Raw genomic sequence first — 53,501 nt, 5'->3', positions numbered from 1 at the left:
TCGATCAACTGCTTGTAACTCATGGTAACTACTCTTGTTTTTTGGCGATTACAGAGTACCACCAACAGGCAGTTGATCTCTCCTCACCGATTAACCATGAGTGGTGCACTTATTATCTGAATTCGGGGCTTTCAATAACACTAAAAAAGTGCACAGTTCTATATTCAAGCAGTAAGGCTTGAACTCAAACAAACAACGACTAAAGAGCATGTTATTAATCCAAGTTCAAGCAAAGTGAAAACCACCTATGATGAAGGTTGTATATTAGATTGGTGAGCCTGGTGGCATATCGAGTGTTTTAAAGTGCCCGCTCCATTCACCAGAACGTAGATACTGGTTTATTTGCTCAGCCAGCATATGCCTGAACGCCTTATCAAATGATACGTCGTTAAACACCGATGAGTGGCTAAACGCGTTCGCTATTTTTGCTAAATAAAACTTTAGTTGCGCTTGCACTTCAGGAGCGACCTTATCACTTTGACTCAGTGTCACCAGTTTCACCGCGCTTAGATATTGCACCCTTTGCTTTAGTTTTTGTCTCATACCTGCACTCTCTGATTGCTCAAATACGCGTGTATACATTGAATCTAGTAGCGCCTGTGTGCCAAAAGATTCAGGGTCGCGCGCATGTTGTTGTGCGAGGCGGTTTAAACGTTGAGGATGTAACAATAAATCTAGACTATGCTGTGCAGCAACCTCTGGAAGCGCCATGGCATCTAGGGTTAGCCCTGTGCGACCTTTGATACTCTCGCGAGTTTTATATTCTCCATAAGCTTTGGGTGGGATCAAAGCTAAAATCGACTCCGCGATAGCCAAGGTATCAGGTGAAAGCGTGTCCAATAGTGCGTTTGTTGCACTTTGTTGCCGTGCCTTGTCAACGACTTGCGCTCCTTTTATTACCTCTTCACCACGTACTTCATAGTCATAGTCTACCCCCGCGATAAGTTTAACCGCAGCTTCAACTTGATAGCGATGGAATAAATAAAGCGGCACGAGTCTTTCTTCTAACTGTGACAGCGCAACTCCTTTTTTAATGCTGTTAATTCCAAAAGTATCCAAGGCTTGTTGACGTACCTCTAGTACTCGCCGTAGCTCAGCAGCAGGATCTGCGCCATTATCCCAAAGGTGAGCTGTGGGGTGTGCACCGCCTTGGGCTCTGGCATCTGAGTCCGAAATAAACGCCAGCTCCAGCGCTTTATTTTCAGCTAGGATGGCAGCAAGCTCAGTGGCCTCATCGGCACCGCGAAAGTCACTGTAACCATATTTAATAACCTGCGTGTCCCATGCGCCCATTCCTTTGGCATAGCCCTGGGTCACATCTAATTTGCCATTTTCAAAACTTACCAGTGGATGAGGGTAATCCATCACAGATGCTCGGTTTTTTACCGATGCAGAGAAATTGTGCGCAATCCCCAAAGTGTGGCCTATTTCGTGGGCACTGAGTTGACGGATACGCTCCAGTGCCATCGCATGTAACCGCTCGGTGGTCTCATTTCCTTCAACAAACGGCGCAGAAAGAGCCTCTGCAATAAGGATATCTTGACGCACACGCAACGAGCCTAGCGTGACATGCCCTTTTAAAATTTCACCGGTACGTGGGTCGATCACCGATGCGCCGTATGACCAGCCTCGCGTCGCACGATGCACCCACTGGATCACGTTGTAGCGAATATCCATGGGATCAGCATGCTCAGGTAAAATTTTGACCTGAAAAGCATTTTTATAGCCCGCAGCTTCAAATGCTTGATCCCACCACTTTGCACCATCAAGTAATGCGGTTCTCACCGGCTCAGGTACGCCTGGGTCTAGGTAATATACGATTGGTTTTACCGCTTCTGATACTGGCGCAGTTGGATCTTTTTTCTCTAAACGATGGCGCGGAATGTAGCGCACTAGCATCGACTCTCCAAGTGGTGCAGAATAATCTTTATGCTCAATGCTCCAGTAACCCGATTGCGGATGAAATGCCCGCGGCTGATAATTGTCATCGGGAAGCTCAATCAAAGAGTGGTGTTGATGTACTGTGAGCGCGTGAGGATCTGCACTGACTTGACGAACATACTCTCCAGGCTTATTACCTGTAAAAGTCAGCACAGCCTCCAGTTCCGTATTTTTTATAAATGCCTTTGAGCGTGGCATAAATACTGCGCTGCGGCTGCTGTCTAGAGTAAACGTGCCTTGGTTTCGCCTAGCAAGCGTACGAGAAACCCCATGCACATCACTAAGTAAATAAGGGGTATAGTCTATCAGCACACTGTCGCTATCCTCAGCGACGACTTTAAACCCATGCAGTATGCTTGAGGCAAAGGCCTCTTTCACACTTTGTTTTTCCGCTTCATTAGTGGCACTAGCACGATAATACGTATTTATCGCACGAAGCATGACTTTATCACCAAAGCGTTCAAACTGAACAAGGTGGGTGCCACCTAACTGGCCTCTATCTAAACCAATATCATTAGAACCAATGCCGTAGGGTAAGCTATGCTGTAGTAAGAAGGGTGCATCAAACTTGTCGATGTCTAAATATAACTTGCCGCTTGAAGCGTCACTGTAAAAGGCGTAAAAACCGGGGTGATGGTTAAAACTGGCAGTAAATTCATCTATAGGCTTAATTGCTGCGTGTGCATGAGTTATCATACACAACAACAAAGCCGACACAGTGTGAGTGAAGTACTTTATTTTGCTCATGGCTGCTCTTTGTTATTTATGGTTTTGAGGCTTAACCCCAGTTGTATCTGAAATCGTATACAATTTACAGCCTTTCAAGACGAATTACAGCGCAGTTTATAGCACCTCTCACATTATTTATTGCTATAAACACAAAGTAATCAGGACTTAAAAAATGCGTAGACTCCCTCCGGTGTTAGTAGAAGATGGTTGTTCTCGTGAGTTGGTATCTCTTATCCGTACCATTCTCGCGGCATGTAAAGAAATATCGTTCCGAGTTGGTCAAGGTGCACTCTCAGGCGTACTTGGCTCTACCCTTGATGAAAATATTCAAGGTGAAACCCAAAAGAAACTCGATGTACTGTCCAACCAACTCTTAAAAGATATTTTGCTTGAGTCTGGATATGTGAAAGCCATTGCCTCTGAAGAAGAAGACTTCACGGTGGCAGGTGATCCTAACGCTAAGTATATTGTTGCCTTTGACCCGCTCGACGGCTCTTCAAATACTGACATTAATTCACTAGTTGGTACAATTTTCTCAATTATGGAAGCGCCAGAGGGTTCTGATCCAAGCGATCCTGCGATTTTCATGCAGCCTGGCCATAAACAAGTCGCAGCGGGCTACGTATTGTACGGGCCATCGACAATGCTAGCGCTTTCCACAGGTAAAGGCACACGCCTATTCACGCTAGATAAGACTCACGGAAGCTTCTTGTTAACGCAAGACTTCGCTGAGATACCAGAGGACACAAAAGAGTTTGCCATTAACGCTTCCAATCAGCGCCATTGGACACCTCCTATGCAAAACTACATCGAGGATTTGCTTGCAGGAGAAACCGGGCCTCGCGGTAAAAACTTCAATATGCGCTGGATAGCAGCAATGGTAGGAGATGTTCACCGTGTATTATGCCGTGGTGGCTTATTCACTTACCCAGAAGATCGTAAAGACCCTAACAAACCGTTTAAACTTCGCCTGCTTTACGAAGCAAACCCAATGGCGATGCTTGTCGAGCAAGCTGGTGGTATTGCACACACTGGCCGTGAGCGTATTTTGGATATTCAGCCTGAAGAAATACACCAGCGCGTTGGTGTTATTTTAGGATCGAAGAACGAAGTTGAAGCTTGCCTTGCTTATCACAAGTAATTGAGAACGAAAAAGGGGCCATGTAGTGGTGCCCTTTTTCAACCAACGACCCCACCCTACATGAGGTGACATTTTTCCAGCTCAAAAGTGTAACATCACTCTCATCAGACGTGATATCCAGTTTAGGTTAATACCAATTTGCTTAATTAAGTGGTCTATTTTGAGGCGGGAAAATCTTGTCGATAACTAGGCAAAAATTTTGCTATTTAGTTGTTCTAAATGAGAAATTTTTAACGCTGTTAGCGTCAGATTTACTCCTTCAAATTGAGCAAGTATTAAGTCAAATTGGTATAACTAGTACTTTCGCCTGTTTCAACTGGGACATCGGGATCAGCGCCCCATTCACTCCACGAGCCGTCATATACCGTCAACTGTTGGTAACCTAGCTCGTCAGCCACCAGCGCTAAAATACAAGCTGTAACACCTGAACCACAAGAGAATATCAGAGGCTTAGTCTTATTTTTTGATAAGTCGCCATATAACACTTCAAGCTCAGTGAGTGGTTTAAAGCAGCCATCGGCGTTTAATAAACGCGTGTATGGTAGGTTTTTACTTTTAGGGACATGACCGCTGCGCATATCTGCACGGGGCTCCGGCTCATCTCCAGAAAATCGCTTCGCGCCTCTGGCGTCAATCAATAGGCTTTGTTGTGATGGTATATTGGCAATCACAGCATCTTTATCAATAAATGCACTATCATCGAAGTTTGCGACAAAGTCTCCAGCTATCGCTGGCATCAGGTAGGATTGGCAGGTTGGATACTGCTTTTCACACCAAGCAGGAAGTCCGCCATCTAGTACAAAAACTTGCTCATGCCCCATTTTTTTGAGCATATACCATGCTCTTGCCGCACTAAACATGCCTTTATCATCGTACACCACCAGCACATCATCATGGTTAATGCCAAGCTGGCGCATTTCTGCCTGAAACTGAGCGGCACTACAGCACATATTCGGCGTTTTAGCTTGTTCGGCACACAGTGCACCACTAATATCAAACCGTAGCGCACCTTGGATCTTTACGTGTGGTTGGTATGGCCCCTGCTGACCGGGTTTAACGATGCCCGCATCAAGTACCTTTACGCGCGCTAAATTAGCAAAAAGCCAAGTTACATCCACCGCATGTTTCATGATTAGTTGTCCCTAGGCTGACGTACCACTTCAATAATCTCGGTTGTTGATATAGAAGGGGTGCGCTCTAGATACACTACATCACAAATATCCTTATAAATATCAAACTTCCCCTTCCAGTCATCGCCCATTACCAGTACATCAGCATCAAAGTCTCGTAGATACTGCGCTTTTAACTCCAAAGACTCCTCAACAAACACTTCATCAACAAACCGTAAAGAGCTGATTATTTTTAAGCGTTCAGCAATAGAGTAAACTGGGTTTCTACCTTTTTTAGAGAAATTCAACTCATCTGATGAAATCCCGACAATAAGGTAATCACCAAGCGCACGTGCACGTTCTAGAATGTTTACATGGCCAACGTGGAAAATATCAAAGGTGCCGAATGTGATGACTTTTTTCAAACTAACTCTCTTCTACAAGTTATACCAATTATCTTAGTTAAGTGAATTGGTATTATGCGTATAGGCTATGACTATACTTTGGATTAATACCATTAAGAGTACAGAAATCCCCTAAAGAATTCAGCTTTTTTGCTGAATATCTAGGTTAAGGGCGTCAACATCGAAGTTTCTCGGGCAAAACTTAACTCCACTCGATTGAAGATATTGGCCGAAGCTCCACTAATCGAGCTGGTAGCTTCTCAAACTCGCTCTACTATAAAACCCACAGGCTCACTCCGTATCTTTTAAAGCGTAGCCAGCAAGAGTGGCCTACAGCTTATCCTCCTTACCATAGGCTGGTGTCCCAAATAACAAGGTGATAATGGCAAGCTCACCCCACGTCATGATACTTTCCTAGCCATAAGTCAAAGTCGTCAGCTTTAAGCGGTTTACTTAAATAATACCCCTGTGCGTAATCACACTGCATATCCGCTAACAGTTCAAGTGATGCTTTGTCTTCGACTCCCTCTGCTACTACGCTAAATCCAAGTTGATGTCCAAGCGTAATTGTTGAGTTTACGATAAATTGGTCTTTTTCAGACTGTGCCAATTTTAAAATAAACACCTTATCGAGTTTCAACTCGTCTATTGGCAACATTTTAAGTCGCCCTAGAGAGGTTTGGCCAACACCGTAATCATCAAGTGAAACCTGCACGCCTAAATGTTTAAGCGCTTGCAAAACCGAAATGCCCTTTTCTTCGTTTTCTATCATGTCACGCTCTGTCAGCTCAATAGTGATAAGCTCAGGCTGCACCTTATGACGCTGTAGCAATGATTGTAGATGTGGTAGAAAATCTTTATCGATAATGTCTTGAGCCGACACATTGATGGCTGCTTTTATCTGCTCTCCTTGTCTGCTCCAATTAGAAACCTGTGCTATTACTGTATTGAGTACCCACTGGGTCAAATCTACAATTAGCCCCGACTGCTCGGCCAAATCAATAAACAGTTCGGGAGATACCCATTCACCATTGTTACGCTGCCACCGGATCAGTGCTTCAACTTTATCAATGCGATTGCTTTTCATATTGAGTTTTGGCTGATATGTCATAAACAATTGACCATCATCACTGTTGATTGCTTGTCTCAACTCGTCAATGATTTGCAACCGCTCTAGGTGAGCTTCATCCTCACCTGACTGATAATAGTAAACTTCATGACCATCATGTGCTGCTGTATCTACCGCAATTAAGGCACGACGCACTACATCTTCTGGGGTATGTGCTTGTTTGGGATAATGCACTACGCCAATACTAAAGCGAAGAGAAATATCCAGTCCTTGTACCATATAGGGCTGACTCAAGTCTTGATTTAACCGCTGTGCACACTGCACAATACCTAATACAGCTTGCTGTGGGTCTTCACACGCTTGCGCTTGATGGGCAACTAAAAACTCATCGCCTCCTAAACGCACATTCAACCCTGTGTCAGAAGCATTTATCTCTGCAATGCGCTGCGCTACGGCTTTGATACAATCGTCTCCAACACGAGGCCCTAACTTGTCATTAATATGACGTAGCCCTTTTATGTCTATGGCGATAAAATAATATTCAGTACCACCTGCAAGTACTTTATGTAACTTATCCAATGCGGCATTGCGATTATAAAAGCCGGTTAGGTAGTCATGACTTGCTTGGAATCGAATTTGCTCTTCGCGCTCTTGAATATCTTCACCCATCTCATTAAAGGCATCAACCAACTGGCATATCTCTTGTGTTGGACGAGACTCTTCTAGCTTGGCTGAGTAGTCGCCTTTAGCAAATCGCTTAGCAAGCTCAGTTAGCTTACTAAGTGGTGTAGTAAGGTTTTTTGCAACAATACCGCTGGTAATAAAGCCGAGTAAAATAGTAGCTGTCGAAAGCAAAATAATGGTAAAAACCATTTTATCGAACTCTTGATATTGCGTCGTTAAGTCTGCACTTAACACTAGGCTAATGGGGTTACTCTCCAGTGACGGTAAGTTCACTTCGGCGCTTTTATAAACCGCATACTCACCAATCCATCGAGTTGTTTTTTGCGACTCAAGAAAAGCAAAGAGATCACTTCCGAGAGACAAATCAACAATAGAGCTGGCTTTTAACTTGTCAGTCGCACCAACAAAACTACTCTCCATACCTGTGAGTTCTTTTAATTCCTCAGCAACAGATTTACCAACTTCAAACCCTATTACTGAATATGCGATCGTTCTTGGCGCACGAACAGGTAAAATGATGACTTGATAAAGCTGCTCACTCAACACTACGAAAGCGGAGTGATCTTGATGATTTTTCAGTACTTGCATCCAAGTGCGAATATCGCTTGGTACCTCTATACCTTGAGCATTTGCAGAGATAAGATCACCATTAACATCTAGCAACAGCATCAGATCAGCGTCTATTCTGCGGGAGTGATTGAGTAATACGCTACTTATTGTTTGTGCATCTCGTGTTGCAACAGCCTGCTTAAAACCAAAGTCAGCTGTCAGTACCGTCGCAGCAGTAACCAGCAGGCGCTCTCTTGCTTTCAAGTACTGTTGATACACATTTTGTGCGACTTGGATTTTTCGTTGTACTTGAGCTTCATTAAATTTACTTGTAGACCACCAAAAACTTGCCAAGCTTATTCCTGCGGTTAACAAAATAAGCGCAATACATAGACTGATTATTTTATGTTTAAAACTATTGTTCATTCATGCTGCCCGAAGCGCGCCCCAAACGTATTGCGTGGCGCTGGAGTGGTTATTTCAATTGTTATCGATATCTGACTATTTTTGCTTTCGATCTGAACAGTTTGTTTTTTATCGATGTCTTTAGTTTGATAAGGATGCCATACCATCACGGTATCAATATTGTCTGGTAAATTAACCAAGCCTTGTGCATCCGTTATCAATACCGGCTGTTCAGCGACATAAATATAGCCCACCATTGAATCATGGATATTACAACCTAACACTACTATTCCTGCTTTTTCAAACATAAGCGGTTGATTTGGTGTGCCAGTGCATAACTTTAATTCAAATGACTTGAAGCGCATTGCAGCAACAGCCAAAATTGAGGCAAAAGAAAGGCTCGCATCAGCAGCTCTATTAACCGTAATAATTAGGTTAAGTAAAAGAGACCTTGCCTCGAAAAGCAAGCAAATAAGAATATTGCCTTAATAAACTTGTTATTAAGGCAAACAAATTGGTGTGTGGAAGTTATTTGATAAGACCGTAGTGCTTATCAAGAATATCAATGACTTCTTGACGTGGATCAGTTGGAATAACTAACTCACGACCAACAATTTTACTGGCAATACCCACATACGTTTCGCTCACAGACATCATTACCGCTTCTGGCAATAAATAATCACGGGCAAGTGCTTCACGCTCTGGCATACGATCTTTATTTAGTAATACATCGCTGTCAGGCACATTGTTTATCAGGAGTTGGCGGAACCCTTCTTTTGAGTTTTCAACTATCTTACCATCACGGTAAGCAGGCCCATCCCAAATGCGAGATGAGTCAGGCGTACCAACTTCGTCGATATAAATTAAGCGCGCTTGGCCGTCTTTGTCTTCAACATAGCCAAACTCGAACTTGGTATCGACAAAGATCTGATCAAGCTTTTCCAGCTCGTTGCTGATCAGAGTAAAGCCTTCAGTGAGCAACTGTTCGTACTTATCCACATCAGCGGCTGATTTGAAGTTAAATGCACTAAGGTTATCTTCAATGTTTTGACGAGAAATATTCACGTCATCCACTTCCGGTACATCAGCGACTCCTTTGATGATCCCTTTCGTTGACGGTGTAATCAAAACATCATCCAGCTTCTGATTGGCTTCTAAGCCTTCAGGTAGCTGCAAGCCACAAAACGACCGAACTCCTTTGGCATAGTCACGCCACATGCTGCCAGTAATATATCGGCGCGCTATCGCCTCAACTCTGACTGTACTGGCTTTACGTACAATCCAAACATAAGGATGTGGAATATCGACAATATGGTTACCCGCAAGGCCCGCTTCATTAAATAAGGAGAACCAATGCGCCGCAACACTATTGAGCGCAATCCCTTTACCTGGGACACCATTAAGGCCATTTTCGCCTTGCCAGATACAATCAAATGCTGAAATACGATCTGAGATCACCATGATTGCCAACTCTGTGCCAGCCGGAACATCATAGCCTTTTTCTTCAATTAAACGCGCACTGTCGGCGTCGGTTAACCAATAAACTGAACGTACTTTACCGCTGTGAACCGCACCTTTAGTGCGAATTGGAAGATCGTCATTGACGTCTAAAACTTTGTAGCTACTCATTGTTACTCCGATGACAGGATGTGCCTTGCTAAAGGGCACAAAATAATGAGGGGGTTAGGGGCGCTATAATAGTCGAGCTGAACAAAAATCACAATTTAACTTGCATCCTTGTTGTTGGGCTTAACGGGGTTTTGCTTTGCAGACGGCTGTTATACCATCACACTATTGTTTGCCAGTACAGAGACATTATGCTCACCATTACACACTTACAGTTTACTTGGCCTACAGCGAGCAAGCCGGTATTAAATATACCTATGCTTAATATCGCCCGAGGAGAACACGTGTTTTTACATGGCCCAAGTGGCAGTGGTAAATCCACGTTACTTGGCTTGATTGCAGGTACTTTAGATTGCCAACAAGGCATGATTGAGATAGCAGGCACCAAAGCCAGCACACTTAGCCGTAGTCAACGTGATAAGTTCAGAGCTGACCATATTGGTACTATTTTTCAAAGCTTCAATTTATTGCCTTATTTATCTCCTATTGAGAACGTCACCCTTGGCTGTGAGTTTTCCAAAAAGCGTAAGCAAAGTATCACATCGCAAAGCAAAACCCTTGAACAAGAAGCCAAACTTTTACTCACTGAGCTTGGGATTGACGAACATACCCAACAGCGCAGTGTCGCAGAGCTGAGTATTGGCCAGCAACAGCGAGTAGCCGCAGCCCGCGCCTTTATCGGTAGACCCGAGATAATTATTGCTGATGAGCCAACCTCGGCACTCGATGCCGATAGCCGTGATGGCTTTATCAAATTGCTCTTTAATCAAGCTGCCGTTTACAGCGCATCTATTCTCTTTGTTAGCCACGATAAGAGTTTAGCTCCCTTATTTAATAGGCAGCTCAGTCTGAGTGAATTAAATCAAGGAGCTCAGTATGCTAATTAAGCTTGCATGGAAAAGTACACTAAATAGGAAAGCCAGTGTCGCCCTCACTCTGGTCACCATTGCCATTAGTGTGATGTTACTGCTTGCAGTAGAGCGTGTTCGCCAAGACGCAAAGTCTAGCTTTGCAAATACCATTTCTGGTACCGACTTAATTGTAGGTGCACGTACTGGTGACATTCAATTGCTCCTTTCAAGCGTATTTAGAATTGGCCATGCCAACAATGCCGTACAATGGCAAAGCTACGAATATATAAAGGCGCAACGTGGCGTCGCTTGGAGCATTCCGATAAGCTTAGGTGACAGCCACAAAGGCTTTGCTGTACTAGGCACTGATGACAATTACTTCAAACATTATCAATACGGCAAAAAACAGCACCTTACCTTTAAAGCTGGCCGCGCATTTCATAATCCTCAAGAAGTGGTGCTTGGGGCAACAGTTGCTAAGCAACTAGGATACAAGCTGGGACAAAAAATTGTTATTTCTCATGGGATGGGCAACACCAGTTTCCATCACCACGATGACAACCCGCTGGTTATTTCTGGTATTTTGGCTGCAACTGGCACACCGGTAGATAAAACGCTACATGTGCCACTCAGTGCAATAGAAAAGATGCACAGCACAGGACACAGCAAAACATCGCGCCAGATTTCACGACCACAGCACACCGCAAACCACGACGATGAGCATGAGCATGAGCATGAGCATGAGCATGAGCATGAGCATGAGCATGAGCATGAGCATGAGCATGGTAGTACAAACAATAGTGCCTTACTTCACAACCTCAATTCAACACCTGGTGATTTAATTGGTTCAACCAAACAAATTACGGCATTTTTACTGGGCTTTGAGTCACCTCTTTATACCTTACAAGTGCGCAGAAATATTAATTTATATAAAGATGAACCTCTACTCGCTATCATGCCAGGGGTAACATTAAGAGAATTATGGGCAATGCTAGATATTGTCGAGAAAATTTTGCTACTTATCACGCTCGCAGTTGTATTGATAAGCTTACTTGGTATGTTGACCTCCCTATTGGCCACCTTAAACCAAAGGCGTCGGGAGTTGGCTATTCTGCGCTCCGTTGGGGCGCGACCTTGGCATATTTTTACCCTGCTTGTCAGCGAAGCAATTTTAATTACTGTGTTAGGTTGTATTTTTGGTGTTGCACTTTTCTACGCTCTGCTCATTGCTGCACAATCGGCTCTGCAAAGCCAATTTGGAGTAGTGCTCAGTTTCAGCCCACTCTCAGCCTATGAACTCACGTTACTTAGCGTTATTATAGGCGCAGGTACACTGATTGGCGCTATTCCCGCCGCCCGCGCTTACTTTTACTCGCTTGCCGACGGCATGCAAATTAAAACCTAAGAGGAAAAAAATGCAGTTAAACGCACGTACTCACGTTTTTTATTTTATTGCATGTATCACAGCGATGATACTCAGTGGTGCCGCAAAGGCAGCTCCACCGAAAGAACTGTTTTGGGAAGACTTAATTCCAAAAGGGCATGTACAAATTAGTAATCAAGATGCGGCAAGCCATGAAGGCGCTGAACAAAACTGGATCCAGCCCGATTTAGACGCCCCTGTCGTTAAAGAGTTGGACGGTCAACTAGTAAGCTTACCAGGCTTTGTGGTACCACTTGAAGGTGACAGCGAAGTGATCACCGAGTTTTTACTCGTACCTTACTTTGGCGCTTGTATTCATGTGCCACCGCCACCGCCCAATCAAATTGTGCATGTCAAAATTAAAAACGGTGTTCCCATCGAAAGCTTGTATGATGCAATCACAGTCAGTGGCATTATTAAAGTTTCAACATGGAAAGGCGACATAGCGCAAACCGGCTATATGATGGAAGCCAAAGGCGTCGCACCATTTGAGTTGTAGCAAAGCTATAAACAATAAAAAAGAGTGCCAACCCATACTCTAGCTTGATTGGCACTCTTACCACTGCAAACGGTGCTTTATCGCGCTATTCCATACTCGGTGCACTGGCATATACCAGCTCAACTAGATTATTCATTGAGCGTGATTTCTGCATATACGCTTTTTCCATGTGTGCCAGTTCTTGTAATTCAAATAACGTACTTTCCACCAGTGAAAACCACTTCGCGGTGGTGTCTGATGTTTTCGGGTCATTGTGGCTTGCTTTTTTCAGTGCCACATAAAGAATATTCAGGTCGTTATATTGACGTAGATAGTCCATATCATCCTCTGTTGTTACACTATTATTAACGTCATAAAACAGTATCAAAGGCCTTGCAAAAAAATCTTGTCGAATCAATTTTTATATTAACTAAATGAAAACCAATAGATCTGCTCACAAATTAATTTCCTCTTGCAGAAACATTTTTATTGATTACAATTTACAGTTAACAAAGATTACACATAAAAGTAACTTGGGTGGCATTGAGCATACTCCCCCATACAAGAAAGGACTATATTGGTGGGCAATCCCTATTTTAAATATAACGGTGACGACCTCAGAAGAATGCGTCTTGCTGCCCAAAAAACCACGCAGCAAATGGCAGATCTTGTAGGTATTAGCCGCCAAACCTACGAAAACTATGAAAATGGTGTGAGTCGAATACCGTGGGATCACTTTCAAGTTTGGTGTAGGTATTGTGATATTGACCTTTCTCCCATAATCAAACAGTTTCAAGCTTTAAGGAACTTAATTAGTGACTCTCAGCTAAGACGCAAAAGCCCGACTTCTCCTACTGCAAAGAAAGTGGAAGAGTGAGTCCCCTAATTTGTAGATGAAACTGTTACTAAAAGGAAAAGCACTGATGATAACAAGCAAAAGAAATATGAAAAAAACAGGGATAACAAATAAAGCAATATTCTCTAATAATAACAAGTATTTGCACCACAGAGAAGTAAAACGAGTGAAAGGTGAGAGTCATGACAAAGCATTAAAATGCTACAGACTAGAGCTTAACACTCAGCAAGTGCAAACCCCGCAAATGCTTAACCTTCAACAGTTACGCACTATCGCTGGAGGAAGTGGTGGTCTTCTAAAGAAAGACCCTAAAATCAGATAATTACAGTTGATTTCAATGATTGATTTTACAGGTAGGGTATTAACAGTTTAGCAACCGCAAAAGCCTATGAAGGATATGGATATTACTTCTGCCAAATTTGTGGGTAATAGTAGTCGCACAGGAAAAATTGGCGATGATCCAAAAATAGAAACAGAAATTGTAAAATCCAACTCAAGAAGTTACGACGTATGAAATTAAGTCTTACTTTAGGCCGTTTGGTATTTTACTTATAAAAATAAATCCGAAACCAAGTAGGTAGACCACATTTGGCTTTACAAGTTGTTCTCAATAGGAGCTTTCCAGAGTAAAGTATTAACAACTTTAACCACTGCAAAGCCTATAAAAGGATATAGATATGATGTCACCTAAGAAACCTAAAAAGATCGTTTTTAGAAACTTAAATATCTTTGAGATTCAACGTGTAAAGGGGGGTAGCCATGGTGGCTCACTTGAAGACCCAAGATCAAAAGGAAATGGCTAAAGCCGAAAAAGAGTAAAGGTTATATGAAAACAACTTGGTATTTTTATCTAATTGTAATTGCGTTTGCTATCTTACTTTCAATAGCGCATATCAAGACTGATATGGCTTACCACCTCCATACGTTAGCAGTGGTTCTCAGCATCGCTTATTTTTCACGAAATATGCTTAACATTCTACACATAAGTATATTACTAATAAGTGTAACTGTCATTGAGCTGGCTTTATACGCCTTAATAGTTACACTTTCACCTCAATATAACCTTCCTTATTACTTTACGAACGGTGTCATATTTACACTGCACTTATTTGTTGATATCTCCTTATTTTTAATATTTAAGAATAGGGTTAGGCTATCCATTCTATTCGTAGGTAAGTATCAGCCAAAAATGCGAGAGTATGTTTATATGACTCATGCAGACATTCTTTTAGTTGGTCTTTTCTTGTTATTCATAGTGGTTGATGGGCTAGCTTTCTTAGAAAACTTAATTCGTAATATGGATTACATATTCGGGGTTTCAGAAGAAGTAGCGAAACCATTTTGGAATTGGAATTGGGTACATAGAAGCTACTTATACATTAAAAGCTTTTTGCTGGCTTGCATGTTAACTGTCATCCTAGCAACCGTTTACGTTGAACGTTTTCGTCCTGCACCAATTAATGAAAGTGAAGAAGACTTAACGCCTAAAAAATCCGAGCCGCAGCATAAGTCATAGTCCTCTATGCTGCTTTTATCTGAACTCAATTGAAGGAATAAACGATGGATTTAAAACTGAACAAGAAGCAACTCAAGTCATTATCAGGGACTCCGCGAATACTGGATTATCATAACACTCGTGAGATTGGCGGCGGTTGTTCTTATCACTGTAGCCGTAACTTAAACTGTGATACCGATGCTGCAACACTAGAGTGCCCGTCAAAGGCGCTAGCCTGTGTTCCAGAGCCAAATACGTTACATTGCGATTGTCCAACCAATATGTGCTAATACTGATTTGACTTAATACTCTGTATTAAATAGGGGTAGCATCCAGTAGGTGCAGCCCACTTTGTCGCGCTGTGTAATGTATTCTCGCTGCACAAATAATTTGCCCCCGTCTAGTGCGGGGGCAAATGAGTATACAGCTTACAGAAGCACTGCGCTTAGTTCGTTGATGGCAACTCCATAATGCCGTCAATTTCTACCTGTGCACCCTTTGGTAATTCTTTTACACCAATGGCTGCACGTGCTGGATATGGCTTTCTGAAATATTGCGCCATAATCTCATTGACTGTTGCAAAATTACTTAAGTCTGTCAGGAAGATATTCACCTTAACCATATCTTGAAGCTCACCACCGGCTTCTTCACACACTGCGGTTAAATTTTTAAATACTTGGTGTGTTTGCTCTGCAAAATCGTCAGAAATAAATTCCATCGTTTCAGGGACCAATGGGATCTGACCCGATAAATAAACAGCAGTGCCCACTTTAACCGCTTGGTTGTAAGTGCCAATTGCTGCTGGCGCTTTATCTGTTGAAATAATCGCTTTGTTCATGGATGTTCCTTTATTTTTTACGATACACGCGTTGCACATCTGGCATTACTCGAATTCGACGCATGATATCTGCAACATGAACTCGGTTTTTCACGGTAATACCTAAATCAATCACGTATAAATTACTTTCTTTCTCATCTGTTGCGATCTCAACAATGTTTGCTTGTGTTGTTGCGACCACATTGGTTAACTTAGCTAACGCACCTTGGTGATTGATTATCTCAACGCGAAGCGCGGCGATATACTCTTTCTCTGGGTTGTCCTCCCATTTCACCACGAAGTACTTTGAGCGCTCGTTTTGCCAACCCTTAATATTTTTACATTCTTGACGGTGCACCATTAGCCCTTTACCTTGGCTTACGTAGGCTGTAATGGCATCTCCTGGCACAGGGCGACAACATTTAGCATAAGTCACCAACATACCTTCAGTACCGATTATCGCGGCTTTCGCGCGTTTTGCAATATCTTCTACAGCATTATCATCTTGTAGTAAGCGCTTCGCTATCAATACACTCATGATATTACCGCAGCCAATTTCAACCAATAATTCTAGTAAGGTGTTGAGCTTGTGTTCTTCCAGTACATTATCAATTTGTTCTTGTGGAATATCATCCAGCTTGTACTCACCAAGGGCTGAATCAAGCAAGCGACGACCTAATAAAATAGCTTCTTCTTCTTGCTGGCTCTTGAGGTAGTTACGGATCCCAAGGCGTGCCTTACCCGTTACTACAAAATTAAGCCATGTTGCATTTGGATGTGCGCCTGAACTGGTTATCACTTCTACTGTTTGCCCGGTGTCCAGCGCTTTGCTTAGTGGGTACGGCTTGCGGTTTACACGCGCACCAACACAGGTATTACCGACATCAGTATGCACGGCATAAGCAAAGTCTACCGCCGTTGCCCCCATAGGCAGCTCCACAATGCGGCCATCTGGCGTAAAGACGTAAATTTCTTCAGGGAATAATTCGGTTTTAACGTTTTCAACAAACTCAAAAGAGGAACCGGCACTTTGCTGTAATTCCAGCAAGCTTTGCATCCACTGACGCGCGCGCTGCTGTGCAGTGTGGCCAGCGTTATCACCAGATTTTTTATACATCCAATGCGCTGCAACCCCTTTGTCTGCCATGTGATCCATATCATGTGTACGAATTTGGATTTCAACTGGAATACCATGAGGACCAACTAATGATGTATGCAGTGATTGATAACCGTTGGTTTTTGGTACGGCAATATAATCCTTAAAGCGCGTTTCAATTGGTTTATATAGATTATGTGCAACACCTAGCACACGGTAGCAAGTATCAAGGTTATCAACGTTGATCCTAAAGGCATAAATGTCCATCACCTCGTTAAACATCAGCTCTTTATTCAGCATTTTGCGGTAAATACTATATAAGTGCTTTTCACGACCTTTAACTGAGCCTTGGATCCCAGCTTCTTCTAACCTAGATTCGATTTCAGTTTGAATATTACTGATCACTTCTTTGCGATTGCCACGTGCTTTTGCAACCTCTGATCGTAGCGCACGATAACGCATTGGATATAACGCCTGAAACCCTAAGTCTTCTAACTCGTTTTTAATATCATGAATACCTAGGCGGTTTGCAATTGGGGCGTAAATCTCCAACGTTTCACGAGCAATTCGACGGCGCTTATCAGGACGCAGCGCCCCAAGCGTTCGCATATTGTGTGTTCTATCGGCAAGCTTAATCAAGATAACTCGAATATCTTGGGTCATCGCCATGATCATTTTGCGGTAGTTTTCGGCTTGGAACTCTTTTTTATCTTTAAAACTCAGTTTGTCGAGCTTTGACACCCCTTCCACCAGCTCAGCGACAGTATCACCAAATATTTCGGCTAGGTCGTCTTGGCTAAAGTCTGTATCTTCAATAACATCGTGCATCAGCGCGGCCATGAGTGTTTCATGGTCAAGTTTCATACTCGCTAAGATCTGGGTGACTTCCACCGGGTGGGTAATATAAGGCTCACCACTGGAGCGCGTCTGTCCCTCGTGTGCCTCACGAGCCACAACATAGGCTTTTTGCACCAACTCAACGTCTTCTGGTGACAAATATTCTGAAATTTTCTTTTTGAGGCCTTCAAACAGATACATTCACACTCCAATGTTTCAGAGAATATACTCGGCGAGTATAAAGCGGGTTACAAGCTAATTACTTAAGAATATACGATGAAAAACCAGCAATGCCAATGAACAATTTATGCGACTTGTTAGGAAGTTAAGGACATGACACGGATGTATTTTGCTGGTTCTCAAAACAATAATGCCAGCAAAAGCTGGCATTATTGAAATTTAGACAGTGGTTGGATTAGCGATTGCCACCAACGATTGCAGCAACAGCTGCAAGCTCTGCAGCTTCTTGGCTCTGCTGCTCTTCACGGTCAATGATATCTAGTGAGTCTGTGGTTACAAAACCTTGCTCAATTTCACGTAGCGCGATTACGGTTGGCTTGTCGTTTTCAGCATCAACCATAGGATCTTTACCGCCTACAGAAATTTGGCGAGCGCGACGCGCTGCTACTAAAATCAAGTCAAAGCGGTTACCAATTTTATCTACTGCATCTTCTACAGTTACGCGAGCCATCGAAGCACTCCAAATTCAGTTCATTATGCAAAAGGCTAGTTTACTGTATGTCTAGCCTTTCGCCAAGTATTGATGGTTAAAAAACCTGAGCTGTGGATAATTAATGTCTTGCTAGCAGCCAGTTTTAGCGCTAACTGCGTTGAATTAACTTCCAATAGCCCGCTATTGGTACGTAAATTCGCCTTGCCTACAGGATGTAGGTACCTTAGCGAGAGCAGGACGCGGGAGCGGTGTTCCCCCTAAAACTCTCTGGCTAAACAAGGATATAAATTAGGCCGATTTTAAATACAATAAGTTAGCCATTCCTTACCCAAACCTCAGGTTAAAAAGTAATTATTTTAGCAAGTCAGCGATCAGCGCTTGATGACGTACAGCTTGTGCTTTTTGTTCTAACCGTGCTGAAATCACAATATGCTCAAGCTCACTGCGTGTTTGCTCAAAGTCATCGTTGACCAAAATATAGTCAAACTCATTGTAATGTGAACTTTCTGATTTCGCTTCTGCCATACGACCTGCAATGACTTCTTGCGAGTCTTGGCCTCGGCTATTTAAGCGACTCTCTAATTCAGCGGTTGACGGAGGGAGAATAAAGATTGTTTTTACTTCCGGCATTAATTCACGCACTTGGCGCGCACCTTGCCAATCGATATCCAAAAATACATCGACCCCCGCAGCAAGTTGCTCTTCGATCGCTTGCTTCGAAGTGCCATAGTAGTTTTCAAATACTTGTGCCCACTCGAAAAAGTCGCCTTTGTCGATCAACTGCTTAAACTCATCTACAGAAACAAAGTGATAATGAACACCATTTTCTTCGCCCGGACGAGGCGCGCGCGTGGTATGAGACACCGAGACTTTAATGTCGTTGTGCTTTTCCAATAGCGCTTTAATTAAACTTGATTTACCCGCACCAGAAGGTGCAGAAAGGATAAACAGATTACCGCGTGTAGGTGATGTCATAGTCGTTCTCAACAATAAATACCGGCCGAGTAATGTTGCTTTACTCAAGTCTGCCGCAGTGCTAAAAGCGGACATTATACCGAGTAACGTATAAGAATACACTAACGAAAAATCACCTTAATTGACTCCAACCAAGGTGTGTATCCACAGATGTAAAACCCTCATGTGGGAGCGAGGTTACCTCACGCTCCCTTAACTGCTCGCCGCGTGAAGCAGCTCCTACTAAGGTGTATATCCAAAGAAGTAAAACTCTCGTGTAGGAGCGAGTTTACCTCACGTTCTCTTAACAGCTCGCCGCGTAAAGCGGCTCCTACCAAGGTGCTTACCTACTAGGAGCAAAACTCTCGTGTGGGAGCGAGTTTACCTCGCGATCCCTTAACTGCTCGTCGTGTAAAGCGGCTCCTACCAAGGTGCTTACCTACAGGAGAAAAACCCTCATGTGGGAGCGAGTTTACCTCGCGATCTCTTAATTGCTCGCCACATAAAGTGGCTCCTACTAAGGTGTATATCCAAAGAAGTAAAACTCTCGTGTAGGAGCGAGTTTACCTCACGTTCTCTTAACAGCTCGCCGCGTAAAGCGGCTCCTACCAAGGTGCTTACCTACTAGGAGCAAAACTCTCTTGTAGAAGCGAATTTACCTCGCGTTCTCTTAACTGCTCGCCGCGTAAAGCGGCTCCTACCAAGGTGCTTACCTACAGGAGTAAAACCCTCATGTAGGAGCGAATTTACCTCGCGAGCTCTTAATTGCTCGCCGCGTAAAGCGGCTCCTACCAAAGTGTGTATCCACAGAAATAAAACTCTCTTGTAGAAGCGAGTTTACCTCGCGTTCTCTTAACTGCTCGCCGCGTAAAGCGGCTCCTACCAAGGTGCTTACCTACAGGAGAAAAACCCTCATGTGGGAGCGAGTTTACCTCGCGATCCCTTAACAGCTCGCCGCGTAAAGCAGCTCCTACTAAAGCGTGCATCCACAGAAATAAAACTCTCATGTAGGAGCGAGTTTACCTCGCGATCTCTTAATTGCTCGCCACATAAAGTGGCTCCTACTAAGGCTTGTATCCACAGAAGTAAAACCCTCGTTTAGGAGCGAGTTTACCGCGCGATCTCTTAACTGCTCGCCGCGTAAAGCAGCTCCTACTAAGGTGCTTACTTACAGGAGTAAAACCCTTATGTAGGAGCGAGTTTACCTCGCGATCCCTTAACAGCTCGCCGCGTAAAGCAGCTCCTACTAAAGCGTGCATCCACAGAAATAAAACTCTCATGTAGGAGCGAGTTTACCTCGCGATCTCTTAATTGCTCGCCACATAAAGTGGCTCCTACTAAGGCTTGTATCCACAGAAGTAAAACCCTCGTTTAGGAGCGAGTTTACCGCGCGATCTCTTAACTGCTCGCCGCGTAAAGCAGCTCCTACTAAGGTGCTTACTTACAGGAGTAAAACCCTTATGTAGGAGCGAGTTTACCTCGCGAGCTCTTAATTGCTCGCCATGTAAAGTGGCTCCCACTAAAGCGTGTATCCACAGAAATAAAACTCTCATGTAGAAGCGAGTTTACCCCACGTTCTCTTAACTGCTCGCCGCGTGAAGCAGCTCCTACTAAGGTGCTTACTTACAGGAGTAAAACCCTCATGTAGGAGCGAGTTTACCTCGCGATCTTTTTACAACAAATCAGCCACGCTGCTGCGCACTTCTTCAGGCCATACCCCTACTTGTACCTGACCAATGTGCTGCTTTTGTAACAGCAACATCACTAAACGCGACTGGCCAATCCCACCGCCTATAGTTTGTGGTAATTCCCCTGCAACCAGCTGTTGGTGCCACTCTAAACTCAAGCGCGCTTCGTCATCGGTTAATTTCAGCTGTCTTGCAAGCGAATCAGGACAAACACGAATACCCATTGATGAAATTTCAAAAGCGTCTTCTAATACTGGGTTCCATACCAAGATATCGCCATTGAGCCCTTGGTATTTGTCGCATGTTGGCGTTGACCAATCGTCATAATCCGGCGCACGAACATCGTGAATTTTACCATCACCAAGCTCGCCACCAATACCAATTAAGAATACCGCGCCATATTCTTGGGCAATCGCTTTTTCACGTTGTTTGGCAGTAAAATCTGGGTACATAGTACGTAATGCTTCACTGTGTACAAACGTAATTTTCTCAGGAAGGAATGCGGTAATGCCAAACTCATCCTCGACCACTTTTTCCGTCGCTTTAATTGAGCGATAAAGGGTTTCAACTGTTTCTTTTAGTTTTGCCAGCGAACGCTCACTATTTTCGCAAATCACTTTTTCCCAATCCCATTGGTCAACATAAACAGAATGGATTGGCGATAGCTTGTCTTCGTCTGGGCGTAGCGCTTTCATGTGCGTATAGAGGCCTTCGCCTTTAGCAAAACCATAATCACCTAGTGTTTTACGTTTCCACTTAGCAAGTGAATGTACTACCTCAAACTGCGCGTCCGGTAGCGTTTTCACTTTAACCTGTACCGCCTGCTCATGACCACTTAGGTTGTCTTGAATACCATCGCCTAAGCGCGCCAAAATTGGGGCTTGTACTTCAACTAAGCCCAATTGCTCGGTTAGCTGTGCTGAAAATACTTGCTTTACTCGTGCTATCTGTTTTTGTGTCTCTTGATACTTGCTCAACATGGTTAGGTCCTCATTCCCGAATTTGTCGTTTTGTTAAGTCTATATTTAAAGAAACCAACAAAAACATCAATAACCCACAACAAAAACACCTTTACATAATTATTTTCATCAAAAATATGCTATAAATTTTAAATAAACGATAATTACTAATGGATATTTACATGGAAAATTATGAGATCGACAATCTAGATAAATCCATCCTTCACGCATTAAAGGAAAATGCGCGGACACCCTACGCGGAATTAGCAAAGAGATTTGCCGTTAGCGCCGGTACCATCCATGTTCGGGTCGAAAAAATGAAGCAAGCGGGGATCATTGAAGGGACTCAAGTTAGCATTAATGCTAAACGGCTTGGTTATGATGTCTGTTGTTTTATCGGAATAAACCTAAAACATGCCGGGGACTATCCGGGGGCCATTGCACGTCTTAAAGAATTCGAAGAGGTTGTTGAAGCCTATTACACCACAGGTAACTACAGTATTTTTATCAAAGTGATGGCGCGCTCCATCGACCACCTACAAGATGTACTTATCAATAAAGTGCAAACTATTGAGTCTATCCAGTCAACCGAAACGCTGATCTCACTGCAAAACCCGATTCAGCGCACCGTTATGCCTTAGCCCCTTTTTTGTTATAATCGCGGGAATTTGTTGATTTAGAGTAGTAAGTAGATGGCTGAGAATAGATACCATCGTGTAAAAAGCGTATTAGATAGACGCCAAACCGACCTCACAGTGTGTTTAGATGAAGTACATAAGCACCACAACCTGTCAGCGATTGTGCGTACCGCAGATGCGGTTGGTTGTCACCATGTACATGCGGTATGGCCACAAGATCAAAGACGGTTAACTAATAATACCTCTGGTGGCAGCAAAAATTGGGTAGAAACCCATATGCATGAGCATATCGACCAGGCTGTTGCGACAATTCGTGAACAAAACCCGGGTGTACAATTATTAGCAACCAACCTTAGTGATAGCGCCGTTGATTTTCGTGAAATTGATTACACCAAACCCACCGCCATTATTGTCGGTCAAGAGCGTCTTGGGATCTCAGACCGCGCACTTGAGCATGCAGATCAGCATATCGTGATCCCAATGCAAGGTATGGTGCAATCCCTGAATGTATCCGTTGCCGCAGCACTTATTTTATACGAGGCGCAGCGCCAAAGAGATGTAGCTGGACTGTACAAACGTACAGATATGATGGATCCTGTGGTAAAACATAAGTTACTATTTGAAGGATGTCATCCAATTATTGCCACTCGCTGTAGAGAAAAAGGGTTACCTTACCCTGCGCTTGATGAGCACGGTGAAATTGTTGCTGACGACACCTTTTGGGACATTCTTAAGTTTAAGCAGAAAAAATAGATAACGCGGATCGCGCTAGAGGAATAGCATGTCGACACCAAATTTGGCCACTTACCCCGTCACTGAGCTAAAAGGCGTAGGCCCAAAAGCAGCCGAACGCTTGGCCAAACTAGGCATTCAGTCGGTACAAGACATGCTATTTCACCTTCCACTACGCTACGAAGACCGTGCGCGCACCTATCCTATCTGCGAGTTACAAGCGCATAGCCATGTCAGCATTGAAGCCGAGATTGAGCGCAGTGAAATCACACACGGCAAGCGCCGCATGCTGGTATGTTATGTTAATGATGGAACGGGGCGGATCGCGCTGCGTTTTTTCAATTTTAACGCGGCGCAAAAAAACGCCATGCAAGCAGGCAAAATAATCCGCTGTTTTGGTGAGGTTCGCCGTGGCCGCCATGGTTTTGAAATGGCTCACCCAGAATACAGCATCAAAGAAACCCGCTCTGCACCTTGCGACCCAAGCCTTGCGACACTCACACCTGTTTATCCGACAACCGAAGGGCTGAAGCAATTGAGCATTCGGGCGATTGCCGATCAAGCCGTTGAGTTACTGCGCAAATATGATGTACCAGACTATTTACCAGCTCAGTATCGGCCATCGCAGCAAAGCTTAAAAGAGGCGCTGCTATTACTGCACCGCCCGCCACAGGGAGTCGATTTAACCCAATTAGAACTCGGGCAACACCCCGCTCAAGCACGCTTAGCATTTGAAGAGTTATTAGCACAAAACCTCAGTTTGCTTAAGCTTAGGCAAAAAGGTCAAGCGGTGAAAGCAGTTGCACTACCGCCTACCAACCCACTTGAAGCACAGTTTTTATCGGCCTTACCATTTGCCCCCACCAATGCCCAAAGTCGAGTAGTAGCTGAGATCAAAAGCGACTTACAACATCCCTACCCCATGATGCGATTGGTGCAAGGGGATGTCGGATCAGGAAAAACCCTTGTGGCAGCACTCAGTGCGTTAACAGCCATCGCACAGGGTTACCAAGTAGCACTAATGGCACCCACTGAGATCCTCTCCGAGCAACACGGCATCAACTTCCTTAATTGGTTTGAACCTATGGGTATAGAAACCGTATGGCTGGGTGGTAAAACCAAAGGCAAGGAACGCACTCATGCGCTTGAGCGAATTGCTTCGGGGCAAGCTCAGATGATAGTCGGCACTCATGCACTGTTCCAGGAGCAAGTACAGTTTTCTAACCTTGCGCTTATCATTATCGACGAACAACATCGCTTTGGTGTGCACCAGCGCTTAGCACTTAGAGAAAAGGGAAAGTTTGACGATTGCTATCCACATCAGCTGGTGATGACTGCCACCCCTATCCCGAGAACCTTGGCAATGACGGCCTACGCCGACCTTGAAACCTCAATTATCGACGAGCTACCACCGGGCAGAACACCAATCACGACCGTCGCCGTGCCCGACACCAGACGCAATGAAGTGATCAAAAAAGTGCAAAAAGCCTGCGTTGACGACAAACGTCAAGTTTACTGGGTATGTACCCTGATAGATGAGTCGGAGGCGTTACAATGCCAAGCCGCAGAAGACACCGCCAAAGCACTTGCCGAAGCCTTGCCAGAACTTAATATTGCGCTGGTACATGGCCGTATGAAAGCCCAAGAAAAGCAGGCCATTATGGACGAATTTAAACAGGGTTATACTCATGTGCTGGTTGCCACTACCGTAATTGAAGTAGGTGTGGATGTACCCAACGCTAGCCTTATTATCATTGAAAATCCTGAACGCTTGGGTCTGGCACAACTGCACCAGTTGCGCGGCCGTGTTGGTCGCGGACAAATCGCATCACATTGTTTACTGCTTTACCATGCGCCACTGTCGGTCACCGCGCAAAAGCGTTTAGGGGTGCTTAGAGAAAGTAACGACGGTTTTGTCATCGCTGAGCGCGACCTTGAGATCCGCGGCCCGGGTGAAGTGCTAGGCACAAAACAAACTGGATTGGCGGAGCTAAAAATTGCCGACCTTAGTCGTGATAAACATTTATTACCGCAAGTGAGAAGCCTCGCTTTTACCGTGCTTAAAAACCACAGCGATATTGTTGACTCGATTATCTGGCGCTGGATGGGCGATAAGAGTGAACTGGCCATGGCGTAAGCTTTAAGCTTTAGATGGTATAAAGATCGCGAGGTAAACTCGCTCCTACACGGATAATTTGCTCCCATAGGTGAGCACTTTGGTAGGAGCCACTTTACGCGGCGAGCAGTCAAGAAATCGCGAGCTAAACTCGCTCCTACACGGGTAATTTGCTCCCATAGGTGAACACTTTGGTAGGAGCCACTTTATGTGGCGAGAAGTTAAGAGCGCGAGGAAAACTCGCTCCTACACGGGTAATTTGCTCCCATAGGCGAACACTATGGTAGAAGCCACTTTATGTGGCGAGCAGTGAAAAGATCGCGAGATAAACTCGCTCCTACAAATTGGTGAGTTCGTGCTCACAACTCCTTCATGCAAAATAACCCATCGCGCTACGCTTGCTTCTTTTATCAAAGCTTGGCTACCATCTCTCTACATCAACTAAAAAAACTCAAAAATGAATCGTTTACTACGTGCTGCATGCACCTCATTTGCTGCTTGCGTGGCGTCAATCGCCTCGGCAAAAGCAATTTACTCAGATGTACCAGAGCAGATTAATCCATCTGCCAAATACGTTTTTTATTCTCATGGCTACATCGTTGAAGGTGATAATGAAACGCCTATTCATAAGCGCTGGGGTAAATATGACTTTCCAGCCATCAAACAAGCATTAAGTGACGATGCCTATACACTAATTGCTGAGCACCGACCTAAAGGTGTTGCACCAGAAACATACACAAAGACCCTAGTAAGCAAGGTTCACAAATTACTCGATGCGGGCGTCAGCGCCAGCAACATTACGCTCGTGGGGTTTTCTCGCGGCGGAGCGTTAACGATAATGGCAAGTGACACATTAAAAAATGATGCCATTCACTACGTGGTACTCGCGGGCTGCGCTGGGCTTATCAAAAGTAAAACCGAGCTCCAGCTCTACGGCAAGGTGTTATCCGTTTACGAAACCTCAGATCAAGTGGGCTCTTGCGACTTTGTGAAAGCACGCTCCGAAACCCTCAAAAGCTTTACAGAATTTTCTATTTCAACTGGTGAGGAGCACGGTGCTTTTTACCTCCCAAGAGACGAGTGGGTAAAGCCCGTTAAAAGCTGGATTTTAAATCACTAAATAATTAGCGTGGCGTTCTCTCAGCAGAACGCCGTAAAAAACCTTCATTCTAATCCATCCTATCTCTTTAAATCTTTTCTGCGAGCAAACAATGCTCTGTTTACTTATTGCACTTTTAAAAACCAACCTTATAATTGAAGCGCATTCGAATATTATTCGAATTAGGTTCAATTATTACAGGAGAAAGCATGGCACCAGCACCAAAGTATGATAACGAAACTCAGCAACGTATGATTTTAAGTGCTGCAGAACAGTGCATCAATGAGACGTCAGTCACTGATTTTACAATGGCTAAAGTTTCCTTGCATGCAGGGTTATCTATGGGTTCTATTTATAAGTTTGTGCAAACCAAAGAAGACTTAATCATGGCATTGGCTTATGAGTCATTTACCCATGTATCTGGTGTGTTTAAACAAATCTTATCGCTGCCATTAAGCACGCCAGAGCGAATGCTCGCCGTGTGTTTAGTTTCTCCACAAAAAATTAAGCGTTTTTCCTTCGATTTCGAGCTGCAATCTTACTCTACTAACAAAGCCGTAATTAAAAGAGCTTCAGAATATTGGACCAATAAAATTATTGAATCATGTAGCGGCTGTGAAAATGTTTTCAAGCAAACATTGCTTGATGGCATTGAGGCAGGAGAACTACAAAATATACCAAATCTGCATGATGTCATTGAAGAAATCATAATCAGCGGTTGGGCACTAACCGTGGGATATGAACAGGTTTTACGTTTGCAACAAACTAACCAAATTGTCGAAGGTACTGACTCTTTGCTGGCACCTCTTGCGCTCAATGATCCGCTCATTCGAAGCGCAGTGAGGCTGCTAAATAGTTATCCATGGCAAGCACCAATAACCCATGACTCTCTACTTCGTATAGAGAAAGAATTGCAAGCGCTCGAGCTTCGTTAACTTAAGGAAAATCACAATGAACATAAAACGCTGGCTTATCGCCTTTGTACTTATTCTCATCGTCATTACCAGTTTAGGATTTGTTAAATTTACGCAAATCCAAGCTGCTATTGCCTTTGGAGAATCCTTCCCTGAACCCTCGGCATCGGTTAAAAGTACCTATGTCTCTACCACTGAACATCTTAAAACGGTAAAAGTAGTTGGCCAACTTCATGCAAAACAGACCGTAACTGTCAGCAATGAATATGCTGGACTTATTACATACGTTGGCTTTCAACCTGGTGACTTAGTAAAAGCCAATCAAGTATTGCTGCGCCTCGACAGCAGCATTGATGAAGCAAATCTACAAGCAGCTAAAGCGCGAGTAAAACTTGCTAAGTCAACCTATCAACGTGTTGCAAAGTTACTTGAACAAAAACGCATTAGTCCCGATGAAGTAGACAAAGCGGAAGCTGAGGTTGCTATCAATGAAGCTGATGTAAAACGACTCACCACCCTTATCGAAAAAAAGACTATCCGAGCACCGTTTACTGGCTATACCGGTATGGAGCAATATCAAGTTGGTCAGTTGCTTGATGCCAACAATGCCGTGACGTTTTTAGTAGGCACTAACGACAAAATTTGGGTTGATTTCAACATGCCGCAAACGTTACCACAACCAAAGTTGGGTGAAGAGGTAATGGTCGCGGTATCACATTCGCAAGTGCAGCAACCAGCACGAGTGTTAGCGAAAACCCCAAGTGTTGACGTCGCCTCCCGCCAACAACGCTATCGTGCAGAGCTTAATAATTATCACGAAGCACTAAGCCACAACCAAATGGTAATGGTAAACGTGCCAGTAGCAAAAGTAAGCGCAGCGGTAGTACCAACCAATGCTATTACTCGAAACCATTTTGGTGAGTTTGTTTATATCTTAGAAAAAGATGACGCACAAAACTGGCGAGCAAAACCTGTCAAAGTCACACTTGGCGATAAGATCTATGACCAGCAGCTGGTATTAACAGGTTTGAGCGGCGGTGAGTTTATTGCTGCTGAAGGTGCATTTAAACTACAGGAGAACTTACTGGTTTACACCGACCAAGTTGCTGCGATTGATGGCAATAATGGAGAGCAGTAATGAGTGCTTTACATGAAAATAAACCATCCATTATGGATATATTTGTCAATCGCCCCGTGCTTGCGATTGTATTTTCACTCCTTATTGTTCTGGCAGGATTAAACGCTGCTAGAGATATTTCTGTACAGCAGTACCCCAAAATAGAAAGTGCGTCGTTAGTAATAAATACCGTCTACACTGGTGCCTCAGCTGAGGTAGTTAAAGGTTATGTGACAGAACCGATTGAACGCGTTGCTTCAACGGTTCCTGGTGTGGACTATGTTGATTCAGTAACAATGGCAGGTCTCAGTCGAGTTACGGCATGGTTAGAGTTAAACCATAGCACTCCTGACGCCCTAGCTGAACTCACAACACGGTTAAACCAAATAAAGTTTGAATTGCCAAGTGGTGCGGAAGACCCTGCAATTCATACCGTGCGTGCCGATAGTCCCTATGCTGTATTCTATCTAGATGTAGAGTCTCAAGGACTATCGCGTAACAATGTGAGCGATTATTTGATCAGAAATGTTGTGCCTTCAATGTCAGATATTCCTGGTGTGCAAAAAATCACCCTCGAAGGTGGCCGAAATCCAGCGATGCGTATTTGGCTTGATCCTGAAAAGCTAGCCATTTATGGGCTTAGCGCCAGTGATGTATTTGGTGCACTACGCGCCAATAATACCATTGCAACCATTGGATATAGTGAAAACAACAGACAACGTATTGATGTTATGGCGAATACGTCTTTGCGCTCAATCACGGACTTTAATAACCTCATTGTCAAAGAGGTTGATGGTGCACAATTAAAACTAGGAGATCTGGCCACCGTAGAGCTAGGTGAAGCTGACAGCCTAGTGACTGCACGACTTGATGATCATGATACGGTCTTTTTAGCCTTATGGGCACTACCTGGCGCCAATGAAATTGACATTGGTGATGCACTTTATAAAAAGATTGATGAGATAAACCCTATCTTACCTGACGGCATGAACCTTAGAATTGGTTACGATGGCACCCTGTACATGCGAGATTCTATCAAAGAAATCTTTACCACACTGGCTGAGACGGTGTTACTTGTTGGTATTGTAGTATTGGCGATGATGGGGTCATTCAGAACCGCGATGGTGCCACTCATCACTATCCCTATCTCTATTTTAGGTGCCATAGCGGTGATCTCTGCAATGGGCTTTTCCCTTAACCTACTTACTATTTTGGCCATTGTACTTTCGGTAGGCCTAGTGGTAGATGATGCCATTGTGGTGGTGGAAAATGTTGCCCGTCATATGCGCGAGGGCAAACCTAGATTTCAAGCCGCGCTTATTAGCTCACGTCAATTACTTGTGCCTGTTATTGCGATGACACTGACCCTAGCAGCAGTATACGCACCCATTGGATTTTTAACGGGATTAACTGGCTTTTTATTTAGAGAATTTGCTTTCACGCTGGCGATTGCTGTGATCATCTCAGGTTTAGTTGCCATCACCTTATCTCCAATTATGGCGGCATACGTAAACCCAGAGGGAGGTAAAGAAGGCAAGTTAACACAAAAGGTCAATAGTTACTTCGACAAGCTCCAAAAGTTCTACTTTAATGCGCTAGACACGCTATTTAAATGGCGTCCACAAATCTTCTTCATCGCTATTATATTTTCTTTGTTATCGGTACCATTTTATATGTTATCGCAAAAAGAACTTGCGCCTATCGAAGATCAAAGCAGTATCCAGGTTGTGGTGGAAGCCCCACCTGAGTCCTCTCTTGCTTACACCTCAAATAAAATGAACGATACCGCTGCGGTAATGAATGCAACCGAAGGTGCTGAATTTACTTGGCAGGTTATTACCGCTTCTGCTGGTTTTGGTGGTGTGACATTAGCGCCCTTTAGTGAGCGAGAAAACTCAGTTCACAATATGCTCTTTGACTTGTACGGCCGCTTAAGTAGCGTCACAGGGTTAACCCTGTTCCCTATTTTACCTGCGTCTTTACCAACTGCTGGGCAATTTGATGTTGAAGTGGTTTTCCGTTCTAGTGATGACCCTATCACCATGAAAGCGTATGCGGATGAAATTATTCAACGAGCGACTGCAACAGGCAGTTTTATGTTCATGAATACCGACCTAAAAATCGATTTGCCACAAGCAGAACTTGAGATTGATAGGGAGTTAGTCGCAGACCTTGGGCTAAGTTTATCTTCAGTGAATGAGCAACTTAGCGTGTATATGTCCAATAACTTTGCCAACTACTTTAATAAGGATGGTAAAGCTTATCGCGTGATCCCAATTGTGGGTGATAAAGATAGATACAACCCTGAGAATATTTTAAATATGCAAGTAAGCACAGATACAGGTGTTCTAATTCCTGTTTCTGCATTTGCTACATTGCGCACATTTACCAGCCCTCGAGTACTTGGCTCCTTTAACCAACAAGGCGCGTTTAGGATTTTAGCAGGTACCCTACCTCACGTGACTAAAGAACAAGCGCTAACCCTAGTTGAAGAGATTGCGCGAGAAATACTACCAAGCCACTACTCTATTGATTACGCTGGTGAGTCCAGACAGTTAAGAAAAGAAGGTAACACCATGGTTGGCGTCTTGCTATTTGCGATGGTGATTGTGTTCTTCTTATTAACTATTCAGTTCAATAGCTTTAGAGATCCACTTGTTGTGTTACTAGGGTGTGCGCCACTGGCATTGGCAGGCGCGCTTATGCTGCCGTTTTTATCACTGACGACAGTGAATATTTATAGTCAAATTGGGTTGATCACCTTGATTGGTCTAATTGCTAAAAATGGTATCTTAATCGTTGAATTTGCCAACCATTTGCAACTTGAAGGTAAGTCTAAGTACGATGCTGTAAAAGGCGCAGCAGCCACAAGACTAAGGCCAATCTTAATGACAACGGGCGCGACTGTACTTGGTCACTTCCCTCTTGTATTGGTAACTGGTGCTGGTGCTGAAGCCCGTAACAGTATTGGTATCATTTTGGTTGCTGGCATGCTCATTGGTACTTTCTTTACACTTATCGTACTGCCCTTACTTTATGAGAAACTAGCAAGTGATCATCGTAGTGAGGCACAAGAGACTGAGTCATACCCACAAGAACAAGCGGTAGCTCAAGCTTAGTACAATCAAGAGAGGAACAATAAACGGACTAATTTAATTTATTGTGCCACTCTGATAAGCCACTATGAGCACATGCTTAGTCTGGCTTTCGGTAAAACACGGTACCTAGTACTTAAATTAAGTTTGCTAGGTGTCGTGTTTTATTTCACCCATAGCATCACGCTCAGTGACAATATATGTTTTCAAGTAACAACTTGTTCTAGAAGGAAAGTAAAGCAAATAGTCTGTTGTTACAAAAAAGTTATACAAAGTTAATCTTTAATATTCAATTATTTACACAATCAAAGGATAGGCAGTTAAAATGATTGTAGACAACATAGAAAATGTGGATCTCTGTATTGTAGGCGCAGGGCTTGCAGGATTAAATGCACTGTATGCAGCTAAGCAGTACTTACCAAAAAACGCGACTGTGGCACTCGTAGATAAGCGAGAATCTATTGGCGGTATGTGGAATGACACCTACGATTATGTAAGGTTACATCAGCCCTACAAACAATTTACGATAGGTAATATGAAGTGGGGTTTAGATCGACACGAGTCCTATTTAGCTGACAGACATGAGATCTTAGCCCACTTTAAGCGCTGTGTAAGCGAAGTAGAACAGCATTTGACTGTTATTCCCTTAATGCAGCATAGCTACCTTAGTCATGACTCACAAGATGATGGCATCGTACAAGTTCGCTTAGCCTCAAAAGAAACAACACGACAAATCCATGCTAAAAAATTAATAAAAAGTGTTGGATTTGGCATTGAGCCAAGCCAAGTATTAGCCTTTTCGAGTGACAAAGTACATTCAATTACGCCTGAACAAATACCACAAAATCAACAGCACATTATAGATAGTAATAAACCAATCTATATTGTTGGTGGTGGTAAGACGGCAATGGATACTGCCCATTATTTATTACAAGCAAACCCACAGTTACCCATTCACCTTATTATCGGTAAAGGAACCTACTTCCTAAATAGAGACATCATGTTTCCGCCGGGTTTGGATAAATATTGGAAAGGGACAACTAGCCTAGATATGATGACGCAGTGTGCAACCCTCTTCAACGGCGATAATGAGGCGGAAGTCACCCAATTTGTAAAATCCAAATATGCCCTCTCACCGCACAAAGACGCCCAGCAATTTCTACTTGGTTTATTGTCTCAAAGTGAGCTGGATATTGTTACTCAAGGCTGTAAAACAATAGTAAGAGACTACTTAGATGACATAAAAGACAATGGTGACGAAACGCGATTGTGTTTTAGAAGTGGCGAAACACAGCCTATTGAATCTGGCGCTTGGATCATTAATTGTACTGGGTATCTCCTCAACTCTGACGTGCAGTCGGAGCAATACCACTCTCAATGCGGCAATGTTATCTCAATTAACAACAGTGATAACCCTCTGCTTTTTAGCTCTGGCTACTTCCTTCCACATGTTTTCTTTCAAGACAAGATTAAAGACACGCCACTATTGAGCATAGATCATGTTGCCTTGAAAAAGGCTAACGCAGAAGCCTTCCCATTTGTTGCCATGACTCAATTGCTCTATAACTTTTATACACTGATGGACAAACTTCCATTAAAAGTCATTGACCAATTCCATGCAAACTTTGATAAGTGGTACCCTCTACACCGTCAACTATTTGGGTTTACGAAGTTTATGATCAATAAAAAGAAAAACAAAAAGCACTTTGAAAGCAGCCTATTGAGGGTCAAAGAAAAGTATAATCTTTAATCAAATGCTTACTAGCACAGTAATTTGATTGGTGAGTTAAAAGAAAAGTATTAACCAATTTTCTTCACCCTGATTTGAAATAATGCATGCAATACACGTTATCTTGAATCAGGGGCAGGGAAAATTTATTGGTAAATCAAACAACGCAAACTTCTGGACTCAAAATCAGCCGAAGCGACATTACTATCAGCTTTTTCCTAAATAAGTTAAATAAGCCATGTTCAAAAGAAGTGGCTCCTTGTGAATGAGTAAACGGTGTCCAACCATATCAAGCAAACATTTATTGACACAGCACATTACCAGTACAGAGCTGAGCCACACCTATAAATAAGTAAATACACAGACAACTTAAACAGTATAACTGCGAGAGTATTTTGTATAGGATTTGGCCTAAAATCTGGCTTTGAAAAGGCATTTTCAAAAATTCATAATCTCAGACACAAGGGTTTATTAGTTAGGTATCATCTCTGGTTTCTCTTATGAATTCGTGGACGCATAAAAAAAATTGCTAGTTTGATGATAAAGCGTGATATCTAATGACAATTAAAAATTCTAACAAACCGGTAAGGTAATTTCTTGTTATTTCCCTAATTTTCTCATATTGTAACTAAGTTCATTATTGAGATAATCCAATGACAGACGAAATACTTACGATTCAAGAGGTTGCTAAATACCTCAAGTTGAATGAAAAAACAGCTTATCGCCTTGCGAGCGAAGGTAAGCTTCCCGGCTTTAAAGTGGGTGGTTCATGGCGCTTTAAGCGAATTGACCTAGAGAAATGGATTGAAGAACAAAAACAATAAGGATATTGCATGCTCCACAATTACCAACAATTTATAAACCCATTATTACAGATCGCGAATGATACAAGTAGCAATCAAGTAAATCGACGCGATGTAATCAATCAACCAGCTTATCAATTTAGTTTATCGAATGAAGCAGAGTAAAAAGCTGGCCTGCCAAAGGCTGCTAATCAATATAATTTCGCTAATAAGAGATGCTATCGGTGTAGACGCTGAGCTTAAACCATTTGTAGAACAAGCATTTGCCAAATTTAAAAAATGGATCTTCCGCCATAATGCCCAAAGAAAAACAGCATTTACCAAAGAGCAAACCTCATGGCTTAGGTTGATAAAAGACCATATTGCAGCAAGCTGCTCTATTGAGCGCGATGACTTTGACTATAGCCCTTTTTCAGATCGTGGCGGATTACAAAAAGCTTGGGGCTTGTTTAATACCGAAACTAAAAACGAATTAGATAGCCTTATGGCTGAAATGAATCAGGAATTACTTGCGTGAGTGAACAAAAATCACAGATTAAAGGCTGGACGGAAATTAAATTTGGCGATTACTTAGATATACAGGGAGGAAGTCAACCGCCTAAGAGCACATTTGTGGATTCCCCCAAGAAAGGGTACGTAAGATTACTTCAAATTCGAGACTTTGGAAATAAACCTGTGCCGACCTATGTTCCCGAAGACTCGGTTACAAAATTTTGTACTAAGGAAGATATTTTTGTTGCTAGGTACGGTGCTTCATTAGGGCGTATTCTGACAGGAATGGAAGGTGCTTATAACGTTGCGTTAGCCAAAGTTATTTATCCTAACTCTCTATTTGATAATAAGTACTTATATTATTTGTTGCACACACCTATTTTTCAGCATCCCATAAAAATGATTTCTCGATCAGCGCAGAATGGGTTTAACAAAGGCGATCTATCTCCAATTAAATTGCCAGTCCCTCCGTATGAAGAGCAATTTCGCATTTCGGAAAAATTAGATGAATTATTTTCAGAATTAGACTTTGGTGCTCAAGAGCTAAAAACAGCTCAAGTTAAACTCAAACACTATCGCCAATCCTTACTCAAAAGTGCGGTTGAAGGTGCGCTTACTCAAAAATGGCGAGATGACAATAAAGATAAAATTGAAGAAACAGGCAAAGAGCTTTTAAATCGTATCCTAATTGAGCGTAAGCAACGCTGGGAACAGGAAAAACTCGCAGAGTTTAAAGAAAAAGGCAAAAAGCCACCCAAAAACTGGCAAGACAAATATCCTGAGCCAGTCCAGCCTGATACAACTGATTTACCTGAACTTCCTGAAGGTTGGGTTTGGGCGAGCATGTCGCAAATATCTCACATTCAAGGCGGAATCCAAAAACAGCCAAAAAGAAGACCAGTAGAAAATAAATACCCGTTTCTTAGAGTCGCCAATGTATATAGAAATGAATTACGCCTTGATGAAATCCATGAAATAGAGCTGTTTGGAGATGAGTTGCAACGTTTATCTCTGTTAAAAGGTGATATTTTAATTGTGGAAGGAAATGGTAGTAAAAGTGAAATTGGTAGATGCGCAATTTGGAATAATGAGATTGAAAATGCAGTTCATCAGAATCATTTGATTAGAACGCGACCTGTTTTAGCACTTAGTAAATATGTGGCACTTTGGCTTAACTCTCCAGCAGGAATGGACATTATGTCAAATTTAGCCGCAACAACTAGTGGGCTATACACGCTAAGTGTATCTAAAATATCTAAAGTTCCTGTACCAATACCTTCACTGTGTGAACAGCAAATGATCACAAATAAAATTGATACTGAATTTGATTCGATCGACCGACAAGTTGAAGCAACAGCTCTTGGCTTAAAACAATCCGAAGCCCAGCGTAAAAACATCTTAAAGTCAGCTTTTTCTGGCCAACTAGTGCCACAAGACCCTGATGACGAACCCGCTTCAGTATTGCTTGAGAAAATTAAGCAAGAACGTGTAGCTTTAGCAAAAATATCAAAACCTCGAAAACAGAGTAAACCTAGAAAAAGAGTTGAGCTGATGAATACCTTACTCGAAGTGTTAACCGCTGAAAATGACTGGATTGATGCCCAAAATGCCTTTCAAAAATGTGGCATTGTTGACGGCACTTCAACCGATCGTATCGAAGAAATTTATACCGAACTGCGCAAACTAGAAAAAACAGGCAGAATCGAAATTCAGCGCCAAGGTGACTTCGACCAATTAAAATTAACTACGCAAGACATTAAGGAAGACTAATGCGCCTAGCCTCATTTACAATCGGATCAGATCGCGAAGGTGAGCGCCAGCGATTTAAAAACCTTAAAAATGTCACCATCGACTTTGAAGAACAAGAGTGGATCACCTTAGTCATTGGCTGGAATGGCACAGGTAAGTCAAACGTACTTGAGGCATTAGCTGTTTTATTTCGCGACCTTATTATGGGTAAAAATGAGAGAGGAGACAAAGATAAACCAACGTTTTCTTACGTCCTTCGTTATTTTTGCCATGAAAAAGAGATCGAGATAGATGCTGACCCTGATCGTGTTAAAGAGGCCTATAAAATCAGTTACAGAGATTTAGGTGAAAATAAGTCAGAAGAGTCATCTCAAGCAGATTTATTGAGCGAGCTGAAAGGAAAGAAAGAGCTAGCTGAAATTGCATTTAGTAAGTTCAAAAAGCAGCAAGACGACTTCTTGCCAAAATATGTTTTTGGTTACTACTCAGGCCATAGCGATAGGATGCAGTCAGTTTTTAGGCCGTACCTTCAGCAATATGATAAAAAGCTTCGCAATGCAAAATCTGAAGATCCGGGTTTAAGGCGTTTATTTTATGCATTACCTGTACATAGCCAATTTGTGTTACTTGCCTTTGTATTAAGACAAGATGACTTAGTTAGGCATTTTCTAGACACTCAATTAGGTCTAGAAACGGATGAAAATGCGGAAAGTATTGATTCTGTGCTGCTAGAGCTAAATGAGCCTTCATGGAACTTAAATAAAAGTAAAGATCCAAAAGGTAAATATGGCGCTTGCAAAGAAAAACCCGATATCTTTTGGGGAGCCGAAGGTGTTGTGCGTGATTTTTTAGATCGTGTCCATGAGGTTTCTACCGCACCTATAAAAATTAAGCGCAAAGATGAAGCAACGTTATGGAATAAAAAAGAGCGGGAATATCTTTATATGTTTATCAAAGATATTTACAAGCTCGATGAACTGGTTGGAGAGCAAGAGCCAAGAGAGTTTTTCCGTGATCTTGAAAGCACCTACGTTTCAGAGTTAATTAGCGAAGTTCGTATTAGAGTAAAACTTAAAAAGAATGATGGTAGTGTCACCTTCAGAGAGTTAAGTGAAGGCGAGCAACAATTGCTAACAGTGTTAGGTCTATTAAGGTTTACTGCTGAGGAAGAAAGTTTATTTTTACTTGATGAACCAGACACTCACTTAAACCCTAAGTGGAGCGTTGATTACATTGATTATCTTAATAAATTTGTAACCTCTAGCTCTAAAGGTGAAAACAATAGCCATATCGTTCTCACTACACATAACCCAATTGCAATTGCCGAATTAACCCGTGATCAAGTACAAATATTAAACCGCGACGATGAGACCCGCACCATAGCGTCACATAAACCTAACTTTGACCCCAGAGGCATGGGCTATGCGGGTATTATCACCAGTGATATGTTTGGATTAGCAACATCGCTTGATAGCTACACAGAGGATTTGCTGGAGAAAAAAAGGCAAATAACCGCTAAAGATGGCACTTTATCATCAGATGAAAAGGTCGAACTGCACGCTATAAACGCAAAACTGGATAATCTCGGTTTTAGATTCTCACACCGCGATAGAGTATTTGAAGAGTACCTGCGTGCTCGCTATGAATTTGATGCCAGTGCCAACAGCAAGCAAAAAATCGATCAACTGCCATCAGATAAAAAACGAGCAACGAGTAAAAAGTTAATCTTAGAAGTGCTGGCGAAACTGAAACAAGAAGGTGGAGGTCAAGATGAGAAGAATTGATTTACGTAAACTGAACCCTTCTCCTGATTGGCGTGCTCGCGCACTAAGCAAACAAGCTGACATTGATAATGGCGTTATCGACGCTAAAACTGCTTCGGCAATGTGGTCAGAGTTGAAGCCTCAGCTAAAGGATTTGTCTCAGAATAAGTGTTGGTATTGTGAATCTAGAGAGGATAGATCGGACAACGCAGTCGATCATTTTCGACCCAAAAGCCTCTATCCTTGGTTTGCACTTGACTATGAGAACTTTCGCTTCGCTTGTACTTTTTGCAATAGCATTAGAAAAAACCCTAAAACAGGTGAAAGTGAAGGTAAAGGTGATCATTTCCCCCTACTATCTGGGAATAAAGCGGAAAATAGAGCACAGCGTAATACGGAAAATTACATATTAATAGACCCTTGTGAACCTGCTGATGTTGGCTTACTTGATTTTACCGAGGATGGATTACCGAGAGCAAAATTCCCACACCAAAGAAATCGTAATCGGCGAGCGATAGACTCCATTAAATACTACCATTTAGATCATCCTGATTTGGTAGAGTCTAGGCGACAATTAGCCTTAGATATTCGCGATTGGGTAGAAAGTGCTGATGCTATTTATGATCCAAATGATCAGGGAGATCCCAAAATTGAAAAAGCATTTAAAGGCTATGTTAGTAACATTGCCAAAGTTATTGCAGCCGATGCCCCCTTTTCAGTCTTTGCGAAGAAAATGGTTAAAGGTTATCAAGATAGATACTGGATAGAAGTTTTACTGGAGTGCGCCTAATGTCAAAACTCAATATTGAGCCAGAGCTGTTTTCAGATATCCAAACTTTAATCACACAAGCAAAACAGCAAGCGGCAGTTGCTGTTAATGCATCATTAACTATGTTGTATTGGCAAATTGGTCAACGTATTCATCAAGCGGTATTAAAGGGTGAGCGCGCTGAATATGGTAAGCAGGTGATTGCAAATTTATCCGAGCAGCTGACCCATGATTTAGGCAAAGGCTGGGGCAAGCGTAATTTGCAATATATGGTGCAGTTTTACGAAACATTCCCTGAGCAGCAGATTGTGCACGCGCTGCGTGCAAAATTAAGCTGGACGCATTTTAAGCAATTAATTCATTTAAAAGATCCTCTACAACGTGAATTTTACGCTCAAATGTGTGCGCTAGAAGGTTGGAGTGCGCGTACCTTAGATGATCGAATTAACAGTATGTTATTTGAACGCACGGCATTGTCTAAAAAACCTCAAGAGCTGATAAAGTTGGAGTTGCAAAAATTAGCAACACAGCAATCCGTTTCAGCTCCTTTGCTGCTTAAAGATCCGTACGTGTTAGATTTTTTAGGTCTAAATGATCATTATCTAGAAAAAGATTTAGAAGATGCCATTTTGCGCGAGCTTGAGCAGTTTTTGCTTGAGCTAGGTGCTGGCTTTTCGTTTATTGCTCGGCAAAAACGCATCCAGCTTGATGGTGATGATTTTTATATCGATTTATTGTTTTATAACCGCCAACTCAAACGCTTAGTGGCCATTGATTTAAAGCTGGGCAAGTTCAAACCTCACTACAAGGGGCAAATGGAGCTTTACCTTCGCTGGTTAGATAAACATGAGCGCCAAGCGGATGAGCAAGCTCCGCTTGGAATTATTTTATGCGCACAAAAAAATCAAGAACAAATAGAATTACTAGAAATGGATGAAGCGGGCATTCACGTAGCTGAGTACTTAGCGGTATTACCAAAACGAGAAATATTACATCAACGCTTACAAGATGCGATTAATTCTGCCAAAAATCGGTATAATCCCACTCTTTTAGACGGTAGCGATCCTGAGAGCAGTCAATCAGGTTTGGATAGAAACAAATGAATGCCCCCGCATTAGTACAAAAAGTTTGGAATTACTGTCATACATTGCGTGATGACGGTGTAGGTTATGGCGACTACTTAGAACAGCTAACCTATCTATTATTTTTAAAAATGGCGCATGAGTATGCGCAGCCGCCTTACGACAGAGATACTAAAGTCCCGACAGAGTATAACTGGGAATCTCTAAGTGGGTTAACAGGTGAAAAACTTGAAGAGCAATATAGGAAGGTTTTAAAAAACCTCGCGAAAGCTGGCGGCATGTTAGGCGCTATCTTCTATAAAGCTGAAAATAAGATCCCTGACCCTGCAAAGCTATCTCGTATTGTTACCATGATTAATAGCGAAAACTGGATAAGTTTAGATGCAGATGCAAAAGGTGATTTATATGAAGGGCTTTTGCAAAAGAATGCGGAAGATACAAAAAGTGGGGCTGGACAATACTTCACGCCTAGACCTTTAATTGATGCCATATTAGCCTGCGTTCAGCCTGAGCCAGAGAAAACCATTGCAGATCCAGCTTGTGGAACGGGAGGGTTCTTTTTAAGTGCTAGTGATTGGATTACTTATGGCGATCCGCAGTGGATTCAAAAAGAAATGACTCACTGGAATTCATCAAAGCATGATGAGAGCACCATAGCAAAATCAAAATTGAATAACGATCAAGTTCAATTTTTGCGTGATAAAACTTTCAGTGGTAATGAAATCGTCCCCTCTACTCGTCGCATGTGTTTAATGAACTTATTCTTACACAACATTGGCAGCATAGATGGTGAACCTGATATTGAACGCGCAGACGCTTTACTTACACAAGTAAAAGACGAGGATAAAGTAGATTACGTGTTAGCTAACCCACCATTTGGTAAGAAAAGTAGCATGACTATTACTAATGCTGAAGGTGGCGAAGATAAAGAAGCGTTAACCTATGTGCGTCAAGACTTTTGGGCTACCACTACCAACAAACAGCTTAACTTTTTACAGCATATTATTTCTAGCCTAAAAGACACTGGTAAAGCCGCTGTTGTATTACCTGATAACGTATTGTTTGAAGGTGGTGCAGGTGAGCGTATTCGTAGAAAGTGGTTAAATAACTGCGATGTGCATACCATCTTAAGATTACCAACTGGTATCTTTTACGCTAATGGTGTGAAAGCTAATGTTGTGTTTTTTGACAATGCCACTCGTGATGAAAAAGTTCACACCAAAGGCATTTGGTTTTACGATCTAAGGACTAATAAACATTTCACACTAAAACAACGACCAATGACACTGAATGACTTAAAAGACTTCATTAAGTGTTACAACCCTGAAAACCGTCATGAACGTCAAGAGACTGAGAGGTTCAAATATTACAGTTATGATGAGCTGGTCAACCGAGACAAAGCGAGTTTGGATATATTCTGGCTAAAAGATGACAGCTTAGATAACTTAGATAACCTGCCACCCCCTGATATTTTACAACAAGAAATAATCGACCACTTAGAAGCTGCCTTAGCTGCTTTTAAAGATGTAGCTGCTGGGTTGCCATCTAGCGTAGAAGAATAATTTTTATCCTGTAGCCAGTTATTTGATAACTGGCTACAGTCCCCTGTTAACATTAACAATAGTGATGCTGCCTTGTTAAACCTTCATATAGATGGTTAAAAAGTCAGGATTAGATCCATGCATTTAGTATGTTTTTAATCACAAATTTCCTAATATCAAACTTTACTGCAAAAATAGTAGAGGTGGCTTGTGGATACTATAGTTTGCGATTGGCAAATCTAACAAGCTTGTCCACACGCCCAGCCACAGCTCCACGCATATTGAAAATTATATCCTCCGAGCCAACCAGTAACATCGGTGACTTCGCCGATAAAGTACAGACCCTTTTGTTTTTTAGCTTCGAAGGTCTTGGAGCTGAGTTCGTCAGTATCGACACCACCCAGTGTGACTTCTGCAGTGCGATAGCCTTCAGTGCCATTTGGTTTGATTTTCCAGCTGGTTAGAGTTCTAGTTAAGGTTTCAATTTCTGTATGGCTGAGTTGGTTGGCATTTTTATCCACAATGCTGCCATCGCTTATCAGCGCTTCTATAAAGCGCTTCGGTAAGATGGTCGAAAGCAGATTTTTTAAGTGCTTTTGACCTTGTTCACTACGCCACTCATGAAGCAGTGCTTGGACGTCTAAATCAGGAAGTAGGTTAATACTCACAAACTCTCCAGCTTTCCAAAATGAGCTGATCTGCAAAATTGCTGGGCCAGATAGTCCTCTGTGAGTAAAGAGAATATTCTCTCTAAACTGAACACCGCTTTCACTGGTCACTACGCTATCAATACTGATCCCAGAGAGACCATCAAAACGTGCTTTATCATGATCGTGAAGTGTAAAAGGTACGAGAGCAGCCATAGTGGGCAAAACAGCTAGACCAAATTGTTCCGCTATTTTATAGCCGATAGGAGTTGCGCCCAGTTTTGGCATTGTTAAGCCACCTGCTGCGACCACCACCGACTCACAGTTAAAGGTTTGTGTTGTGGTTTTAACTACATAGCGGCCGTCGGCTTGATGCTCAACCGCAATGACTTCTTGACGTAAATGGAGTGAAACGCCCGCCCAATCACACTCAGTAAGCAGGATATCAACGATGTCTTGTGCACTGTTATCGCAAAACAACTGTCCAAGTGTTTTATGATGATATGCAAGACCATGACGGTCTACCAGCTCAATAAAGTCATGTTGGGTATAGCGACTCAGACATGATTTTACAAAGTGTGGATTTTTACACAGATAATTGGCTGGAGAGGCATTCTCATTAGTAAAATTACATCGGCCACCGCCACTTATCAAAATCTTACGGCCTGGCTTCTTACCCATATCAACCACAGCAACTTGTCGCCCTCGATACCCTGCCTGCGCAGCGCACATTAACCCCGCAGCACCAGCACCGATCACAACTACATCTGTTTGTTGCATAACTTCACTCAACCCTATTTTTAAAACCTTGCAGCTTATACCAACTCTCTTAATTAATACCTTTCTAGCAGCCAGTTGTAGCGCCAAAACAACTCCCCTAACTGGAGCAGATATTAAGTCAACATGGTATCACTACTTCCTGCTAACACTTAACGCACAAAGTAAACGTTTAACCAAAGACAAATTATACCGAGATCCACACAACAAGCACAGTATGGATGAGCACTACTTGGTTGCAATTTGTTCAATGTTAATAATGTACCTAAAAAGTCCATATCGCAGTGCTGTGATTACGAATAAGAGACTTAATCTTGCCAAGAAAGCCATACTTTAAAACTAAAAGTAATCAATTTGAGTCCCCTATAACGGCACATTTAGTTGAAAAACCCTTTCATTTACACTCATTTACAATGTAACTGAAATTTATTCACACTTACATAAAAATTAAAAATAAGCACTAAAAACAACACGCTAAGAATTTTTTATAGCCATTCATCCATCTATATATAACTAAATAATTAGTGCAAATAACAAAACAGCGCTTTCTTTTTTTTAGATAGACGTTTAATTTCACTGACCATCAGCTTTTTATTAACAGCTGAACAACAAGTTAGAAACTAGGGAAACATTATGACAATCAATAAAAACTTTAAGCGCGCAACACTTAGCGTTGCTGTAGCTGCGCTATTTAGCGCATCAGCAGCTACCGCAGCACCAGCTATTCAAAACGATACAGCACTTGCAGCTACCGCACAGAAGCTCTCATCTCAGAACACACTTGGCACTCAATTTATTATTAAATATAAAGATGCTAGTTCACAAATGATGGGACTTGCAGCGGAGGATCTGCAACCAACAAAAATGCAACAACGTGCAGAAAGCTTTGTAAAAGGTTTTAAAAGTAAAAAAGCGAGTGCCAAAGCTCACTATGTTCGCCCTATGGCATTGAGTAACCACCATGTAATGCGTGCAGACAAAAAGCTATCAGCTAAAGAAGCACAGGTATTTATGAGTGAAGTTATGGCGTCTGGCAACGTTGAATATATTGAAATCGATCAGATGTTGAAACCATTCGCAACACCTAACGACCCTCGTTATAGCGACCAATGGCATTATTTTGAAGCTGCTGCGGGGATCAATGCTCCAGCGGCTTGGGATAAAGCGACAGGACAAGGGGTTGTAGTCGCGGTGCTTGATACAGGTTACCGACCGCACCTTGACTTAGACGCAAATATTTTGCCGGGCTATGACATGATCTCAGACACGTTTGTTGCGAATGATGGCGGTGCTCGTGACAACGATGCTCGCGATCCAGGTGATGCCGTAACACGTGGTGAATGTGGTACCGATTCTACAGGTCAGCCAGTTCCTCGTGCCGATCAAGACTCAAGCTGGCACGGCACGCACGTAGCGGGGACTGTTGCTGCAGTATCAAATAACGGCGAAGGTGTTGCCGGTGTTGCTTACGACGCAAAGGTAGTACCTGTTCGTGTGCTTGGTAAATGTGGTGGTTTAACCTCAGACATCGCTGACGGTATTATTTGGGCTTCTGGCGGTTCAGTGTCTGGAATTCCAGCAAATGCAAACCCAGCTGACGTGATTAACATGAGTCTAGGTGGTGGTGGCGCTTGTAGTGCAACAACACAAAACGCAATCAACCAAGCCCGTAATAATGGTACTGTGATTGTCATTGCAGCAGGTAACGACAACGATAATTCAGCTAACTATAACCCTGGTAACTGTAACGGCGTGGTAAACGTAGCGTCAGTCGGCCGAGATGGTAGTCGTGCTTACTACTCTAACTATGGTACAAACATTGATGTCGCAGCACCTGGTGGTGCGCAAAGTTTTGCCAACGACCCTGAAGGTATCTTATCTACGCATAACTCAGGCTCTGGTGCACCTTCTGCAGACAGCTATCATTACTCACAAGGTACCTCAATGGCTGCGCCGCACGTAGCAGGTGTTGCCGCACTGATCAAACAAGCAAAGCCTTCTGCGACTCCAGATGAAGTAGAAGCAATCTTGAAAAATACCACGCGTAACTTTGCTGGTAGCTGCTCAAACTGTGGAACCGGTGTTGTGGATGCAGCAGCAGCAGTTAACGAAGCACTAGGTGGCGATGTAACACCACCAACAAGCAATGTGCTTGAAGATGGTGTAGCAAAAACAGGATTGAGCGGAAGCGCAAGCAGTAGCCAATACTTCACTTTCGAGGTACCAGCAGGCAAAACTAATGTGACTTTCACAATGAGCGGTGGCACAGGTGATGCAGATCTCTATGTGAAGTTAGGAAGTCAGCCAACTACAGCAAGTTATGATTGTCGCCCTTATGAAAGTGGCAATGCAGAAACCTGTAGTTTTGATGCCCCACAGGCTGGAACTTATCATGTAATGATCAACGGCTATCAAGCCTATTCAGGTGTTAGCTTAGTCGCGACTACCTCAGGTTCAAGCACAGGCACTCCGCAAGCCGGTGGTGGTACTATCGAAGATGTATCAGCATCAAGCGGCCAATGGGTACACTACACAATTGAAGTACCAGAAGGCATGAGCGATTTTACTGTAAAAACGTTTGGCGGTTCAGGCGATGCTGACTTGTTTGTTAAGTTTGGCGCTCGCCCAACCACGACAAGCTATGACTGCCGTCCATATGAAAGTGGAAATACTGAAACGTGTGTTATCACCAACCCACAAGCTGGTACGTGGCACTTAAGCATTAATGCTTATCGTACCTTCTCAGGTTTAACACTAGACGCACAGTACAAACCATAAAGAAACATGCAGTAGGCTCAAGATGAGCCTTCTTCCCCCATGCAAAGGCCGTACTCGGCCTTTTTTAATGAGTAACCCGGACTGCGGATAATTAATACCAATTTGCTTAATTAAGTGGTCTATTTTGAGGCGAGAAAATCTTGTCGATAACTAGGCAAAAATTTTGCTATTTAGTTGCTCTAAATGAGAAATTTTTAACGCTGTTAGCGTCAGATTTACTCCTTCAAATTGAGCAAGTATTAAGTCAAATTGGTATAATACCTTTCTAGCAGCCAGTTTTAGCGCTAACTGCGTTGAATTCACTTCCAATCGCCAGTTATTGATACACAGACTTGCCTTGTATCAATAGATCACTTCTGGCTAGACAAGGTGAAGAATCAAGCTCTGCTTTAACAACAATGAGTTAGCACAATCTACCTGTTACAATCCTAAGGTACTGCGAATTTCCTGCATCTTTTCTTTTAGGCTTTGTTGGATTTGCTGTACTTGCTCATGAGAGCTATTAACTTGGCCTTTCATGTTATCCATAGCCTTACCGAAAGTGTCTAATAAATCAGATTGTTGGTTAGCAAGATCCATCGCATGCGCCGCCACCTGATTGGCACTTTGCGCACTGTGCGCCACACCTTCTGAATTTCGCTTTAATTCTTGAGCATGGTTAGTTTGTTGCTGCGCCTCATCGGCTAGTGCTGAAATTTGGGTAGAAACTTTATTCGAGTTATCGCTAAGGACGTTGAGTTGCTGATGAATATCCGTTAATGAAGCTTGTGTTTGTTGAGCAAGCTTGCGCACTTCATCCGCAACTACCGCAAATCCACGTCCATGCTCTCCTGCACGAGCAGATTCAATAGCTGCATTAAGCGCTAGCAAGTTGGTTTGTTCTGCAATTGAGCTAATCATATCAATGACTTTACTGACATCAGACACGCCAGTTAGCAACTCATTCAAACTTTCTAAGCCTTGTTCAACGCGCTTTTGTGTAGTCGATGACGCACTCAGCATCGATTCAGCATAAGCCACGCTTTGCGTCATCGCCTCAAATGTATTATTTGCGTTATCAGCAACTTGTGCATTAATGTGATTGGCCTCTGCACCTAATTGCCTCACCGAATCGAGTTGCGCTTGGTTTTGCTCCACTTGCTCAAAAGTCCCTCCTGCTTGAGTCGATATTTTTGCCAAGTTGGTATTCATTTCTTCCATAAAAGTATTAATAACGCCAAGCATTGCTGAACGTTCATCAGCCTCTGCTCGCTGTCTATCGATTAATTGGTTGAAGTAGCTCGCTATTTCGCCAATTTCAGTATCTTGATTCTTACTTTTAATATTACTAAGTTCATTACTCTCTATCAGTTGCGCAAAGCCATCTCGTAGTTGCCTTAATGGTGTAAGGACTTGTTTAAATTGAACAAGGTATACAGTACCTGCCAGTATCACGAGTAAACCAATTGCACCACCAAATAGCATAAATACGTTGGCTTTTACCGCAGCCTGATCAGCAATCAGCTGCGCCTCAGCTTGTAAAATATTTTCTGAGATTGATTTAATATCGCCACGTAATGCCAACATACCTGCTTGACGCTCTTTGGATTGCTGTAGTGTGTTGTTAAGATCTCGGCCATAACGTTTTGGCCAACTTACAAGCTCAGCTTTAATTTCAAGTGCTAGGTCTTCGGCTTCGGCCCCCAAAAATAACTCGTCTTCATCTACCTCACTCATCACCCCTAAATTTTCAAGTTGCTCAATTTGCTGTGCAATATCTGTTAGTCGACGTAGACTTGCCATTAAACTCTGCTCTGTTTGCGGCTCATAAGACATCACTAACTGATAGGTATATAGACTGAGATTGGAGACTTCACTAAAGTAATCAGAGGCAAGTTCAAAGTAGGCCGCTTTTAGGTCGCTTTCTTGCGCTTTAATCGCATATTTTACCAGGCTGGATGCCGAGCCTGACATCTGCCTTAAGGCGTTATCTAATAGTGCTAGCTCGTTGCCGGATAGCTTGCCAAGTGCCCGGTACTTTTCAGAGATGTCTTGCTGTAATTGCTGTAACTTTTGTCTTATCTGCGCACTCAGCGCTTCAGGTAGGTTATTAACATCTTGTTGGAGTGCATTGATTTGCGCATCAGCCTTACTTAAATACTGGCTATCACCCGCGCTCAAGTAATCCTCTATCGTCCCTTCAAGCTCAATAATCACGGTGTTTTTAACCTGATTATATGCCGCACCTTGAACATCAAGTTCGGTTAGTACTTTGCTTGCCCACAATAGGCTAGCGCCAAGTAAAATACTCGCAGTCGTCAACAGTATTGCTAGCAACCGAGTAAAAGTAGATACGCGCATATAATCACAACCCCTCTATAAACATGCCCTGCAAGAGTATTAAGGATTTATGACAACTTGATTAAATCTGGAACCATTTTGTGTACAAATACGCAAAACCATACTTTTGGCGTATATCCATCCGGACACCTACCGATTAAAAAACAAACTATTTTATGGTTATTTCATTGCTGCGTTAACATAAACATCAAAGCGATTTTTTTTAGTCTTAATCTGCATACTTGGTGTTGTATTATCTAAAAAGCCAGCATAATCAGGCCGTTTAACTACAACTCGCTTGCTTGCTAATTGCAACGCAAATGGTAGTAACGCATCAGCATCAAGATCGTTACCGACCAAGTCTTGAAACACTCGCATTTCTTTTTTTACCTGTGCCGACTTGTCACGATGTGGAAACATAGGATCAAGATATACTACATCAGGGCGCCAATCAGCCTGTTCCAATAGCGCATGGCTAGAGCCAAACTCTAACCTCATACTCGCTTGCACCCACTCGCCAATTTCGCCATCCTGATAGGCACGTTGCAATCCATCATATAATAGCGCCGCGACTATGGGGTTTCGTTCATGTAGTACTACCTTACAACCCATTGAAGCCAGTACAAAGGCATCACGCCCAAGCCCCGCTGTTGCGTCCAGTACAGTTGGGACTACACCTTTATTCAACCCTACAGCTTTAGCAATAGCCTGCCCTTTGCCACCACCAAATTTACGCCTATGTGCAACAGCGCCGGTAACAAAATCAACGCGGATAGCACCAAGCTTGGGCTCATCTTTTTTTACCAGCTGTAAGCCTAATTCATCATAATGCAGTTGAAACGTTGACTCATTCAGACTAAGAGCTGGAAGGTCAAATAGCTTTGTAAGCGTATCTAGGTAGAGTCTATTTTCTTCGAATGGGGTATGAATATACAAGCTTAACTCCCAAGGGTTATCAACCCGAGCAGTATACGCTTTTCCCACAATACTGTCTTTGAATATCCCACAAGCGTTCAAAACAATTCAATATCTACCTGCGATGCAACCTCCCCTTCATCCCAGGGTTTCGCAATTTTATTTAGGCTTTCAATAAGCTGTTGACGCATTTCAGTAACTTCACCCAACTTATACTTGATAATGGTGAGTTCATCGCTTAAGTAGGTAAAGTGTTTATAAAGCTCTTGTAAGCGCTCGCGTTCCTGTGGCTGTAAAGCGGTGAGCTGTTCGCTTTGAATCAATGATTGAAACTCAGCCACTTTACCACTGTAGTGATTACCCACGCCGCTAAGGTGATCGCTCAACTCGGCAAATACTTGACCAATATGCTCGACTTTCGTGAGCGCATCTTCACTCACCTCCATATCTTTTATTTTGGCATCTGTCGCTTCCAAAATATGAGGAAAGAGATCTTTGTAACGGCCATACACCCCAGCGTCATCGACCGGCATATTTTTGATTAACAGAGAAACTTTTGGATAATTTATAATTGTTCGACGGCCAAAATCGACAAACCGACTGCCATTTTTATGCTTTTCAAACAGCTCTTGTTCTATTGGCTGGATCACTCCTTCGCTGGAGTAAAACGTAGCGCTTTGGCGATACCAAAAAGCGACTGCAACATCCAGTTCCATAGGAATAAAAAACTCTAAGAAATAGCTGCTTAGGGTGCTCAAATCATGGGCATGATAAGACTGGCCAACATAACGCATAATGCGCCCCATGTCGCCTGAGTCTGTCATGGCAATTTCAGCAGTTGTTTGCGCTCGTTGCACATCCTGCTTTAACTTTGAAGACGTTTTTCTGTAGTCATCAAGGACATTAATACGGGCGAGTAATTCTTCTGCATTAAAAGGCTTGACGATATAGTCCGCAGCCCCTGCATTATAACCACGCATCCGCTCCGATATATCTGTTCTCGAAGATAAAAACATTACTGGAATATCTGCAGTTTCGCTTTGCTTTTTGAGCTGCTCACAGACTTCAAATCCTGACATTCCGGGCATTTCAACGTCTAACAAAATAATGTCCGGGCGGTATTTATTTGCCAGTCGTAAGCCTTCCTCACCATTTTTAGCATGTAAAATTTTGCAGGTACGTGATAATGCTTCATCCACGATGTGGTGGACCAATTTATCATCGTCAATGGCAAGAACCAGTTTAGTCATGTGGCCTTCCCTATTAATTCATATCTTTATAGAATAGTCAGAGATAGTGAATTTGCTAGCCAAATGTCTTACTTTGATTGCAAAAAAACGCCTTCAAATGAAGGCGCCTAGAATGGAAATATTGTTACGCTGCAATACCACTGTGACGCAGCAGTGCATCGACAGTAGGTGCCCGACCTCGAAAACGAGTAAACAACACCATAGGGGATTCAGAACCCCCTTTTTCCAATATGTGCTGCATAAACTCACGGCCAGTGCTGGGGTTAAAAATACCTTCTTCTTCGAATTTAGAAAACGCATCCGCAGAGAGTACTTCAGCCCACTTGTATGAATAGTAACCTGCGCTATAACCACCAGCGAAAATATGGCTAAAGCTATGCTGGAAGCGGTTAAAGTCTGGCGCTTTTACCACTGCCGTTCGCGCACGCACATCATCAAGAGTAGCTTGGATCTGACATCGCTTGTTTGGCTCGAAGTCTGCGTGAATATGAAAGTCAAACAATGAGAACTCTAATTGACGTAACATCTGCATAGCAGACTGAAAGTTTTTAGCTGCCAATAACTTATCAAGCAGCTCTTTTGGTAATGGCTCACCCGTATCATAATGACCTGAAATAAAGTTTAGCGCCTCTTCCTCATAACACCAGTTTTCTAAAAACTGACTAGGTAACTCAACCGCATCCCATGCCACACCATTAATACCTGCTACCGGTGCCGTATCTATCTGGGTTAGCATGTGGTGAATACCATGACCAAACTCATGGAATAAAGTCGTGACTTCATTGTGGGTAAATAGTGCAGGTTTATCACCCACCGCTTTATTAAAGTTACATACCAAATAAGCAACAGGGATCTGTAATTCACCGTTTGAACGTCGCTTACGACCCATGCAGTCATCCATCCACGCTCCACCACGCTTATGCTCTCTGGCATAGAGATCTAGGTAAAACTGACCACGTAGTTGATCTTGGGCATCGTATATTTCAAAAAAACGTACGTCCGAATGATAAACATCAACGCCTTCAACTTCCGTTACGCGAATACCAAACAGTCGGTTAACCGTCTCAAATAGCCCTGAAAGCACTTTTGCTTCAGGGAAGTACGGTCGTAATGCTTCATCAGAAATGGCGTACTTCGCTTGTTTTAACTTTTCGCTATAGTACGCATAATCCCATGGCTGTAATTCACTAATGCCATACTCTTGGTGAACGAAATGGCGTAATTCGGCAACATCTTGCTCTGCCTGAGGTTTTGATTTGACGGCCAAGTCATTCAAAAATTCAAATACTTGAGCTGGACTATCTGCCATTTTTGTCGCCAGTGACTTTTCTGCAAAGTTAGCAAAGCCAAGCAATTGAGCAAGTTCATGTCGAAGCGTTAACGCCTCGTGCATAATCGCTGAGTTATCAAACTCGCCAGCATTTGGCCCTTGATCCGAGGCGCGTGTTACAAACGCACGATAAGCTTCTTCACGAAGCGCTTGGTTATCTGCATATGTCATTATTGGCAAATAAGAAGGAATGTCTAAGGTAAATACCCAACCATCCAATCCTTTTGCTTCGCCAGTATGTGCTGCAAGCGCAAGTGCGGACTCAGGCAACCCAGTTAGCAGCGCCTTGTCTGTCACTTGCTTATGCCATGCTTGGGTTGCATCCATGACATTATTTCCAAATTTTGAAGCCAACTCTGACAACCGCGCAACAATTTCACCATAACGTTTTTGTTGTTGTGATCCCAATGCAATACCTGATAACTGGAAATCGCGCAGGGCATTATCTATGGTTGTCTTCTGCGCTGTAGTCAGGCGCTCAAACTCTTCAGACTCTTTTAATGCCGCATAGGCTTTATATAGCCCTTGGTGCTGTCCTGCATAGGTTGAATATTCAGAAATTAAAGGCAAGCATTCATCATAGGCTTTACGTAACGCTTCTGAATTAACCACCGAGTGCATATGTGAAATTGGCGACCACACGCGATTGAGTTTATCGTCAGCCTCTTCTAAAGGTACAACAAAGTTATCCCAAGTGATGTTTTGCTGCGTTAAGATAACATCAATGGTCTCACGGCAATGCGCAATTGCAGCCTTTAATGCTTCAACAATGTGCTCAGGCTTAATTTTCGAAAAAGGGGGCAATCCTTCTAGCCCGATTAATGGGTTACTCATGGGCACGCTCTTTATCTTCTAATCTAATATTAAGGTTGAAATAAGGGTGTTAGGCCGCATTTACAAGTATCTGAACAGATTTTTGCTTAATATCGGTCTACAGGTGTGCACTTTTTCTATTTACTTAATATAAAGTAGTAGGATTTAAGCAAAATAAATAATTGGCGAGGAATTTTTATGGCTCAACATTTTGACTATATCGCGATCGGCGGTGGTAGCGGCGGAATAGCATCTGCAAACAGAGCAGCGATGCGAGGTGCTAAAGTTGCACTAATAGAGGCAAAACATTTAGGCGGCACTTGCGTAAACGTGGGCTGTGTACCAAAAAAAGCGATGTGGCATGGTGCTCAAGTTGCAGAAGCAATTAAGTTATACGCTCCAGATTATGGTTTTGATGTTGAACTAAAGAATTTTGATTGGGCAAAACTTGTCGAAAGCCGAGAAGCCTACATTGGTCGGATCCACCAAGGTTATAACAACTACCTTGCCAAAAATGGCGTTACCGTGATCAATGGCTTTGCTAAATTCGTCGATAACCGCACTATTGAAGTCAACGGCGAGCAATATACTGCTGACCATATCAATATCACCGTAGGCGGCCGCCCAACCATTCCAAATATTCCAGGTGCTGAGCATGGCATCGATTCTAATGGTTTTTTTGAGCTTAAAGAGCAGCCTCGTCGCGTTGCGGTTGTTGGCGCAGGTTATATTGCAGTAGAGCTTGCAGGTGTATTACATAGCTTAGGCACTGAAACACACTTATTTGTTCGTAAGCACGCTCCACTGCGTAACTTTGATCCCATCTTAGTTGAAACATTAACTGAGGTAATGGAAAAAGAAGGGCCTACACTACATACCCACGCAACACCAAAATCTGTCACCAAAGAAGAAGATGGCTCAGTCACCTTACACCTTGAAAATGGTGAATCATATACCGTAGACACACTGATCTGGGCGATTGGTCGTGAGCCCATGACTGATCTTATCAATCTTGCCGCAACAGATGTAGAAACAACACCTAGTGGCCATATTAAAGTTGATGAGTGGCAAAACACCACAGCTAAAGGTATTTATGCCTTAGGCGACATTATGGATGGTGGAATAGAGCTGACTCCAGTTGCCGTAAAAGCGGGAAGAATGCTCGCTGAGCGCCTATTTAATCCTGAATTGCCAAATGCCAAAATGGACTACGACTTAGTCCCTACCGTCGTCTTTAGCCACCCGCCAA

43 protein-coding genes (1 of these 43 only partly in view) are annotated in these 53,501 nt (G+C 42.8%); 26 read left to right on the top strand and 17 right to left on the bottom strand.

Features of this window, described 5'->3' with window-relative positions; all coding sequences use genetic code 11:
• Positions 1 to 264 precede the first annotated feature (264 nt).
• Positions 265 to 2,688: a zinc-dependent metalloprotease gene (locus F9Y84_RS13190; protein WP_147391426.1), complete on the bottom strand. Its 2,424-nt coding sequence runs from the start codon at positions 2,686 to 2,688 to the stop codon at positions 265 to 267.
• Positions 2,689 to 2,842: 154 nt separating this feature from the next.
• Here F9Y84_RS13190 and F9Y84_RS13185 point away from each other — a divergent pair, with 154 nt between their 5' ends.
• Positions 2,843 to 3,811, top strand: coding sequence for a class 1 fructose-bisphosphatase (locus tag F9Y84_RS13185; RefSeq protein WP_147391425.1), 969 nt, complete (start codon positions 2,843 to 2,845; stop codon positions 3,809 to 3,811).
• Positions 3,812 to 4,086: 275 nt separating this feature from the next.
• Here the strand turns inward: F9Y84_RS13185 and F9Y84_RS13180 are convergent, their stop codons facing one another.
• The 5 genes from F9Y84_RS13180 to F9Y84_RS13160 form a co-directional block, all read right to left on the bottom strand.
• Positions 4,087 to 4,941, bottom strand: coding sequence for a sulfurtransferase (locus F9Y84_RS13180; protein WP_168756764.1), 855 nt, complete (start codon positions 4,939 to 4,941; stop codon positions 4,087 to 4,089).
• 2 nt (positions 4,942 to 4,943) lie between these two features.
• Entirely contained in the window at positions 4,944 to 5,345 is a 402-nt protein-coding gene (locus F9Y84_RS13175) for an FAD synthase family protein (RefSeq protein WP_128732025.1), read from the bottom strand.
• 370 nt (positions 5,346 to 5,715) lie between these two features.
• Complete coding sequence (locus F9Y84_RS13170; RefSeq protein WP_147390875.1) at positions 5,716 to 8,052, bottom strand: bifunctional diguanylate cyclase/phosphodiesterase; 2,337 nt, start codon at positions 8,050 to 8,052, stop codon at positions 5,716 to 5,718.
• Positions 8,049 to 8,396: a cupredoxin domain-containing protein gene (locus F9Y84_RS13165; RefSeq protein WP_192503245.1), complete on the bottom strand. Its 348-nt coding sequence runs from the start codon at positions 8,394 to 8,396 to the stop codon at positions 8,049 to 8,051. Before F9Y84_RS13165 ends, F9Y84_RS13170 begins: the two co-directional genes overlap by 4 nt.
• A 163-nt stretch (positions 8,397 to 8,559) precedes the next feature.
• Positions 8,560 to 9,660, bottom strand: coding sequence for a phosphoribosylaminoimidazolesuccinocarboxamide synthase (locus F9Y84_RS13160; protein WP_125253772.1), 1,101 nt, complete (start codon positions 9,658 to 9,660; stop codon positions 8,560 to 8,562).
• Between the two features lie 188 nt (positions 9,661 to 9,848).
• Between F9Y84_RS13160 and F9Y84_RS13155 the strand changes: the two genes are divergently transcribed.
• From F9Y84_RS13155 to F9Y84_RS13145, 3 genes are all read left to right on the top strand, one after another.
• Entirely contained in the window at positions 9,849 to 10,544 is a 696-nt protein-coding gene (locus F9Y84_RS13155) for an ABC transporter ATP-binding protein (RefSeq protein WP_147390873.1), read from the top strand.
• The gene (locus F9Y84_RS13150) at positions 10,534 to 11,913 is read left to right on the top strand and encodes an ABC transporter permease (RefSeq protein WP_147390872.1); all 1,380 of its coding nucleotides are present in this window, start codon (positions 10,534 to 10,536) and stop codon (positions 11,911 to 11,913) included. The genes F9Y84_RS13155 and F9Y84_RS13150 overlap by 11 nt, the downstream gene beginning before the upstream one ends.
• Before the next feature lie 64 nt (positions 11,914 to 11,977).
• Positions 11,978 to 12,430, top strand: coding sequence for a DUF3299 domain-containing protein (locus tag F9Y84_RS13145; RefSeq protein WP_373865594.1), 453 nt, complete (start codon positions 11,978 to 11,980; stop codon positions 12,428 to 12,430).
• An 85-nt stretch (positions 12,431 to 12,515) separates the two neighbouring features.
• Here the strand turns inward: F9Y84_RS13145 and F9Y84_RS13140 are convergent, their stop codons facing one another.
• Positions 12,516 to 12,749, bottom strand: coding sequence for a hypothetical protein (locus F9Y84_RS13140; RefSeq protein ID WP_147390871.1), 234 nt, complete (start codon positions 12,747 to 12,749; stop codon positions 12,516 to 12,518).
• 219 nt (positions 12,750 to 12,968) lie between these two features.
• On the opposite strand from F9Y84_RS13140, the gene F9Y84_RS13135 reads away from it, so the two are divergent.
• From F9Y84_RS13135 to F9Y84_RS13120, 4 genes are all read left to right on the top strand, one after another.
• Complete coding sequence (locus F9Y84_RS13135; RefSeq protein WP_125253767.1) at positions 12,969 to 13,286, top strand: helix-turn-helix domain-containing protein; 318 nt, start codon at positions 12,969 to 12,971, stop codon at positions 13,284 to 13,286.
• A gap of 46 nt (positions 13,287 to 13,332) precedes the next feature.
• Entirely contained in the window at positions 13,333 to 13,587 is a 255-nt protein-coding gene (locus F9Y84_RS13130; RefSeq protein WP_147390870.1) for a hypothetical protein, read from the top strand.
• A gap of 885 nt (positions 13,588 to 14,472) precedes the next feature.
• Complete coding sequence (locus tag F9Y84_RS22205) at positions 14,473 to 14,781, top strand: hypothetical protein (protein ID WP_225740672.1); 309 nt, start codon at positions 14,473 to 14,475, stop codon at positions 14,779 to 14,781.
• A 44-nt stretch (positions 14,782 to 14,825) separates the two neighbouring features.
• The gene (locus F9Y84_RS13120; RefSeq protein WP_128730719.1) at positions 14,826 to 15,050 is read left to right on the top strand and encodes a hypothetical protein; all 225 of its coding nucleotides are present in this window, start codon (positions 14,826 to 14,828) and stop codon (positions 15,048 to 15,050) included.
• A gap of 155 nt (positions 15,051 to 15,205) precedes the next feature.
• On the opposite strand, the gene F9Y84_RS13115 is transcribed toward F9Y84_RS13120, so the two are convergent.
• The 5 genes from F9Y84_RS13115 to asnA all read right to left on the bottom strand — a co-directional run bounded on the left by F9Y84_RS13115 (position 15,206) and on the right by asnA (position 21,805).
• On the bottom strand, positions 15,206 to 15,598 hold the full coding sequence (locus F9Y84_RS13115; protein ID WP_125253763.1) for a RidA family protein: 393 nt from the start codon (positions 15,596 to 15,598) through the stop codon (positions 15,206 to 15,208).
• Between the two features lie 10 nt (positions 15,599 to 15,608).
• Positions 15,609 to 17,711 (bottom strand): bifunctional GTP diphosphokinase/guanosine-3',5'-bis pyrophosphate 3'-pyrophosphohydrolase, encoded by a 2,103-nt coding sequence (gene spoT / locus F9Y84_RS13110; RefSeq protein ID WP_125253762.1) that lies wholly within the window; start codon positions 17,709 to 17,711, stop codon positions 15,609 to 15,611.
• Positions 17,712 to 17,925: 214 nt separating this feature from the next.
• Positions 17,926 to 18,201, bottom strand: coding sequence for a DNA-directed RNA polymerase subunit omega (rpoZ, locus tag F9Y84_RS13105; RefSeq protein ID WP_125253761.1), 276 nt, complete (start codon positions 18,199 to 18,201; stop codon positions 17,926 to 17,928).
• Between the two features lie 333 nt (positions 18,202 to 18,534).
• Positions 18,535 to 19,158 carry a guanylate kinase gene (gene gmk / locus F9Y84_RS13100; protein ID WP_147390868.1) on the bottom strand — a complete coding sequence of 208 codons (624 nt, stop codon included), beginning with the start codon at positions 19,156 to 19,158 and terminating at the stop codon, positions 18,535 to 18,537.
• A 1,651-nt stretch (positions 19,159 to 20,809) separates the two neighbouring features.
• On the bottom strand, positions 20,810 to 21,805 hold the full coding sequence (asnA, locus tag F9Y84_RS13095) for an aspartate--ammonia ligase (protein ID WP_147390321.1): 996 nt from the start codon (positions 21,803 to 21,805) through the stop codon (positions 20,810 to 20,812).
• Positions 21,806 to 21,966: 161 nt separating this feature from the next.
• Here asnA and asnC point away from each other — a divergent pair, with 161 nt between their 5' ends.
• The 16 genes from asnC to F9Y84_RS13015 all read left to right on the top strand — a co-directional run bounded on the left by asnC (position 21,967) and on the right by F9Y84_RS13015 (position 41,444).
• Positions 21,967 to 22,425, top strand: a complete 459-nt coding sequence (gene asnC / locus F9Y84_RS13090) for a transcriptional regulator AsnC (RefSeq protein WP_125253759.1) — start codon at positions 21,967 to 21,969, stop codon at positions 22,423 to 22,425.
• 51 nt (positions 22,426 to 22,476) lie between these two features.
• A complete protein-coding gene (gene trmH / locus F9Y84_RS13085) occupies positions 22,477 to 23,175 on the top strand; it encodes a tRNA (guanosine(18)-2'-O)-methyltransferase TrmH (protein ID WP_125253758.1) in 699 nt (232 codons plus the stop codon).
• A gap of 28 nt (positions 23,176 to 23,203) precedes the next feature.
• Positions 23,204 to 25,291: an ATP-dependent DNA helicase RecG gene (gene recG / locus F9Y84_RS13080; RefSeq protein WP_147390320.1), complete on the top strand. Its 2,088-nt coding sequence runs from the start codon at positions 23,204 to 23,206 to the stop codon at positions 25,289 to 25,291.
• 436 nt (positions 25,292 to 25,727) lie between these two features.
• Complete coding sequence (locus F9Y84_RS13075) at positions 25,728 to 26,390, top strand: alpha/beta hydrolase (RefSeq protein ID WP_147390319.1); 663 nt, start codon at positions 25,728 to 25,730, stop codon at positions 26,388 to 26,390.
• A 188-nt stretch (positions 26,391 to 26,578) separates the two neighbouring features.
• Complete coding sequence (locus tag F9Y84_RS13070; protein WP_147390318.1) at positions 26,579 to 27,304, top strand: TetR/AcrR family transcriptional regulator; 726 nt, start codon at positions 26,579 to 26,581, stop codon at positions 27,302 to 27,304.
• Positions 27,305 to 27,320: 16 nt separating this feature from the next.
• Complete coding sequence (locus F9Y84_RS13065; RefSeq protein WP_147390317.1) at positions 27,321 to 28,421, top strand: efflux RND transporter periplasmic adaptor subunit; 1,101 nt, start codon at positions 27,321 to 27,323, stop codon at positions 28,419 to 28,421.
• Entirely contained in the window at positions 28,421 to 31,519 is a 3,099-nt protein-coding gene (locus tag F9Y84_RS13060) for an efflux RND transporter permease subunit (RefSeq protein WP_147390316.1), read from the top strand. The genes F9Y84_RS13065 and F9Y84_RS13060 overlap by 1 nt, the downstream gene beginning before the upstream one ends.
• Before the next feature lie 301 nt (positions 31,520 to 31,820).
• Entirely contained in the window at positions 31,821 to 33,245 is a 1,425-nt protein-coding gene (locus F9Y84_RS13055; RefSeq protein WP_147390315.1) for an FAD-dependent oxidoreductase, read from the top strand.
• Positions 33,246 to 33,877: 632 nt separating this feature from the next.
• Positions 33,878 to 34,048 (top strand): methylation-associated defense system helix-turn-helix domain-containing protein MAD1, encoded by a 171-nt coding sequence (gene mads1 / locus F9Y84_RS13045; RefSeq protein WP_125251113.1) that lies wholly within the window; start codon positions 33,878 to 33,880, stop codon positions 34,046 to 34,048.
• Positions 34,049 to 34,057: 9 nt separating this feature from the next.
• The gene (locus F9Y84_RS22430; RefSeq protein ID WP_263972612.1) at positions 34,058 to 34,192 is read left to right on the top strand and encodes a hypothetical protein; all 135 of its coding nucleotides are present in this window, start codon (positions 34,058 to 34,060) and stop codon (positions 34,190 to 34,192) included.
• Positions 34,179 to 34,544 carry a type I restriction-modification enzyme R subunit C-terminal domain-containing protein gene (locus F9Y84_RS13040; RefSeq protein ID WP_167508280.1) on the top strand — a complete coding sequence of 122 codons (366 nt, stop codon included), beginning with the start codon at positions 34,179 to 34,181 and terminating at the stop codon, positions 34,542 to 34,544. Before F9Y84_RS22430 ends, F9Y84_RS13040 begins: the two co-directional genes overlap by 14 nt.
• A complete protein-coding gene (locus F9Y84_RS22425; protein WP_167508279.1) occupies positions 34,541 to 36,289 on the top strand; it encodes a restriction endonuclease subunit S in 1,749 nt (582 codons plus the stop codon). Before F9Y84_RS13040 ends, F9Y84_RS22425 begins: the two co-directional genes overlap by 4 nt.
• The gene (locus F9Y84_RS13030) at positions 36,289 to 38,052 is read left to right on the top strand and encodes an AAA family ATPase (protein WP_125251115.1); all 1,764 of its coding nucleotides are present in this window, start codon (positions 36,289 to 36,291) and stop codon (positions 38,050 to 38,052) included. Before F9Y84_RS22425 ends, F9Y84_RS13030 begins: the two co-directional genes overlap by 1 nt.
• A complete protein-coding gene (locus F9Y84_RS13025; protein WP_147390313.1) occupies positions 38,039 to 38,821 on the top strand; it encodes an HNH endonuclease family protein in 783 nt (260 codons plus the stop codon). The genes F9Y84_RS13030 and F9Y84_RS13025 overlap by 14 nt, the downstream gene beginning before the upstream one ends.
• Positions 38,821 to 39,903 (top strand): PDDEXK nuclease domain-containing protein, encoded by a 1,083-nt coding sequence (locus tag F9Y84_RS13020; RefSeq protein ID WP_125251117.1) that lies wholly within the window; start codon positions 38,821 to 38,823, stop codon positions 39,901 to 39,903. Before F9Y84_RS13025 ends, F9Y84_RS13020 begins: the two co-directional genes overlap by 1 nt.
• Positions 39,900 to 41,444: a class I SAM-dependent DNA methyltransferase gene (locus F9Y84_RS13015; RefSeq protein ID WP_125251118.1), complete on the top strand. Its 1,545-nt coding sequence runs from the start codon at positions 39,900 to 39,902 to the stop codon at positions 41,442 to 41,444. Before F9Y84_RS13020 ends, F9Y84_RS13015 begins: the two co-directional genes overlap by 4 nt.
• A gap of 218 nt (positions 41,445 to 41,662) precedes the next feature.
• Here F9Y84_RS13015 and F9Y84_RS13010 read toward each other — a convergent pair whose 3' ends face one another.
• Positions 41,663 to 42,850, bottom strand: a complete 1,188-nt coding sequence (locus tag F9Y84_RS13010; RefSeq protein ID WP_147390312.1) for a BaiN/RdsA family NAD(P)/FAD-dependent oxidoreductase — start codon at positions 42,848 to 42,850, stop codon at positions 41,663 to 41,665.
• A gap of 630 nt (positions 42,851 to 43,480) precedes the next feature.
• Here F9Y84_RS13010 and F9Y84_RS13005 point away from each other — a divergent pair.
• Entirely contained in the window at positions 43,481 to 45,625 is a 2,145-nt protein-coding gene (locus F9Y84_RS13005; RefSeq protein WP_147390311.1) for a S8 family peptidase, read from the top strand.
• 420 nt (positions 45,626 to 46,045) lie between these two features.
• On the opposite strand, the gene F9Y84_RS13000 is transcribed toward F9Y84_RS13005, so the two are convergent.
• From F9Y84_RS13000 to prlC, 4 genes are all read right to left on the bottom strand, one after another.
• The gene (locus F9Y84_RS13000) at positions 46,046 to 47,965 is read right to left on the bottom strand and encodes a methyl-accepting chemotaxis protein (RefSeq protein WP_147389051.1); all 1,920 of its coding nucleotides are present in this window, start codon (positions 47,963 to 47,965) and stop codon (positions 46,046 to 46,048) included.
• A gap of 159 nt (positions 47,966 to 48,124) precedes the next feature.
• Positions 48,125 to 48,880, bottom strand: coding sequence for a class I SAM-dependent methyltransferase (locus tag F9Y84_RS12995; protein ID WP_147389090.1), 756 nt, complete (start codon positions 48,878 to 48,880; stop codon positions 48,125 to 48,127).
• A gap of 77 nt (positions 48,881 to 48,957) precedes the next feature.
• Positions 48,958 to 50,109 (bottom strand): response regulator, encoded by a 1,152-nt coding sequence (locus tag F9Y84_RS12990; RefSeq protein WP_125251122.1) that lies wholly within the window; start codon positions 50,107 to 50,109, stop codon positions 48,958 to 48,960.
• Between the two features lie 124 nt (positions 50,110 to 50,233).
• Entirely contained in the window at positions 50,234 to 52,273 is a 2,040-nt protein-coding gene (gene prlC / locus F9Y84_RS12985; RefSeq protein WP_147389052.1) for an oligopeptidase A, read from the bottom strand.
• Between the two features lie 177 nt (positions 52,274 to 52,450).
• Between prlC and gorA the strand changes: the two genes are divergently transcribed.
• Positions 52,451 to 53,501, top strand: the 5' portion of a protein-coding gene (gene gorA, locus F9Y84_RS12980) for a glutathione-disulfide reductase (RefSeq protein ID WP_147389053.1). The gene runs 308 nt beyond the window's last position; only the first 1,051 of its 1,359 coding nucleotides appear in the window; it begins with the start codon at positions 52,451 to 52,453; its stop codon lies off the right edge, out of view.

The organism is Pseudoalteromonas peptidolytica (assembly GCF_012641745.1).
Taxonomy (GTDB): Bacteria; Pseudomonadota; Gammaproteobacteria; order Enterobacterales; family Alteromonadaceae; genus Pseudoalteromonas; species Pseudoalteromonas peptidolytica.
The sequence above is the reverse complement of the archived record's forward strand: the minus strand, read 5'-3'. Positions and strand labels throughout refer to the sequence as shown.

Bases quoted from the DNA above. Each gene is read 5' to 3' on its own strand.
- F9Y84_RS13190 (WP_147391426.1), bottom strand. From the start codon at position 2,688: ATGAGCAAAATAAAGTACTTCACTCACACTGTGTCGGCTTTGTTGTTG.
- F9Y84_RS13185 (WP_147391425.1), top strand. From the start codon at position 2,843: ATGCGTAGACTCCCTCCGGTGTTAGTAGAAGATGGTTGTTCTCGTGAG.
- F9Y84_RS13180 (WP_168756764.1), bottom strand. From the start codon at position 4,941: ATGAAACATGCGGTGGATGTAACTTGGCTTTTTGCTAATTTAGCGCGC.
- F9Y84_RS13170 (WP_147390875.1), bottom strand. From the start codon at position 8,052: ATGAACAATAGTTTTAAACATAAAATAATCAGTCTATGTATTGCGCTT.
- F9Y84_RS13165 (WP_192503245.1), bottom strand. From the start codon at position 8,396: ATGCGCTTCAAGTCATTTGAATTAAAGTTATGCACTGGCACACCAAAT.
- F9Y84_RS13160 (WP_125253772.1), bottom strand. From the start codon at position 9,660: ATGAGTAGCTACAAAGTTTTAGACGTCAATGACGATCTTCCAATTCGC.
- F9Y84_RS13155 (WP_147390873.1), top strand. From the start codon at position 9,849: ATGCTCACCATTACACACTTACAGTTTACTTGGCCTACAGCGAGCAAG.
- F9Y84_RS13150 (WP_147390872.1), top strand. From the start codon at position 10,534: ATGCTAATTAAGCTTGCATGGAAAAGTACACTAAATAGGAAAGCCAGT.
- F9Y84_RS13145 (WP_373865594.1), top strand. From the start codon at position 11,978: ATGATACTCAGTGGTGCCGCAAAGGCAGCTCCACCGAAAGAACTGTTT.
- F9Y84_RS13140 (WP_147390871.1), bottom strand. From the start codon at position 12,749: ATGGACTATCTACGTCAATATAACGACCTGAATATTCTTTATGTGGCA.
- F9Y84_RS13130 (WP_147390870.1), top strand. From the start codon at position 13,333: ATGATAACAAGCAAAAGAAATATGAAAAAAACAGGGATAACAAATAAA.
- F9Y84_RS22205 (WP_225740672.1), top strand. From the start codon at position 14,473: ATGACTCATGCAGACATTCTTTTAGTTGGTCTTTTCTTGTTATTCATA.
- F9Y84_RS13120 (WP_128730719.1), top strand. From the start codon at position 14,826: ATGGATTTAAAACTGAACAAGAAGCAACTCAAGTCATTATCAGGGACT.
- F9Y84_RS13115 (WP_125253763.1), bottom strand. From the start codon at position 15,598: ATGAACAAAGCGATTATTTCAACAGATAAAGCGCCAGCAGCAATTGGC.
- spoT (WP_125253762.1), bottom strand. From the start codon at position 17,711: ATGTATCTGTTTGAAGGCCTCAAAAAGAAAATTTCAGAATATTTGTCA.
- rpoZ (WP_125253761.1), bottom strand. From the start codon at position 18,201: ATGGCTCGCGTAACTGTAGAAGATGCAGTAGATAAAATTGGTAACCGC.
- gmk (WP_147390868.1), bottom strand. From the start codon at position 19,158: ATGACATCACCTACACGCGGTAATCTGTTTATCCTTTCTGCACCTTCT.
- asnA (WP_147390321.1), bottom strand. From the start codon at position 21,805: ATGTTGAGCAAGTATCAAGAGACACAAAAACAGATAGCACGAGTAAAG.
- asnC (WP_125253759.1), top strand. From the start codon at position 21,967: ATGGAAAATTATGAGATCGACAATCTAGATAAATCCATCCTTCACGCA.
- trmH (WP_125253758.1), top strand. From the start codon at position 22,477: ATGGCTGAGAATAGATACCATCGTGTAAAAAGCGTATTAGATAGACGC.
- recG (WP_147390320.1), top strand. From the start codon at position 23,204: ATGTCGACACCAAATTTGGCCACTTACCCCGTCACTGAGCTAAAAGGC.
- F9Y84_RS13075 (WP_147390319.1), top strand. From the start codon at position 25,728: ATGAATCGTTTACTACGTGCTGCATGCACCTCATTTGCTGCTTGCGTG.
- F9Y84_RS13070 (WP_147390318.1), top strand. From the start codon at position 26,579: ATGGCACCAGCACCAAAGTATGATAACGAAACTCAGCAACGTATGATT.
- F9Y84_RS13065 (WP_147390317.1), top strand. From the start codon at position 27,321: ATGAACATAAAACGCTGGCTTATCGCCTTTGTACTTATTCTCATCGTC.
- F9Y84_RS13060 (WP_147390316.1), top strand. From the start codon at position 28,421: ATGAGTGCTTTACATGAAAATAAACCATCCATTATGGATATATTTGTC.
- F9Y84_RS13055 (WP_147390315.1), top strand. From the start codon at position 31,821: ATGATTGTAGACAACATAGAAAATGTGGATCTCTGTATTGTAGGCGCA.
- mads1 (WP_125251113.1), top strand. From the start codon at position 33,878: ATGACAGACGAAATACTTACGATTCAAGAGGTTGCTAAATACCTCAAG.
- F9Y84_RS22430 (WP_263972612.1), top strand. From the start codon at position 34,058: ATGCTCCACAATTACCAACAATTTATAAACCCATTATTACAGATCGCG.
- F9Y84_RS13040 (WP_167508280.1), top strand. From the start codon at position 34,179: ATGAAGCAGAGTAAAAAGCTGGCCTGCCAAAGGCTGCTAATCAATATA.
- F9Y84_RS13030 (WP_125251115.1), top strand. From the start codon at position 36,289: ATGCGCCTAGCCTCATTTACAATCGGATCAGATCGCGAAGGTGAGCGC.
- F9Y84_RS13025 (WP_147390313.1), top strand. From the start codon at position 38,039: ATGAGAAGAATTGATTTACGTAAACTGAACCCTTCTCCTGATTGGCGT.
- F9Y84_RS13020 (WP_125251117.1), top strand. From the start codon at position 38,821: ATGTCAAAACTCAATATTGAGCCAGAGCTGTTTTCAGATATCCAAACT.
- F9Y84_RS13015 (WP_125251118.1), top strand. From the start codon at position 39,900: ATGAATGCCCCCGCATTAGTACAAAAAGTTTGGAATTACTGTCATACA.
- F9Y84_RS13010 (WP_147390312.1), bottom strand. From the start codon at position 42,850: ATGCAACAAACAGATGTAGTTGTGATCGGTGCTGGTGCTGCGGGGTTA.
- F9Y84_RS13005 (WP_147390311.1), top strand. From the start codon at position 43,481: ATGACAATCAATAAAAACTTTAAGCGCGCAACACTTAGCGTTGCTGTA.
- F9Y84_RS13000 (WP_147389051.1), bottom strand. From the start codon at position 47,965: ATGCGCGTATCTACTTTTACTCGGTTGCTAGCAATACTGTTGACGACT.
- F9Y84_RS12990 (WP_125251122.1), bottom strand. From the start codon at position 50,109: ATGACTAAACTGGTTCTTGCCATTGACGATGATAAATTGGTCCACCAC.
- prlC (WP_147389052.1), bottom strand. From the start codon at position 52,273: ATGAGTAACCCATTAATCGGGCTAGAAGGATTGCCCCCTTTTTCGAAA.